General features: G+C 71.3%; 53 protein-coding genes and 1 riboswitch (1 of these 54 running past the window's edge). Of the genes, 26 read left to right on the top strand and 27 right to left on the bottom strand.

Annotated features, from left to right (window positions below; all coding sequences use genetic code 11):
* Positions 1-825, top strand: the 3' portion of a protein-coding gene (locus AIIKEEIJ_RS11945; RefSeq protein WP_161995729.1) for a glycosyltransferase. The gene continues 312 nt to the left of window position 1, outside the view; the window shows 825 of its 1137 coding nt (coding positions 313-1137); its start codon lies off the left edge, out of view; it ends in the stop codon at positions 823-825.
* Positions 826-833: 8 nt separating this feature from the next.
* Here AIIKEEIJ_RS11945 and metF read toward each other — a convergent pair whose 3' ends face one another.
* The gene (gene metF, locus AIIKEEIJ_RS11940; RefSeq protein WP_443217102.1) at positions 834-1802 is read right to left on the bottom strand and encodes a methylenetetrahydrofolate reductase [NAD(P)H]; all 969 of its coding nucleotides are present in this window, start codon (positions 1800-1802) and stop codon (positions 834-836) included.
* 181 nt (positions 1803-1983) lie between these two features.
* Between metF and AIIKEEIJ_RS11935 the strand changes: the two genes are divergently transcribed.
* The 4 genes from AIIKEEIJ_RS11935 to AIIKEEIJ_RS11920 all read left to right on the top strand — a co-directional run bounded on the left by AIIKEEIJ_RS11935 (position 1984) and on the right by AIIKEEIJ_RS11920 (position 7209).
* Positions 1984-3057, top strand: a complete 1074-nt coding sequence (locus tag AIIKEEIJ_RS11935) for a polyprenyl synthetase family protein (RefSeq protein ID WP_029544199.1) — start codon at positions 1984-1986, stop codon at positions 3055-3057.
* Positions 3057-4589, top strand: a complete 1533-nt coding sequence (gene crtI / locus AIIKEEIJ_RS11930) for a phytoene desaturase family protein (protein WP_161995728.1) — start codon at positions 3057-3059, stop codon at positions 4587-4589. Before AIIKEEIJ_RS11935 ends, crtI begins: the two co-directional genes overlap by 1 nt.
* A gap of 116 nt (positions 4590-4705) precedes the next feature.
* Positions 4706-6304 carry an alpha-(1->6)-mannopyranosyltransferase A gene (locus AIIKEEIJ_RS11925; protein ID WP_161995727.1) on the top strand — a complete coding sequence of 533 codons (1599 nt, stop codon included), beginning with the start codon at positions 4706-4708 and terminating at the stop codon, positions 6302-6304.
* Positions 6301-7209, top strand: coding sequence for a phytoene/squalene synthase family protein (locus AIIKEEIJ_RS11920; protein WP_006933373.1), 909 nt, complete (start codon positions 6301-6303; stop codon positions 7207-7209). The genes AIIKEEIJ_RS11925 and AIIKEEIJ_RS11920 overlap by 4 nt, the downstream gene beginning before the upstream one ends.
* Before the next feature lie 10 nt (positions 7210-7219).
* Here AIIKEEIJ_RS11920 and AIIKEEIJ_RS11915 read toward each other — a convergent pair whose 3' ends face one another.
* Positions 7220-7591, bottom strand: a complete 372-nt coding sequence (locus AIIKEEIJ_RS11915) for an Rv2175c family DNA-binding protein (RefSeq protein ID WP_240004017.1) — start codon at positions 7589-7591, stop codon at positions 7220-7222.
* Positions 7592-7803: 212 nt separating this feature from the next.
* Here AIIKEEIJ_RS11915 and pknB point away from each other — a divergent pair, with 212 nt between their 5' ends.
* Positions 7804-9822 carry a Stk1 family PASTA domain-containing Ser/Thr kinase gene (pknB, locus tag AIIKEEIJ_RS11910; RefSeq protein ID WP_029544209.1) on the top strand — a complete coding sequence of 673 codons (2019 nt, stop codon included), beginning with the start codon at positions 7804-7806 and terminating at the stop codon, positions 9820-9822.
* Between the two features lie 49 nt (positions 9823-9871).
* On the opposite strand, the gene AIIKEEIJ_RS11905 is transcribed toward pknB, so the two are convergent.
* The 12 genes from AIIKEEIJ_RS11905 to AIIKEEIJ_RS11850 all read right to left on the bottom strand — a co-directional run bounded on the left by AIIKEEIJ_RS11905 (position 9872) and on the right by AIIKEEIJ_RS11850 (position 20854).
* The gene (locus tag AIIKEEIJ_RS11905; protein ID WP_006933364.1) at positions 9872-11257 is read right to left on the bottom strand and encodes a class II 3-deoxy-7-phosphoheptulonate synthase; all 1386 of its coding nucleotides are present in this window, start codon (positions 11255-11257) and stop codon (positions 9872-9874) included.
* Positions 11258-11359: 102 nt separating this feature from the next.
* Positions 11360-11851: a polyadenylate-specific 3'-exoribonuclease AS gene (locus tag AIIKEEIJ_RS11900; RefSeq protein WP_006933363.1), complete on the bottom strand. Its 492-nt coding sequence runs from the start codon at positions 11849-11851 to the stop codon at positions 11360-11362.
* A gap of 52 nt (positions 11852-11903) precedes the next feature.
* Positions 11904-12641, bottom strand: coding sequence for a lysophospholipid acyltransferase family protein (locus AIIKEEIJ_RS11895; RefSeq protein ID WP_006933354.1), 738 nt, complete (start codon positions 12639-12641; stop codon positions 11904-11906).
* 131 nt (positions 12642-12772) lie between these two features.
* The gene (locus tag AIIKEEIJ_RS11890) at positions 12773-13753 is read right to left on the bottom strand and encodes an ROK family protein (protein ID WP_161995726.1); all 981 of its coding nucleotides are present in this window, start codon (positions 13751-13753) and stop codon (positions 12773-12775) included.
* Positions 13754-13766: 13 nt separating this feature from the next.
* Entirely contained in the window at positions 13767-14174 is a 408-nt protein-coding gene (locus AIIKEEIJ_RS11885; RefSeq protein WP_338020938.1) for a hypothetical protein, read from the bottom strand.
* Positions 14171-15391, bottom strand: coding sequence for an ArsA family ATPase (locus AIIKEEIJ_RS11880; RefSeq protein WP_161995724.1), 1221 nt, complete (start codon positions 15389-15391; stop codon positions 14171-14173). The genes AIIKEEIJ_RS11885 and AIIKEEIJ_RS11880 overlap by 4 nt, the downstream gene beginning before the upstream one ends.
* Positions 15392-15423: 32 nt before the next feature.
* On the bottom strand, positions 15424-15861 hold the full coding sequence (locus AIIKEEIJ_RS11875) for an SRPBCC family protein (RefSeq protein ID WP_006933347.1): 438 nt from the start codon (positions 15859-15861) through the stop codon (positions 15424-15426).
* A gap of 129 nt (positions 15862-15990) precedes the next feature.
* Positions 15991-16389 carry a polyketide cyclase / dehydrase and lipid transport gene (locus tag AIIKEEIJ_RS11870; RefSeq protein ID WP_161995723.1) on the bottom strand — a complete coding sequence of 133 codons (399 nt, stop codon included), beginning with the start codon at positions 16387-16389 and terminating at the stop codon, positions 15991-15993.
* 77 nt (positions 16390-16466) lie between these two features.
* Positions 16467-17594: a glycosyltransferase family 4 protein gene (locus AIIKEEIJ_RS11865; protein WP_006933343.1), complete on the bottom strand. Its 1128-nt coding sequence runs from the start codon at positions 17592-17594 to the stop codon at positions 16467-16469.
* Positions 17595-17636: 42 nt separating this feature from the next.
* Positions 17637-18965, bottom strand: coding sequence for a hypothetical protein (locus AIIKEEIJ_RS11860; RefSeq protein WP_029544220.1), 1329 nt, complete (start codon positions 18963-18965; stop codon positions 17637-17639).
* 58 nt (positions 18966-19023) lie between these two features.
* A complete protein-coding gene (locus AIIKEEIJ_RS11855; RefSeq protein ID WP_161995722.1) occupies positions 19024-20070 on the bottom strand; it encodes an NlpC/P60 family protein in 1047 nt (348 codons plus the stop codon).
* Positions 20071-20272: 202 nt separating this feature from the next.
* On the bottom strand, positions 20273-20854 hold the full coding sequence (locus AIIKEEIJ_RS11850) for a C40 family peptidase (protein ID WP_006932087.1): 582 nt from the start codon (positions 20852-20854) through the stop codon (positions 20273-20275).
* A gap of 14 nt (positions 20855-20868) precedes the next feature.
* Positions 20869-21036: riboswitch (cyclic di-AMP (ydaO/yuaA leader) on the bottom strand.
* Positions 21037-21488: 452 nt separating this feature from the next.
* Here AIIKEEIJ_RS11850 and AIIKEEIJ_RS11845 point away from each other — a divergent pair.
* Positions 21489-23270: a DEDD exonuclease domain-containing protein gene (locus AIIKEEIJ_RS11845; protein ID WP_029544223.1), complete on the top strand. Its 1782-nt coding sequence runs from the start codon at positions 21489-21491 to the stop codon at positions 23268-23270.
* A 41-nt stretch (positions 23271-23311) separates the two neighbouring features.
* The gene (locus AIIKEEIJ_RS11840; RefSeq protein WP_006932084.1) at positions 23312-23587 is read left to right on the top strand and encodes an Lrp/AsnC family transcriptional regulator; all 276 of its coding nucleotides are present in this window, start codon (positions 23312-23314) and stop codon (positions 23585-23587) included.
* Between the two features lie 26 nt (positions 23588-23613).
* On the opposite strand, the gene trpD is transcribed toward AIIKEEIJ_RS11840, so the two are convergent.
* Together trpD and AIIKEEIJ_RS11830 are read right to left on the bottom strand one after the other, a co-directional pair.
* Positions 23614-24684, bottom strand: a complete 1071-nt coding sequence (trpD, locus tag AIIKEEIJ_RS11835) for an anthranilate phosphoribosyltransferase (protein WP_202916916.1) — start codon at positions 24682-24684, stop codon at positions 23614-23616.
* Positions 24685-24751: 67 nt separating this feature from the next.
* Positions 24752-25198, bottom strand: a complete 447-nt coding sequence (locus tag AIIKEEIJ_RS11830) for a hypothetical protein (RefSeq protein ID WP_161995721.1) — start codon at positions 25196-25198, stop codon at positions 24752-24754.
* Positions 25199-25335: 137 nt separating this feature from the next.
* Between AIIKEEIJ_RS11830 and ctaE the strand changes: the two genes are divergently transcribed.
* The 4 genes from ctaE to qcrB all read left to right on the top strand — a co-directional run bounded on the left by ctaE (position 25336) and on the right by qcrB (position 29647).
* Positions 25336-25947, top strand: coding sequence for an aa3-type cytochrome oxidase subunit III (gene ctaE / locus AIIKEEIJ_RS11825; protein WP_006932077.1), 612 nt, complete (start codon positions 25336-25338; stop codon positions 25945-25947).
* A 63-nt stretch (positions 25948-26010) separates the two neighbouring features.
* Entirely contained in the window at positions 26011-26880 is an 870-nt protein-coding gene (qcrC, locus tag AIIKEEIJ_RS11820) for a cytochrome bc1 complex diheme cytochrome c subunit (RefSeq protein ID WP_006932071.1), read from the top strand.
* A complete protein-coding gene (gene qcrA, locus AIIKEEIJ_RS11815) occupies positions 26877-28004 on the top strand; it encodes a cytochrome bc1 complex Rieske iron-sulfur subunit (RefSeq protein WP_029544230.1) in 1128 nt (375 codons plus the stop codon). The genes qcrC and qcrA overlap by 4 nt, the downstream gene beginning before the upstream one ends.
* The gene (gene qcrB, locus AIIKEEIJ_RS11810; RefSeq protein ID WP_029544233.1) at positions 28001-29647 is read left to right on the top strand and encodes a cytochrome bc1 complex cytochrome b subunit; all 1647 of its coding nucleotides are present in this window, start codon (positions 28001-28003) and stop codon (positions 29645-29647) included. Before qcrA ends, qcrB begins: the two co-directional genes overlap by 4 nt.
* A gap of 815 nt (positions 29648-30462) precedes the next feature.
* On the opposite strand, the gene AIIKEEIJ_RS11805 is transcribed toward qcrB, so the two are convergent.
* Positions 30463-30879 (bottom strand): cytochrome c oxidase subunit 4, encoded by a 417-nt coding sequence (locus tag AIIKEEIJ_RS11805; RefSeq protein WP_006940002.1) that lies wholly within the window; start codon positions 30877-30879, stop codon positions 30463-30465.
* Between the two features lie 31 nt (positions 30880-30910).
* Positions 30911-31975, bottom strand: coding sequence for an aa3-type cytochrome oxidase subunit II (gene ctaC / locus AIIKEEIJ_RS11800; RefSeq protein WP_144415028.1), 1065 nt, complete (start codon positions 31973-31975; stop codon positions 30911-30913).
* 272 nt (positions 31976-32247) lie between these two features.
* Here ctaC and asnB point away from each other — a divergent pair, with 272 nt between their 5' ends.
* Both asnB and AIIKEEIJ_RS11790 read left to right on the top strand, forming a co-directional pair.
* Positions 32248-34173: an asparagine synthase (glutamine-hydrolyzing) gene (gene asnB / locus AIIKEEIJ_RS11795; RefSeq protein WP_161995720.1), complete on the top strand. Its 1926-nt coding sequence runs from the start codon at positions 32248-32250 to the stop codon at positions 34171-34173.
* Between the two features lie 164 nt (positions 34174-34337).
* Positions 34338-35651 carry an ISL3 family transposase gene (locus AIIKEEIJ_RS11790; protein ID WP_161995719.1) on the top strand — a complete coding sequence of 438 codons (1314 nt, stop codon included), beginning with the start codon at positions 34338-34340 and terminating at the stop codon, positions 35649-35651.
* Between the two features lie 24 nt (positions 35652-35675).
* Here AIIKEEIJ_RS11790 and AIIKEEIJ_RS11785 read toward each other — a convergent pair whose 3' ends face one another.
* Complete coding sequence (locus AIIKEEIJ_RS11785; protein WP_006947778.1) at positions 35676-36647, bottom strand: carbohydrate kinase family protein; 972 nt, start codon at positions 36645-36647, stop codon at positions 35676-35678.
* Between the two features lie 137 nt (positions 36648-36784).
* Entirely contained in the window at positions 36785-37135 is a 351-nt protein-coding gene (locus AIIKEEIJ_RS11780; protein ID WP_029544238.1) for a HesB/IscA family protein, read from the bottom strand.
* Positions 37136-37280: 145 nt separating this feature from the next.
* Between AIIKEEIJ_RS11780 and AIIKEEIJ_RS11775 the strand changes: the two genes are divergently transcribed.
* Entirely contained in the window at positions 37281-37946 is a 666-nt protein-coding gene (locus tag AIIKEEIJ_RS11775) for a DUF3043 domain-containing protein (protein ID WP_006947776.1), read from the top strand.
* A gap of 21 nt (positions 37947-37967) precedes the next feature.
* Here AIIKEEIJ_RS11775 and AIIKEEIJ_RS11770 read toward each other — a convergent pair whose 3' ends face one another.
* Positions 37968-38186: a hypothetical protein gene (locus tag AIIKEEIJ_RS11770; protein ID WP_006947775.1), complete on the bottom strand. Its 219-nt coding sequence runs from the start codon at positions 38184-38186 to the stop codon at positions 37968-37970.
* A gap of 134 nt (positions 38187-38320) precedes the next feature.
* Between AIIKEEIJ_RS11770 and cobT the strand changes: the two genes are divergently transcribed.
* Together cobT and AIIKEEIJ_RS11760 are read left to right on the top strand one after the other, a co-directional pair.
* Positions 38321-39424, top strand: a complete 1104-nt coding sequence (cobT, locus tag AIIKEEIJ_RS11765) for a nicotinate-nucleotide--dimethylbenzimidazole phosphoribosyltransferase (protein WP_161995718.1) — start codon at positions 38321-38323, stop codon at positions 39422-39424.
* 53 nt (positions 39425-39477) lie between these two features.
* A complete protein-coding gene (locus AIIKEEIJ_RS11760) occupies positions 39478-40230 on the top strand; it encodes an adenosylcobinamide-GDP ribazoletransferase (protein WP_161995732.1) in 753 nt (250 codons plus the stop codon).
* Positions 40231-40328: 98 nt separating this feature from the next.
* Here the strand turns inward: AIIKEEIJ_RS11760 and AIIKEEIJ_RS11755 are convergent, their stop codons facing one another.
* Together AIIKEEIJ_RS11755 and gcvT are read right to left on the bottom strand one after the other, a co-directional pair.
* A complete protein-coding gene (locus tag AIIKEEIJ_RS11755) occupies positions 40329-41432 on the bottom strand; it encodes a branched-chain amino acid aminotransferase (protein WP_161995717.1) in 1104 nt (367 codons plus the stop codon).
* 33 nt (positions 41433-41465) lie between these two features.
* Positions 41466-42566, bottom strand: a complete 1101-nt coding sequence (gene gcvT / locus AIIKEEIJ_RS11750) for a glycine cleavage system aminomethyltransferase GcvT (RefSeq protein WP_161995716.1) — start codon at positions 42564-42566, stop codon at positions 41466-41468.
* Positions 42567-42639: 73 nt separating this feature from the next.
* Here gcvT and AIIKEEIJ_RS11745 point away from each other — a divergent pair, with 73 nt between their 5' ends.
* The 6 genes from AIIKEEIJ_RS11745 to AIIKEEIJ_RS11720 all read left to right on the top strand — a co-directional run bounded on the left by AIIKEEIJ_RS11745 (position 42640) and on the right by AIIKEEIJ_RS11720 (position 49859).
* The gene (locus AIIKEEIJ_RS11745) at positions 42640-44148 is read left to right on the top strand and encodes a leucyl aminopeptidase (protein WP_029544245.1); all 1509 of its coding nucleotides are present in this window, start codon (positions 42640-42642) and stop codon (positions 44146-44148) included.
* 257 nt (positions 44149-44405) lie between these two features.
* Complete coding sequence (gene sucB, locus AIIKEEIJ_RS11740; protein ID WP_161995715.1) at positions 44406-46154, top strand: 2-oxoglutarate dehydrogenase, E2 component, dihydrolipoamide succinyltransferase; 1749 nt, start codon at positions 44406-44408, stop codon at positions 46152-46154.
* 110 nt (positions 46155-46264) lie between these two features.
* On the top strand, positions 46265-47155 hold the full coding sequence (locus tag AIIKEEIJ_RS11735) for a TIGR01777 family oxidoreductase (RefSeq protein WP_161995714.1): 891 nt from the start codon (positions 46265-46267) through the stop codon (positions 47153-47155).
* A 46-nt stretch (positions 47156-47201) separates the two neighbouring features.
* The gene (gene lipB, locus AIIKEEIJ_RS11730; RefSeq protein WP_006947767.1) at positions 47202-47984 is read left to right on the top strand and encodes a lipoyl(octanoyl) transferase LipB; all 783 of its coding nucleotides are present in this window, start codon (positions 47202-47204) and stop codon (positions 47982-47984) included.
* Positions 47985-48052: 68 nt separating this feature from the next.
* Complete coding sequence (gene lipA, locus AIIKEEIJ_RS11725; protein ID WP_006947766.1) at positions 48053-49063, top strand: lipoyl synthase; 1011 nt, start codon at positions 48053-48055, stop codon at positions 49061-49063.
* A gap of 55 nt (positions 49064-49118) precedes the next feature.
* Positions 49119-49859 carry a DUF4191 domain-containing protein gene (locus AIIKEEIJ_RS11720; RefSeq protein WP_029544250.1) on the top strand — a complete coding sequence of 247 codons (741 nt, stop codon included), beginning with the start codon at positions 49119-49121 and terminating at the stop codon, positions 49857-49859.
* Positions 49860-49937: 78 nt separating this feature from the next.
* Here the strand turns inward: AIIKEEIJ_RS11720 and AIIKEEIJ_RS11715 are convergent, their stop codons facing one another.
* On the bottom strand, positions 49938-50414 hold the full coding sequence (locus AIIKEEIJ_RS11715; protein WP_029544252.1) for an RDD family protein: 477 nt from the start codon (positions 50412-50414) through the stop codon (positions 49938-49940).
* 213 nt (positions 50415-50627) lie between these two features.
* On the opposite strand from AIIKEEIJ_RS11715, the gene glnA reads away from it, so the two are divergent.
* Complete coding sequence (glnA, locus tag AIIKEEIJ_RS11710) at positions 50628-52064, top strand: type I glutamate--ammonia ligase (RefSeq protein WP_006947761.1); 1437 nt, start codon at positions 50628-50630, stop codon at positions 52062-52064.
* A 137-nt stretch (positions 52065-52201) separates the two neighbouring features.
* On the opposite strand, the gene AIIKEEIJ_RS11705 is transcribed toward glnA, so the two are convergent.
* Positions 52202-53362: a hypothetical protein gene (locus AIIKEEIJ_RS11705; RefSeq protein WP_029544255.1), complete on the bottom strand. Its 1161-nt coding sequence runs from the start codon at positions 53360-53362 to the stop codon at positions 52202-52204.
* A 13-nt stretch (positions 53363-53375) separates the two neighbouring features.
* Positions 53376-54302, bottom strand: a complete 927-nt coding sequence (locus AIIKEEIJ_RS11700) for a metal-dependent hydrolase (protein ID WP_161995713.1) — start codon at positions 54300-54302, stop codon at positions 53376-53378.
* A gap of 246 nt (positions 54303-54548) precedes the next feature.
* On the opposite strand from AIIKEEIJ_RS11700, the gene AIIKEEIJ_RS11695 reads away from it, so the two are divergent.
* A complete protein-coding gene (locus AIIKEEIJ_RS11695) occupies positions 54549-55199 on the top strand; it encodes a TetR/AcrR family transcriptional regulator (RefSeq protein WP_006947757.1) in 651 nt (216 codons plus the stop codon).
* Positions 55200-55310: 111 nt separating this feature from the next.
* Here the strand turns inward: AIIKEEIJ_RS11695 and AIIKEEIJ_RS11690 are convergent, their stop codons facing one another.
* Positions 55311-56852, bottom strand: a complete 1542-nt coding sequence (locus tag AIIKEEIJ_RS11690; RefSeq protein ID WP_006947747.1) for an amino acid permease — start codon at positions 56850-56852, stop codon at positions 55311-55313.
* Between the two features lie 217 nt (positions 56853-57069).
* Here AIIKEEIJ_RS11690 and AIIKEEIJ_RS11685 point away from each other — a divergent pair, with 217 nt between their 5' ends.
* A complete protein-coding gene (locus AIIKEEIJ_RS11685) occupies positions 57070-57579 on the top strand; it encodes an Lrp/AsnC ligand binding domain-containing protein (protein ID WP_161995712.1) in 510 nt (169 codons plus the stop codon).
* Positions 57580-57671 lie beyond the last annotated feature (92 nt).

The following is a 57671-nucleotide window of genomic DNA, read 5'->3' as shown; positions in this document are numbered from 1 at the left end:
GCGCCGCCGCCGCCCGGCTGGACGGGCAAGGCCGCGGCGTGCGCCCGCGCGTACGCGGCCACCGATCCGTCCGGCGTGGTCGTCTTCATCGACGCGGACGTGCGGTTGGAGCCGGGCGCGGTGGCGGCAGCGGTGACGCTGCTGCGGGACCGGCGGGCCGACCTGCTCACCCCGTGGCCCTTCCAGCGGGCCGGCTCCGCCGCCGAACAGCTCGTGCAGCCGCTGCTGTTCTGGTCCTGGTTCGCGACGCTGCCGGTCGCGGTGTCCCACCGCTCGCGCCGGCCGTCGACCGCGGTCTCGTGCGGCCAATTCCTGGTGTTCGACGCGCCGGCGTATGCCGCTGTCGGCGGGCACGTCGCGGTCGCGTCCAGTCCCACCGAGGACCTCGACCTCGCCCGGGCACTGCGCCGGGCCGGCCGGCGCACGATGGTGGCTGCGGCCGGCGACGTCGCGTCCTGCCGGATGTACGAGGGCGCTGCGCCGCTGCGGGCCGGGTACACGCGCTGGCTGTGGTCGGCGTTCGGCCCGCCCGCCGGATCCGCTGCGGTGCTCGTCGCCGCGGCGGCGACCTACGTGCTGCCTCCCGCGGCGGCTCTCCTCGGCCGCGGACCGGTCCGCGGCTGGGGGGTGGTCGGCACCGCCGCGGCTGTCGTCTCCCGGACCCTGGCCCGTGCGACCGAACGCGGCGGTGAGCCCGGCCCGTCCGACGTGGCGGCCGCACTCACCCACCCGTTCGCGGTGTGTGGGTTCGCGGCGCTGACGATCGACTCGCTCCGCGCGCGCCGCGCCGGCCGGCTCGGCTGGAAGGACAGGCCGCTGCCCTGACCGCTCGATCAGACCGCCGTCGGCACCGCGATGCCCAGGCGGGCCAGCACCTCGCGGGTGGCCCGGGCGAAATTCAGGGTGATGAAGTGCAGGCAGGGCGCACCCTCGGCGATGAGCCGCTCGGCCATCTCGGTGGCGACGTCGATGCCCACCTCGCGCACGGCGGCGCGATCCTCCTCCGGGCCGTTCCCGGCGGCCCGGACGAGGCGCTCCTCGAGCGCGGCCGGCAGCCTCGACCCGGAGAGTTCGAGGCTGCGCCGCGCGGTACGCAGCGACGTGATCGGCATGATCTCCGGAATGATCGGCTTGGCGCCCTGCTCCGGGTCGTAGGCCACGACCCGGTCCCGCAGCCGCAGATAGTCCTCGACGTCGAAGAACATCTGGGTGATCGAGTACTCGGCGCCGGCGCGCAGCTTGTGGACCAGGTACCGCGTGTCGTGCTCGAGGTCCGGGGAGCGGTGGTGCCCCTCGGGGAACGACGCCACCCCGACGTGGAAGTCACCGAGGTCGCGGACCAGCCGAACGAGTTCCTCGGCGTACTCGAGGCCCTCCGGATGCCTGGTCCATTCGCCCAGCGGGTTGCCCGGCGGGTCGCCGCGCAACGCCAGGATGTTGGTGATGCCGCGATCGGCGTATGCGCCGACCATGGCGCGCAGTTCGTCGATGCTGTGCCCGACGGCGGTCAGGTGCGCCACCGGCAGGAGCGTGGTTTCCTGCGCCAGCTGACCGGTGACCCGGACGGTGCGGTCGCGGGTGGAACCGCCCGCTCCGTACGTCATCGACACGAAGGCCGGGCCGAGGCGCTCGAACTCGCGCACGGCGCGCCACAGGCGCGCCTCCGCGTCGGCGTCGCGCGGCGGGGAGAACTCCACCGAGAACGGGATCCGTGCGCCTCGGGGCGCACGGAGTCGGTCCACCACCGACGACGTACGGGATTCTCCGCCGCCGTCCGGCCCGCTGTCGGAATCGAAAGTCACCCGACCAGCATAGGGGCACGTCGGAGCGGGCCGAACCGGGGCAAGCCCCTCGACCGCCGGATAGGGTGGGCTCGGGTGTGCCCGGCGCCTTTCGGGCTCGATCCGGGGCCGCACCCACCGTCGCCCGACGGGCCCGTCCACACACGACCAGGAGGACGCCCTGTTCACCGGATCCGAACCCGTGCCCGCCGCCTTGTTCCCCGATCTCGTCGAGGGCGCCCTGCGCGACTTCTTCGTCTCCCGGATCGAACTCGTGGAGCCGATCGGCGGCGGCTACCCCGAGGCCGTCACGGCACTCGAATCGTTCGTGCTGCGAGGCGGCAAGCGGGTACGCCCGGCGTTCGCGTGGAACGGCTGGCTCGGGGCCGGCGGCGACCCGTCGGGGCTCGACGCGCCCGCGGTGCTGCGGGTCTGCTCCGCACTCGAACTGGTGCAGGCCTGCGCCCTGGTGCACGACGACATCATCGACGCGTCCACCACCCGGCGCGGCTTCCCGACCGTGCACGTCGAGTTCGCCGACCGGCACCGCGCGTCGGGCTGGCGCGGCCGGCCCGAGCAGTTCGGTGCCGCCGTGGCCATCCTCCTCGGCGATCTCGCTCTGGCCTGGGCCGACGACATGGTCCGGGAGGCGGGACTGGAGCCGGCCGCGACCGCGCGGATCGCACCGGTGTGGTCGGCGATGCGCACGGAGGTCCTCGGCGGGCAGTTCCTCGACATTGCCGGAGAGGTGTCGGCCGACGAGTCCGTCCCCGCGGCGATGCGGGTCAACCGGTACAAGACCGCCGCGTACACGATCGAACGGCCGCTGCACCTCGGCGCCGCCCTCGCCGGGGCCGACGACGCGCTGATCACCGCCTACCGGGAATTCGGCACCGACATCGGGCTCGCCTTCCAGCTTCGTGACGATCTGCTCGGGGTGTTCGGGGATCCGGAGGTCACCGGCAAGCCGTCCGGCGACGACCTGCGCTCGGGCAAGCGGACGGTGCTGTATGCGCTGGCCCTGGAATCCGCCGACGCCCGTGACCCCGGCGCCGCGCGGTTGCTGCGCGAGAGTATCGGCTCGGACCTGTCCGACGCGGACGTGGAGAGGCTGCGGACGGTCATCACCGAGCTCGGGGCCGTGGAGCGGGTGGAACGCCGCATCGCCGCGCTCACCGACACCGCGCTGGCGACCCTCGACGCCTCGGGCGCGACGGACGAAGGCAAAGCCCGCCTGCGGGCGGCGGCGCTCCACGCGACGCGGCGGGCCGCCTGATGCGCACCGTGACCGGCGCGGAGCGGGTCGTCGTCGTCGGGGCCGGACTGGCCGGGCTCTCGACCGCGCTGTACCTGCTCGGTGCGGGCCGCAAGGTGACCGTCCTCGAGCGCGAGGCGACCGTCGGCGGGCGGGTGGGTGTGCACGCCGGGCCCGGATACGAGATCGACAACGGGGCCACGGTGCTCACCATGCCGGAGCTCATCGCGGACGCCCTGGCGGCGGTCGGCGCGGACTTCGAGTCCGTCACCCCGGCGGTGCGGCTGCAACGGCTCGCCCCCGCGTACCACGCCCGGTTCGCCGACGGCACGACCCTGGACGTGCACACCGATCCGGACGCGATGGTCGCCGAGGTCACCCGGGTGTGCGGCGCCGAGGAAGCGCAGCGCTACCTGCGGCTGCGCTCCTGGCTCGCCGAGATCTTCGACGCCGAATTCGACCGGTTCATGGCCGCGAACTTCGACTCCCCCCTCGACCTGGTCGCCTCCCCCGCGGCGGCGCGCGACCTGGCGACGTTGCTCCGCTTGGGCGGGTTCGGCCGGCTCGGCGCGCAGGTGAACCGCCGGATCACCGACCCGCGGCTGCGCCGGGTGTTCACCTTCCAGGCGCTGTACGCGGGCGTCGCGCCCGCGCGGGCCTTGGCGGTATACGGCGCCATCGCCCACATGGACACCTCCCTCGGTGTGTACGCGGTGGAGGGCGGCATGCGGGTGCTGGCCCGCGCCATGGCCGACGCGATCGTCGCCGCCGGCGGCGACCTGCGCCTCGGCACCGAGGTCGCGGGCCTCGACTTCGACGGCCGGACGGCCACCGCCGTCCGCACCGCCTCGGGCGAACGCGTCCCGTGCGACGCCGTGGTGCTGAGCCCGGATCTTCCCGTCGTGGACACGCTGCTGCCCCCACGCCGGCGACGACGCGTGCTCGCGTCGCCGTCGGCCGTGGTGCTGCACGGAAGCGTGCCGTCCGCCGTCGCCGCGCAGTGGCCCGCCACGCACCACCACACCATCGACTTCGGTGCGTCGTGGGAGGAGACGTTCGCCGAGATCAGCGCGGGCCGGGGCCGCGGCCGGCTGATGAGCGACCCCTCGCTGCTGATCACCCGGCCGGCGCTGAGCGACCCGGGTCAGAGGTTCCTCCGCGACGGCGTGTCGCACGAGCCGCTGTCGGTGCTCGCGCCCTGCCCCAATCTGGACAGCGCCCCGTACGACTGGTCCGCCCTGGCCGACCCCTACGCGGCAGAGCTCCTCACCGTCCTCGGCCGGCGTGGATACGGCGCCGTCGCCGACGAGTTCCGCATCGACCACATCGACACCCCGGCCACTTGGCAGGCCAGGGGCATGCTTGCGGGCAGCCCGTTCTCCGGGGCACACGTCTTCCGGCAGACCGGACCCTTCCGGCGACGGAACCTGGATCCGCGCCACCCCAACGTCGTGCTCGCGGGATCCGGAACCGTGCCGGGCGTGGGCGTGCCGACGGTCGTGCTGTCGGGCCGGCTCGCCGCCGAGCGGCTCGGCGTCCGCGCCGCGCGGTGAGCGGTGGACCGCCGGCGGCCGCGGCTGAACTAAACTGTCACCTCGTTCACCTGTCCGCCCGCGCCGCGCCCGGGCCCCGCACCGTCCACGACTTCCCGGGGGAGGAACTCGCAACCATGTCGTCCCCTGCCCCTTCCGACGCTGCACCACAGCATCCGTCGAAACCGCAGCCTCCGTCGGAATCGCAGCCGCCCGCCTCGCCGCCCGCGCGGAGCAGACCCGGCGACTTCCTGCGAAGCCCGGCCGGCAACGCCGGCCTGCTGGGTGCGCTCGGCGCCGCATTCGTCACGTTCGGTGGCTTCGGTGCGGGCAGCGTCCGGCGGGAGGACCCGCTGCTCGAGGACCTGTACCTGTCCTGGTTGCGGTTCGGGCACGGCCTGCTGCTCTCGACGATCCTGATCTGGGCCGGCGTCCTGTTGATGATCGCCGCCTGGGTGCGGCTGGGCCGGAGCACCCTCGCCGGGCACGTGACGCTGCGCGAGCTGTGGACGGTGCTGCCCATGTGGGTGGCGCCGCTGCTGGTGGCCTCGCCGATGTTCAGCCGCGACGCCTACTCCTATCTCGCCCAGGGGGCGATGCTCCGCGACGGCTTCGACCCCTACCTCGACGGTCCGGTCGTCAACCCGGGCGTCCTGCTGGACAACGTGAGCAACGTGTGGAAGACGACCACCACCCCGTACGGTCCGGTGCATCTGCTGCTCGGTGCCGGCATCACGTCGCTGACGGGGGACGACGTCGTCACCGGCACCTGGTTGCTGCGACTGACGATGCTGCCGGGACTGGTGCTCACCGCGTGGGCGGTGCCGAAGCTGGCGCGCCGGCTCGGCGGCAACCCCCGCATCGCCCTCTGGCTGGCAGTGCTCAACCCGCTGATCCTGATTCATCTCATCGGCGGTGTCCACAACGAGATGCTGATGGTCGGTTTCATGATCGCCGGCATCGTGCTCGTGCTGGAGGGCCGGCACGTCGGCGGCATCGCACTCGTGTCCGTCGGTGCGGCCGTCAAGGCGTCGGCGGGCATCGCCCTGCCGTTCCTGGTGTGGATCTGGATTCTGCACGAACGTGACCGCGCCCGGGCGCAGGGCCGCGAACCGGCCGCTCCGATCGTGCTGTTCGTGAAGACCGCAGGCGCGGGGCTGCTGGTGTTCGCGGCCGTGTTCGGAGCGGCCTCGGCGCTCGCAGGCGTCGGTATCGGCTGGCTGACGGCCCTGTCCGGCTCCTCGAAGATCATCAACTGGCTGTCGCTGCCGACGATCATGGCGCACGCGGTCACGTGGTTCACGCCCTGGCAGCTAGGGTCCATCCTCGACGTCACCCGCATGCTCTGCGCCGTGGCCCTGGGGGTGATCATGGTGGTGACGTGGTGGCGGTTCCGGCACACCGAGCGCGACGCCGTGCTCGGGATCGTGATCACGCTGACCGCGATCACCGTGCTCTCGCCGGCCGCCCTGCCGTGGTACTACTCGTGGCCGCTCGCGGTGGCCGCGGGCTTCGCCCTGTCGACGACCACGTTGGCAGTGCTCGTAGGCCTGTCCAGCTGGCTGATGCTGATCTTCAATCCCGACGGCTCGATCGGCATGTACAACCTTGCCCACGTGATCCTGGCGATCGTCATCTCGGTGATCGCCGCCGTGTCGCTTCGCACCGTCGACCCGCTGCGGCTGCGCGCGCGGCGCGAGCCACCGATCACCGCCGTCTCCCCGGATCCGAGGTGACCGTGACCGAGACCGACGCGGGATTCCGCTACTGCGAGGAGCTGGCGGCCACGCACGGCCGGACGTACTACCTCGCCACCCGCCTCCTGCCCCGCCCGCGACGGTCGGCGGTCCACGCCCTCTACGGGTTCGCCCGCCTCGTCGACGACATCGTCGACGTGACCGCGGTCGACGACCCGGCCGGCGCGGCGCTGCAGGTGACCGCGACGGAGCGCCGGCTGCACGCCGCGCTCGCCGGTGATCCCGGACCGGCGGACGCCACCGGGTTGGTGGTCGGGGCGCTGGCCGAGACGATCCGGCGCTACGACCTGCCGCTGGACTACTTCGAGGCGTTCGTCCGGTCGATGCGCATGGACATTCCCGGCACGCCCGAGTTCCGGGCCCGCTACGACGACATGCCGCAACTGCGGGAGTACATGTACGGCTCCGCGGCGGTCATCGGGCTGCAGTTGCTGCCGGTGTTCGACGTGGCCGACATCGACGCCGCCGCACCCTACGCCGCGGCGCTCGGGGAAGCCTTCCAGCTCACGAACTTCATCCGCGACGTGGGTGAGGACCTCGATCGGGGGCGCACCTACCTGCCGGCCGACACCTGGGCCGCGTTCGGGGTGGACGTCGCACTGCTCGAGCACGGCCGACGCACCGGCGGGAGCCCGGATCCGCGGGTGCGCCGGGCCCTGGCCCACTTCGTGGCGCTGACGCGCGCGGAGTACCGCCGCGCCGAGCCCGGTCTGGCGCTGCTGCCGGACCGGATCCGGCCCGGCATCCGCACCGCCTTCGAGCTGTACGGAGGAATCCTCGACGAGGTCGAGCGCAGCGGGTACCGCGTCCTCGACGTGCGCGCCGTGGTCCCCACGCGGCGCCGTGCGCGGGTCGCGCTGACACAGCTGGCCCGCCTGCGCTGAGCCGCCGGAGTCAGAAACCGAGCGCCTGCGCCCGGCGCATGACCTCCCGCCTCGCGTGGGTGTGCATCGCCGCCGCCGGGGAGCCGCCCGCGAGCGTGTCGTCCTCCCGGAACATCCAGTTCAGGATCTCGTCGTCCCGGAATCCCCCGTCGTGCAGCACCGCGATGAGACCGGGGATGCCCGTGAGGATCCGACCGTCGTCGTCGAAGAACGCCGCCGGCACGGCCAGCACGCCGTCCCGCTTGATCGCCAGCAGCTGGCGGTCGCGCAGCAGCTGGTGGACCCGGGTGATCACCAGGCCGAGCTGCTTCGCCACGTCGACCAGTTGCAGCACGGGTACGGAGCGGTCGAGGACGTCTTCGCTGTAAGGGATAGCACTCACGCCGCTAACGTTATCGGGTTCGCGGCGGCTGCCACGACGGGCCGTCGGGTGATCACCGCGGCGAGCCGCGCAGTGTCACCGCGGCGAGCCGCGCACGTGTAACCGGGTGGTTCGTGCGCTGGCTACGATCGACAGAGGCGCACCCGACGGCCCGACCCGTCGCACGCCGCACCTACGCAGGAATCGACGGCATGAACACGGGGGTACACCGGGTGAGCTCTGGAGGCGACCGCCTGATCGGCACGGTGCTCGAACGGCGCTACCGCATCGAGGCACCGATCGCCCGTGGCGGCATGTCCACCGTGTACCGCGGCACGGACCTGCGGCTCGACCGTCCGGTAGCCGTGAAGGTCATGGATCCGCAGTTCGCGGCCGATCCTCAGTTCCTTGCGCGGTTCGAGTTCGAGGCGCGGTCGGTGGCCCGGTTGACCCATCCGGGTCTGGTGGCGGTGTACGACCAGGGGCAGGACGGGGACCATGTCTTCCTGGTGATGGAACTCGTCGAGGGCGGCACGCTGCGCGAACTGCTGCGCGAACGGGGCCCGATGCCACCACACGCGGCGGCCGCCGTCGCGGCGCCGGTGCTGGGGGCGCTGGCGGTGGCGCACCGCGCCGGCCTGGTGCACCGCGACGTCAAGCCGGAGAATGTGCTGATCTCCGACGCCGGGGAGGTGAAGATCGCCGACTTCGGGCTCGTGCGCGCGGTCGCCGCGGCGACGACGACGTCGCGCAGCGTCATCCTGGGTACCGCCGCCTATCTGTCGCCGGAGCAGGTGACCACGGGCACCGCCGACGCGCGCAGCGACGTGTACGCGACCGGGATCCTGCTGTTCGAGATGCTCACCGGGCGCACCCCGTTCACCGGCGACACGTCGCTCTCGGTGGCCTATCAGCGGGTCGACAGGGATGTCCCGGACCCCGGTTCCCTCATCGACGGGGTCCCGGAGCAGTTCGACGAACTGGTCCGGCACGCCACCGAGCGGGAGCCGGGTGAGCGGTTCCCGGACGCCGCGGCGATGGCCGCTGCGCTGAGCGAGGTCTGCGATGTCCTGGCGCTGCCCCGCTACCGGGTGCCCGCACCGCGACGGTCCGCGCAGCATCTTTCGGCCGTCGCGGAACCGGCGACGGCCGCGGTGGATCCTGCGCCGCCGACGGTGGCGGTGCGCGCCGCGGCCCCACCCTCGCGGCCGCTGCCCCCGCCCGCGATGCCGCCCGGACCGGCGGCCCAGCTCGCCCCCGTGGGCCCGCAGCACACGAAGGTCGTGACCCAGCAGCACCCGCGTGCCGAGTTGTCGGGGCCGCAGGCCGAGCCTGCCCGGGTCCCGGTCGCCGATTTCGCCGCCGAGCGCCGACGTAACCGGCGGACGACGCTGCTGTGGCTGCTGGCGATCCTGGTGCTGGCCCTGGCCGTCGGTTTCGGCGGATGGTGGCTCGGGTCCGGACGGATGACCACCGTGCCCAGCGTGCTCGGAGCCGATCGGGACACCGCGCTCGCGGCGCTGCAGGCGGCCGAGGTGACTCCCGAGGTGCAGGGCGAGTACTCCGACGACGCCTCGGTCGACACCGTGCTCGGTACCGACCCGGAGGCGGGCAGCCGGGTCGCCCGGGGTGACGAGGTGGTGCTGCTCGTCTCGCTGGGCCGGCCGACCGTGCCCACCATCGTCGGGGGCGGCGACCGCGACGTGGTGGAGCAAGAACTGCGCAACCGGACCCTCGTCCCCGTGGACGGCGGCACCGCCTACAGCACGGCCGTCGAGGAGGGCGGGGTCGCGGCCCTCGATCCGGCGCCCGGCACGGTCCTGCCGGTGGGAGCGGAAGTCAAGGTGATCGTCAGCAAGGGATCACCGCCGGTGGATGTGCCCGACGTCGCGGGCCGCACGGTCGACGAGGCCCGGCGGGCCCTGGACACGGTCGGCCTCACGGTGCGCGAGACGCGGGAGGTGTTCGACGCGGAGGTCGACGCGGGACGGGTGGCGGGCACCGACCCGGCGGTCGGGAACCGGGTCAACGCCGGCGGCAGCGTCACGCTGCTGGTGTCGAACGCGGTGAAGGTGCCCTCGCTGCTGGGCCGCACGGTCGCCGCGGCACGCGACGAGCTCGGCCGGCTGGGGCTGGACGTGGAGGTGCGCCAGTTCGCGGGCTCCGACCGTTCGGTGGTGATCGGTCAGAGCCCGGGCGCGGGCGACCGGGTCGAGCCGGGCGGCACGGTGACTCTCACCGCACTGCCCTGAGGCCCCTGACGACCCGGAAGGCCCAGGGACCCGGCCGCTCCGCGGAGGGTCAGCCGCGGAGCATCTCCGCGACCAGGAACGCCAGCTCGAGCGACTGCTGGGTGTTCAGGCGCGGGTCGCACGCGGTCTCGTAACGGCCGTGCAGGTCGATGTCGGAGATGTCCTGTGCGCCGCCGAGGCATTCCGTGACGTTCTCACCGGTGAGTTCGATGTGGATGCCGCCGGGATGGGTGCCCAGGGCGTTGTGCACCTCGAAGAAGCCCTGCACCTCGTCGACGATCCGGTCGAAGTGCCGGGTCTTGTACCCCGTGGACGCCTCGTGGGTATTGCCGTGCATCGGGTCGCACTGCCAGATGACCTGGTGACCGGTCGCCTGCACCTTGGCGATGATCGGGGGCAGCAGATCGCGCACCTTCGCGTGCCCCATCCGGGAGATGAGGGTCAGCCGGCCCGGCTTGTTGGTGGGATCGAGCCGCTCGACGTACTCGGCCGCCATCTCGGGTGTGGTGCTGGGGCCGATCTTCAGGCCGATCGGGTTGGCCAGCAGCTCGGCGAAGGCGATGTGGGCGCCGTCGAGCTGGCGGGTGCGGTCACCGATCCACAGGAAGTGCGCCGACAGGTCGTAGAGCCGGGGGTGCCCGTCGGTGTTGTCGAGCCGGAGCATGGCCCGCTCGTAGTCGAGGACCAGCGCCTCGTGGCTGGCGTAGATGGTGGCGGCCTTCAGGTTGGGATCGACGACGCCGCACGCGTCCATGAAGCGCAGGCCGCGGTCGATCTCGGAGGCGAGGGCCTCGTACCGCGCGCCGGCCGGGGAGGATGCGACGAACTCCCGGTTCCAGTCGTGCACCCGGTGCAGGTCCGCCTCGCCGGCGGCGGTGATGGCCCGGACCAGGTTCATCGCGGCGCTGGCGTTGGCGTAGGCGCGGATCAGCCGGGACGGGTCGTGCGCACGCACGGCGGAATCGGCGACCAGCGAGTTGATCATGTCGCCCCGGTACGACTGCAGCCCGAGCGCGTCGATGTCCGACGACCGCGGCTTGGCGTACTGTCCGGCAATCCGCGCGACCTTCACGACCGGCAGCGACGCGCCGTAGGTCAGCACGACGGCCATCTGCAGCAGCGTGCGGATGTTGGCCTTGATGTGCGGCTCGGTGTTGTCGGCGAAGGTCTCGGCGCAGTCACCGCCCTGGAGCAGGAAGGCCTCACCCCGCGCGACCGCGGCGAGGTGGTTCTGTAGGTCCTCGACCTCGCGGGCCACGGTGATCGGCGGCACGCTCTCGAGCACGGTACGCATCGCCGACGCCTGGTCCTCGGGCCAGCTCGGCTGCTGCAGGGCGGGCTTGGCCAGGGCCGCGTCCAGCCTTTCGCGCAGCTCGGCGGGGAGCGGCGGAAGGGTCGGCAAGCGGTCGATCGGCACATCGACAGTCCAGTTCACACCACCAGGATATGGCCCCGGCGCGACGAGGGACACGCACCCCCGGGTGGGTCGATGCCACACCCCGTCCCGCCGGCCCGCCCGGCGGCCGCGGCACCCGGTTCAGCGGTACAGCCGCGCGGCCTCGATCGCCTCGAACTTGGCGAGGTTGTGGCGGGCATCGGCGAGGGCGTCGTGGTTGTCGTCCGGCACCGGCGGCAGGGGGGGCTTGCCGTGCTGCTCCCAGTGCTGGCGCAGCTCGCGGGTGAATTTGGGCAGCGCGTCGGGCAGTTCCGGCATGGTTCCCCAGAGCTGGACGAGCGCGACGTGGTCGTAGGCCCCGAGCCAGGCCCACAGCTCGGGCTGGATGCCCGGCCGCGGGATCAGGAAGGACATCAGGTCGTCGCGGATGCGGGTCCGGGACTTCCAGGCGGGATGCGCCGGGGGCGGCAGCTTCGGCAGTACGTGCCGCCGCACCCAGGGCCCGGCCCGCTCGGGGTCGAACTCCGTCGACACCGCATAGAATTCGCGCCCGTCCTCGCAGGCGACACCGATCGACACGAGCTCGATGGTGCGACCATCCTCGATGAACTCGCAGTCGTAGAAGTAACGCACGTGCGCACATTATGCCCGGCCGCGGCCGGGCGGGTGTCGCCGGTATCCGGCGTCAGCCGGCCTGCGTGTCGGGCAGGCGATCGGCGTCGGCGGCCGTGGCGGCCGCATCCTGTTCGGCGGGCCGGTTCTTCAGGGAGGCCGCGTAGATGTCGACGTATTGCTGGCCCGACAGGCGCATCAGCGCGTACATCACCTCGTCGGTGACGGTGCGCTCGACGAAACGGTTGCCGCCCATGCCCTCGAAGCGGGAGAAGTCGATCGGTTCCCCGATCCGGACCGTCACCTTGGCCGGCTTCCACATCTTCGACCCGATGGGGTTCATCTCGTCGGTGCCGATCATCGCCACCGGGATGACCTTCACGCCGGTCTGCAGGGCCAGCCGGGCGATACCGGTCTTGCCCTTGTAGAGGCGGCCGTCCGGCGACCGGGTGCCCTCCGGGTAGATGCCGAGCAGCTTGCCCTGGGAGAGGACGCGGACGCCGGCGTTGAGGGCGTCCTGCGCGGCGTCGGCGCCGGTGCGGTCGATCGGGACCTGCCCGACCGCGGAGAAGAACCAGCGCTGGAACCGGCCCTTGAGCCCGGGGCCGGTGAAGTACTCGCTCTTGGCGAGGAAGGTGATGCGCCGCGGTACCACCAGGGGAAGGAAAAAGGAGTCGAGGACGGCTTTGTGATTACTGGCGAGGATCGCGGGGCCGTCGGTCGGGATGTGCTCCGCCCCTTCGATTTTCGGCCGCCCCATGAGCCAGAGCAGCGGCCCCAGCAGGACGTACTTGAAAAGCCAATACCACATGGCGTCCTTCCCCGTCTCCGAAACGCGCAGGCAGATCGTGCCTGCCGGTCGACTCTACGACGGCGGGGTGTCGCCGTGCACACCGTGGCACGCCGCGGTCCCGCCTCACAGCGATGGACGTGACGATCATCTCAGCCGCCTGGTCCGTTTCGTCCGGACCGGGACGATTCGCGGGCGAGGTCGGCCGCGCCCACCAGGCCGGCGGCGTCGCCGAGGTGCGCGGCGCGGACCCCGGCGAGCGGCCGGTGACCACGCCCGGTCAGGGCCGCCGCGTAGTGACCGCGGGCGTCGTCGAGGAACAGAGACGCCGACCCCGACACCCCACCCGCGATGACGACCAGGTCCGGGTCGTAGAGGTCGGCGACCATCGCCAGGCCCAGCCCGAGCCAACGGGCGAACTCGGCCATCGCCGCGACGGCGAGCGGGTCGCCGTCCTGCGCGGCCCCGGCGATCCGTCGTCCGGTCAGCGCCCCGGGATCCGCCGCGACGTCACGGGTGAGCGGGGAGGACCGGTCCGGGTCTGCCGCGAGCAATTCGATCGCCGTGTCGACCAGCGCGGTGCCGCTGCAGTACCGCTCCCAGCAGCCCCGCTTCCCGCACGCGCAGGGCCGCCCGGCGGGAACCACCTGCAGGTGCCCGAGTTCGGGGGCGATGCCGTGCGCGCCCCGGAACGGCACACCGTCCAGGAGCAGGGCGGCGCCGATGCCGGTGCCGACGGCCACCAGCACGGTCGTGCGGACACCGGCGGCCGCACCGAACCGGTACTCGGCCCACGCCGCGGCGTTGGCGTCGTGCTCGAGGATCACCGGCAGGCCGATCCGCGCGCTCATCCGCTCGGCCACGGGCACGTCCGCCCACGGCAGGTGCGGGGCGAAACGGACGACGCGACGGTCGGCGGTGAGGAATCCGGCGACGGCGAGCCCGACGGCGGTGACCTCGTTGCGTCCCGCCAGGCGGGCGACGGTGCGGTCGAGGGCATCCTCGAGGGCGCGGCCCGAGTGCGGGGTCGGCGACCGGACGGTGTCGACGACGGAACCGGTGCCGTCGACGACGGCCGCGCGAATGCTGGTGCCGCCCACGTCGATTCCGATCGTGAGTCGATCCGTGCTCACGGTGTGGACCCGATCAGCGCCGGATCGTGACCGAGATCGGCACGAACGCACCGCTGCGGCCGGGAGCCGGGGGCGGGGTCTGCGGATCCGGCCCGTCGGGGCCGGCCCCTGGGGGCGGAAGGTACCGGGCGAGCAGGTCCCGCAGCAGGGCGATCAGGGCCGCGATCTGGGTGGCGAGGCGGGTGAGGAGCTCATGTGGCTCGCCCCGCACCGCGGCCGCGACGGCGCACAGCGGGCACCAGCTGCATCCGCTCGGCGCCGAGGCGGGCGCGGCGGCCGCGTCCCCGGTCGTCGCGCCGGGCGCGGGCCGGGTGGGCGGTGCCGGTTCGGCGAATCGCTGCACCGTCTGCTCGAGCCGGTCGAGAACGGCGTCGGCCAGCGCCCGCAGTTCGGCGACGAGGACGTCGTGATCGGCGCTCACTGCGGCCACACCGCGGGATCGGGACGGAACCGCACCAGCAGGTCGGATCCCTCGAACTCGGCGCCGGAGACGGTGCAGCGCCGCAGACCGGACGCGAGCCGCACCCGGCGACGCATCCCGTCGGCGCCGATCACCAGGTCGTCGTCCACCCGGCCGAGTGTCAGCGATGCCGCGTCCGCCAGCGGCAGATGCATCCGCATCGTGTACACCGCATCCACCCCTGTCCCCGATTCGCGCTGTACCCGCACCGGCTCCACGCCGGAATCCTCCGGCGTATGCGGCGCCACGCCGTCCGGGTACAGCGACTCCGCAAGCGCCGCCAGAGAGGCCAACCCTACCGGTTCGGTGCATCGCTGCTCGCACTCGACCACGGCGACGGCGCCGAGAATCGTCTCGATCTCCGCCACGATCCGGCGCTGCCCCCCGCGCTGCTCGGCGAGCCAGGTCGCGGCGGGCCCGGCCTCGTCCACCGGGAAGTCCGGGACGGTCCGATTGACGAGCACGCGCGCCAGCCGCAGACCGGACAGGGCCGTCCAGGACCGCAGCCGCCGCGCCTCGGCGACGCCGAGTCGATCGGCGGTGGCGACGAGGTGGACCGAGGTGCGGGAGTGGTCGGCGAGCAGGTCCCGCACGGTCGCGGTGTGGTCGACGACGCGGTCGACGAGCGCCACGACCAGGGCCAGACGCGGGTCGGCACCCGTCGCCGCGACGATGCGGCTGTGCCGGGGCCAGATCCGCTCGATGTACTCCGACACCGTCGCCGGCGCGGCGAGCGTGCGGAAGGCGTCCGCGGACGCGGGGAGGTCGACGATCACCGCGTCCCAGCGTCCCGTGTCGGCCAGGCGGGCCACCTCGCCGAGGGCGAGGATCTCCTGCACGCCGGGCAGCCCGGTGACTTCCTCGGGTGCCGGGATGCCGAACCGGTCGCCGTGCTCGTGGGCGCCGCCGGCGGCGGCGAGCGCGGCCAGGAGCGCGAAGCGCTGCTCGAGCAGGGCGAGCGAATCGATCTCCAGCGTGTCGAGGCCGCCGGTGACCGGGACGATGCGCGCATCGACGGATCCCGGCGTCGCCGGGTCGACGGCGAACACATCCGTCAGCGAGTGCGCCTGATCGAGGGAGACCACGAGGGTGCGAACCCCGGAACGAGCCGCCGCGAGGGCGGTCGCCGCCGCGAGGGTCGTCTTGCCGGTGCCCCCCTTGCCGACGAAGAGCTGCACGGCGGCGGGGCCGGGCCGCCCGGCGTGCCCGCTCAGCCTTCCACCCGCTTCTTGAGTTCCTTCAGCGCGGTGTCTGTGATCACCTTCTCGGCCTTTCGTTTGAACAGGCCGATCATCGGGATGGTCAGGTCCACCGTCAGCTCGTAGTACACGGTGGTGCCGCCCTCCGGCGCTTCGGTCAGGATGTAGGAGCCGAACTGGGCCTTCTGGATCTCGCCCGCGACGAGCTCCCAGCTGACCGATCGGCCGTCCGGGGCCCACTGGTAGACCAGCTCGTAGGTGTCGCGCACCACCCCTGCGTCGAGCACGAACCGGACCCGCTCCGCGCGTCCCCCGGACTCGACGGCGAGCACTTCCACGGACTTCGCCGCCGAAACCCAGGCGGGGTACGCGTCGAAGTCGGCGATCACGGCCATCACCCGATCGGACGGAGCATCGATGGTGATCGACCTCTTGGTCTTCTCGGCCATGCGACCAACGCTTCCTTTCCCTCTGTCCCCGCCGTCCGTCCCACCGGTCGGCACACGCGGGAACCGTTGTCTATCACACCGTAGTAGTTCCGGGGAGGGCTCGTCGCCTGCAGGTGCTCGGCCGTCGGATCAGGGATTTCCGTCCCGGGGCGGTTCGCCGGCGGCGCGGCCCGCGTCCAGTCGCCGTTTGACGTCGAAGGTCATGGCCTTGCCGACGACGCGACGCCGGTGGTTCATCGTGGCGAGGTCGAGTTCGCCCACCCGCTCCGGCGGCACCCCGGTCGGTTCGCAGTGCAGGAAGTAGTGCACGATCGCGCCGTCGAGCATCGGCTCGAGCCAGACCTCCATCGTGCCGTTCAGCGCGCCGGCGACCGACCACCGGATGCCCTTGTCGGCCCGGTCCTCGCGGACCGTCAGAGCCAGGTCGGGCCACCACGCACGCCAGCGGCGGGGCTCGGCGATCTCGGCCGCGATCCGCCGCGGCGACGCGGCGACGAAGGTCTGATCGGCCACCTGAATGCTGCTCACGGGGAAAGCTTCACACACCGCCGGTTCCGGCTCGTCCAGGGGGCCGGGTCGGTCGGGCGCGCGGGCCGGTCGGGGCGTCAGGCCAGCAGGCGCCGCAGTTTCGCACCGAGCACGTCCCACCGCCATTCGGCGCCGACCCAGGCGCGGCCCGCCGCGCCCATCGCCGCCGCCCGGTCGCGGTCGGCGAGGACGTCGGCGACGGCGCCCGCGACCGCCGCGACCGACGTGCCGTCGACGACGACCCCGGTCTCCCCTGCGCGTACGGTCTCCGGCGCACCGCCGGACCGGCCCGCCACCACGGGCACCCCGGTGGCGGACGCCTCGAGGTAGACGATCCCGAGACCCTCGACGTCGAGGCCGGCGCCGCGCGTACGGCACGGCATCGCGAACACGTCCGCGATGGTGTGGTGGGCGGGGAGTTCGGCAGCCGGCACCCCGCCGGTGATCACGACGTGGTCGTCGACCCCGACCGCGCGGACCAAGTCCCGGAGGCGGTCCTGGTACGGGCCGCCGCCGACGATCACGAGCACCGCCCCGTCGATGCGACGGCGGACCTCCGGCAGCGCACGGATGAGCATGTCCTGGCCCTTGCGGGGCACGAGCCGGGACAGGCACAGCACGGTGGGCCGGTCGCCCAGCCCGTACCGGGCGCGCAGTTCCGCGCGAGCGGCGGGGTCCGGCCGGAACACCTCGGTGTCCACGCCGGAGGGCAGATGCTCGAGCCCCGCGCCGGGCCCGAACGCCGAGGCGAATCGACCGCGGGTGTACCGGCTGACGTACGTGACGGCGTCGGTGTGGTCACCGATGCGGCGCAGCGCCTGCCGTCCGGCGGGCACCATCGACCAGCCCACCTCGTGCCCGTGGGTGCTGGCCAGGACCCGGCGGGCACCGGCGCGGCGCAGCACGGGCGCGAGCAGGGCGAGCGGCGCCGCGGCGCCGAACCACACGTTCTCGCAGGCCCGGTCGCTCATCAGCCGGGTGGCCCGCCGTGCCACTGCGGGGGTCGGCAGCATCAGGGTGGTGGGGTGGCGGACAACCTCGAAGGGTTGCCGGGCGTCGAACTTCACGTGGCTGTCACCGCGCCATCGCGGGGCGTACACGACGAGTTCGTCCGGGGGCAACTGGGACGCGAACGCCTGCAGGTAGGACTGGATCCCCCCGGGCCGGGGCGGAAAGTCGTTGGTGACCAGCAGCGTTCGGGGCATGCGCTCACCGTAGGCGGTGCCGTGGCGGGCGCGGACGCCGGGTCAGCCGACCCGGGCCGGCACCTGCGCCTCGAGCCAGGTCTGCCATCGGGCGACGAATTGCTCCGCATCCGCACCGAGCACGTCGCCGAGCGCGGCGTCGAGTTCCGCGGCGTCGACGGGCCCGGTGGCCAGCCGCCGGTACAGGGCGGTGAGACGATCGCCGCCGAACTCCCCGGCGACGAACGTCGCGATCGACCACGCGCTCTCGTACGCCAGACGCGCACCGTCGCCGGCGAAGTCGGCGTCTGTAGGCAGCGCGGTGGGCGCCCCACGCTCGGCGACGGCGGCGGCGAGGGTGGGCGCGATGACGCCGAGGGCACCGTCGGCGTTGCGGTAGCCCACGTAGTCGGCGTAGCCCTCGAGGATCCACAGCGGCGACCCGTCGACCGTGTCGGTGCGGGCCGCGACGTGGGTGAGTTCGTGGCGCAGGATCGCCCGCAGGCCCGCCGCGTCCAGCCGCTGCCCGGCGGCGGGGCTGAAGACGATGCGCTGGCCGGTGGTCTCGCCGCGCTCGTGGTCGACAGCGTCGGACACGGCGACGGCGGCGATCTCCGCGCCGTTGTAGCGGCTGCCGACCTGGGCGGTGAACTCGTCGTGCGAGGCGGTGACGAGCACGAGGGCGCGGCGGGGCCACTCGGTTCCCCACGCGGCGTCCACGGCCTCCACCGCGGCCTCGAGTTCGCCGGCGATGTCCGAGACGAGGGACGAGTGCTCGGGGTGCCCGACGACGAGGGACCGCCCCCCGGCCCCGGTGTCCACGGCCCGGACCAGCAGCGGTCCGTAGTCCCACGGCCCCCGCCAGGTGGTGGTCTCCGCACCCGGCAGCGGGCGGTCGTCGACGAGGCGCCACTGCTCACCCCGGCGGGCGAGGAGCAGCGTGACGGGCTTGCGCGTCGGTTCGTCGTCGATGCCCTCGACGGCGTAGCGCAGCAGGACGGTGTGGGCGCGGGCCTCGTCGGCGCCGAGGCGGGCCCCGACGTCGTCGGTCACGTCGGTCCCGGGGTCCTGGCCGAGCTCGTAACCGAAGTCCGCCAGCGGCAACGCGGCGAGGGCCTCGGCGCGCCGCACCTCCGCGTCGAGCAACCCCGGGCGGGCCTGCGGGTCCACGAGGGCCGCCAACGCCGCCCGGTCGGCGGAGCGCACGGCCCGGGACCAGGTGTCGAGCAGCCCCTGCACGGCCGTGCGCGACGCCGGTTCGGCCGGCTCGTCGTCGGGCGTGAACGCGAGCGTGAGGCCGACGGCCACGACCGCGACGATCAGCCCGGCCACGCCGAGTCGCTCCCACCGGCGGCTGCCGGGGGGACGGCGGGACGAATCGGGCGCGGGCACGGCGGCCAGTGTAGGTCGCGCTCACACCGGCGCCGTGGGGGTGGCGGCACGACGGGCGTCAGTACCGGCGGGCGTTGTGGAACGGCATCCTGTCCATCGGGGCGACCTTGACGGGCACGCCGTACGTGGAGGCGTGCAGGACGTTGCCGTTGCCCGCGTACAGCCCCACGTGCGAGGCGTCGTCGTAGAAGGTCACGACGTCGCCGGGCTGGAGCTGGTGGCGCGGGACGGGGGTGCCGCCCTGGGCCTGGGCCTGGCTCGAGCGCGGCAGGCTCTTGCCGATCTGCTTGTAGGCCCACACCACGAGGCCGGAGCAGTCGAACGCGGAGGGGCCGGTGGCGCCCCAGCTGTACGGGCTGCCGATCCTGGTCATGCCGGCCTGCAGGGCACCGCTGCCGCTACCGGGGGCGAGGCCCGACAGGATCTTCTCGGCGTCGAATCCCGGCGGGAACGGCGCGCCGGCCAGCGTGGCCTTCTCCTCGGCGCTCAGCTCGGCGAAGGCGGCGAGCACCTCGTCGATCTGGGCCTCGAGCTCGCTCTGCTGCCGCTGCAGATCGTCGCGCACGACTTGCGCCTGCTCGGCGGCGGCACGCGCCTCGTCGACCGAGCGCTGGGACGCCAGCGCCGCCTCCGCGGCGGCCGACGACGCGGTGCGGAATCCCGCGACCTGGTCGGCGGTCTCCTGGGCGATGACGTCGAGCGCCGACATCTGGTCGAGCAGCTGCTGGGGTGAGTCGCTGACCATCAGGGCGAACAGCCGGTTGGTGCGGGCACCGCGGTAATTGGCGACGGCGAGCTTGTCCACGGTCGGGCGGAAGACCGCGAGTTCTGCTTCCGCGGCGGCCAGCGCCTCGCGGTCGCGGGCCAGCTCCGCGTCGGCGGCGCGCTGGGCGTCGACCTTCGCGTCGAGATCGATTCCGGCATTGTGCAGCGCCTCGGTGGTCTGCTCGGACTTGCGCGACAGCTCGGCGAGCCGCTCCAGGGCGACGGTGGGGCTCTCCCCCACCGGGTCGGCTCCGGCCGGGGCGGCCGCGAACGCCACCGTCAGCAGCACTCCGATTGCCACCAGCGCCCGAAGCGACCGTTTCGTCCTGTCCACCACCACGGGACCAGGTCCTTTCGTTCGACGTTGCGCACCCGTTACCCGAAAAATCTCGATCAGGTTACGGAAGGGCATTGGTTCGTGTCTACCCACCGGTAGGTCACGCAGCGCCGGGTAGGCGAATCCCGGAAAACCGGCGGGGGCGGACCGGCATCGACCGGTCCGCCCCCGCTGCGCCACTGCGTGGCAGTCGTCGAGTCGTCGCTCAGTAGCGACGGGCCCCGTCGACCGGCATCGAGTTCACCGGGGCGACCTTCACGGGCTGGCCCGAGGTCGACGCGTGGATGACGTTGCCGTTGCCGATGTAGATGCCGGAGTGGCTGCCGCCGTAGAAGGACACGACGTCGCCGGGCTGCAGCGCCGAAACGTCCACGGCGCGACCGGCGGAGGCCTGCTCGTAGCTGGTGCGCGGCAGGTTCAGGCCGGCCTGCTTGTAGGCCCACTGCACCAGGCCGGAGCAGTCGAAGGCGTCCGGGCCGGCGGCGCCGTAGACGTACGGGGCGCCGAGCTTGGTGTGAGCGGCGTCCACGGCGCGCTGTGCGACCGAGGTGACCGGCGCGCTGAAGGGCGCGGCCGGCGCCGGCGCGGCACCCTGCGGGGCCGGCGGGACGAGGTTGGTGACCTCCGGCGGGAGGGTCACACCCGCCGGCAGCTCGAACGAGCCGACGCCGGGAATGGTGATCGGTTCCGCGAGGGCGGGACCCGCCGAAACAGTGACCGCGCCGAGAGCGAGGGCACCGGCGACGACGGCGCGCCGCACGGTGCGCTTGGAAATCTGAGACGCCACGAGGGGGTTGCTCCATTTCTTCCGTTCGTCCGCCGACCGAGTTAGCTGACGGGTTCGGGCTGGGAAGATCAGCCCTACCCCTCGTCCCGCTGGCGCGGTCGGAGGGGATTCACCCCAGAGGACAACGTGGGTCCCCGGCTCGGGCACCCGCTGCGGGTGCGCCGATTAGGCGGTGACCGAGCGGCGTCTCCCCTCTGGTGGTTCGACATCCTCACCGCTTGGTCTCGAAAAGATTACGAAATCGCATCGGAGGATGTCGACCGTCCGCGCCGGAGACGCCGCGGATTGACGGGTATGTCCGATTCGGGTCCGACGACCCGGCCCGTTCGATCACGGAAACATAACGGTCGGTTCGGGACGCGGCAGGCCCGCGGCCGCTCCGGGCGCCTCCGGCGGCCTGCGCCCGGAACCCGTCGCGTTGTCGCAGGTCGAACCGGCGATCACGAGCGCATCGACGAAACGAGAAGCCGCCGACCGAGGCGGCGCCTGCCCTCCGGTCGCGGTATCGATACCCTCTCGCGCCGCCGCCCACACCCACACGGCCGACCGAAGGTGTGATCCTCGTCTCCCCGGACCGTTCCGGGTGTCTCCGCCCCGTCCCCGGGGTGTCGGACCCGCCCCCTACCCTGGCGTCGTGACCGTGCCCCACCGAACCGAGCCCGCCGTCGGGGTGCAGCTCGGTTTCGACGAATTGGACACGCCGCTGCGGGAGACCACCTTCGTCGTCGTCGATCTCGAGACCACCGGCGGCAGCTCCACGGACGACGCGATCACGGAGATCGGGGCGGTCAAGATCCGCGGCGGCGAGGTGCTCGGCGAGTTCGCCACGCTCGTCGACCCGGGCCGGTCGATCCCCCCGAACATCGTGCAGCTCACCGGCATCACGACCGCCATGGTCCGTGCCGCGCCCCGGATCGAGCAGGTCCTGCCCTCGTTCCTCGAGTTCGCCGCCGGATCCGTGCTCGTCGCGCACAACGCGGGCTTCGACGTGGGATTCCTGCGGGCCGCGGCGTCCCGGTCCGAGGTCGCGTGGCCCCGCTTGCAGGTACTGTGCACGGTCAAGCTCGCGCGCCGCGTCCTCGGCCGGGACGAGGCACCGTCCGTGCGGCTGTCCGCGCTCGCCGAGCTGTTCCGGGTGTCCACCACGCCCACGCACCGCGCCCTCGACGACGCCCGGGCAACCGTCGACGTCCTGCACGCGCTCATCGACCGCGTCGGCAACCAAGGGGTACACAGCCTCACCGAACTGCGGGACTATCTGCCGGCCGTCACCGCCGAGCAACGCGCCAAACGGTCCCTCGCGGCGCACCTGCCGCGGCGGCCCGGCGTGTACCTGTTCCGCGGGCCCTCGGACGAGGTGCTGTACATCGGGACCGCGGTCGACCTGCGCCGCCGCGTGCGCAACTACTTCACCGGATCCGAGACCCGGCCCCGCCTGAAGGAGATGGTGGCACTCACCACCCGGATCGATCACGTCGAGTGCGCCCATGCCCTCGAGGCCGGGGTGCGGGAGCTGCGGCTGCTCGCCGCGCACGCCCCGCCCTACAACCGTCGCTCCAAGTTCCCCACCCGGGGCTGGTGGATCACCCTCACGGACGAGGCGTTCCCCCGGCTGTCCGTCGTCCGCACACCGACCACGGCGCCCCCGGCCCCGACGTGCGGCGGCCCGACCGACGCCGTCGGCCCGTTCTCGTCGCGGGCCGACGCCGTCGCCGTCGCCACCACCGTCGCCGAGTTCTGCCTGCTGCGGACCTGCACCCGGCGCATCCCCCGCACGAAACGGCACGGCGAGCACTGCCCTCCGGAGGCCGTGGGGGCCTGCGCCGCCGCCGCGGCCGGGCTGCAGACCCCCGTCGAGTACGCGCGGCAGGTGGACCTCGCCCGGGCGCTGCTGCGCGGGGAGGACGACGCGCCGCTGCATCGGATGCGCGAGCGCATCGACCACCTCGGCGCCGCCGAACTGTTCGAGAGCGCGGCCCGGCTGCGGGACCGGGCGGCCGACGCCGTGTTCGCGCTGCGCCGGACGCAGCGCCTGGCCGCCCTCGCGGCGGTGGACGAGCTGATCGCCGCCCGCCGACGCGCCGAAGGGGGTTGGGAGTTCGCGGTGATCCGGGCCGGCCGGCTCGCGGCAGCGGGAGTCGCTCCACGCGGCGTCCCGCCGATGCCCGTCGTCGACGCGATCGCCGCCGCGGCCGAGACCGTGCGCCCGACGACCGCGCCGCTGCGGGGTGCGCTCGTCGAGGAACTGGGGCTGCTGGCCCGCTGGCTCCACGACGACGGAGTCCGCATCGTCCGGACCACCCAGGGCTGGTCCGAGCCGCTCCGCGGCGCCGGGGCGTGGGCGCAGTGGGGTGAGCTCGCCCGAACGGCACGCGCCGGGGCCGAGCCGGTCACGATCGCGCACCCCCTACGCTGAGGGCTCGCCCGCAGGTCCGTCCCCGGAAGCCGAGGAGAGCAATGATCCACGCCATCGTCCTGATCCACGCCGACGCCCACCGCATCCCGGAGACCGCCCAGGCGGTCGCGGACCTGGCCGGCGTCGACAAGGTGTACTCGTGCGCCGGCGACATCGACCTGATCGCGCTGCTGCGGGTGCGCGACCACGAGGAGATCGCCGAGGTGGTCACCCGCGGGATCAACAAGCTCGACGGCGTGACCAGGACGGCGACGCACATCGCCTTCCAGTCGTACTCGAGCGCCGACGTCGAGGCCGGGTTCTCGATCGGCGAATAGGACGGACGCCCGGCCCGTCGTCGCGCTCAGCCCGCGGCGGCGAGCCGGTTGGTCACCTCGACCCAGCGGGCGAGCACCGCCGCCGCCGCGCCCGAGTCCAGCGCCTCGGCTGCCGTCTGCATCCCCGCCGCCAGGGCACTGGCGAGCGATCCCTCGAACCCCCGGAAGGCGGCGATCGCCCCGGCGGCGTTCAGCAGGACCGCGTCGCGTACCGGCCCGTGCTCCCCGGCGAGCACCGCCCGCGCGATCACGGCGTTCTCGGCGGCGTCGCCGCCGCGCAGCGCGTCCAGCGGCACCCGGGCGACGCCGAGGTCGGTGGGATCCAGGCTCACGGTGCTCACGCTGCCGTCCCGGACGACGTACACCGTCGACGTCGTGGAGGTGGTCAGTTCGTCCAGTCCGTCGTCGCCTCGCACGACGAGCGCCGAGTTGCCCCGCTCGGCGAGGACACCGGCGACCGTGCCGATCAGCTCCGGGAAGGCACATCCGATCAGGCCGGCGCGGGGCCGGGCCGGGTTGGTCAGCGGCCCGAGCACGTTGAACACCGTCGGGATACCGATCTCCTTACGCGGTGCGGCCGCGAACCGGAGCGCCGGGTGGTAGACGGGGGCGAAGCAGAAGCCGATGCCGGCCTCGGCGACCGACTCCGCGACGGCCTCGGGACCGAGGCTGATGTGCACGCCGAGCGCCTCGAGCACGTCCGCGCCGCCGCTCTTCGACGATGCCGCCCGGTTGCCGTGCTTGACGACGCGGATGCCGCATGCGGCCACCACCAGCGACGCCATGGTGGAGATGTTGACCGTGTTCGCCCGGTCCCCGCCGGTGCCCACGATGTCGACGACATCGTCGTCCACCGGCACCAGCCGGGCGTGGCCCAGCATCGAGTCGGCGAGGCCGAGCAGCTCCTCGGGCGTCTCCCCCTTCATCTTCAGCGCGACGCCGAACGCGGCGATCTGCGCGGCCGTGGCGTTGTCGGACATGATCTCGTCCATCGCCCACTGGGCCTCCGCACGCGCGAGGTCGCGTCCGGCGGTGAGCGCACCGAGGACCGCCGGCCAGCTCCGGGCCACCGCATCCGCCTGTCGTCCAGCGTTCATCGCACCTGCCCTCGCCGCATCTCTTCCTCGGTGCGCCGCCGTCGTCGGCGGCGCATGCCGGAAGAGCTTAGCCAGGGCCGATCTCCGGCTGCAGGGCGTCCCACCCGAGCGCGGTACCGCCGAGCCGTTGCGCCAGACCGGCCATCCGCGACCGCTCCTGCGAACAGTGCAGCGCATCGAGCACCTGCACCCGCTGCAGCAGGACGGCCTGGAGGCCGGGCCCGGCCGGGTTCGCCGGCTGCGCCGGGGCGTACCCGTCCTGCGCGGCCAGGGCGATCGCCCGCTCCACGGAATCGGCCGGCAGCTCGAGATGGTGCCGCAGGACGGCCTCCGACTCCGGCGACCAGGCCGGTTCGGTCGCCGCGCCCCGCTCGAGGGCGGTCGAACAGGCCTCGACGTCGTCGAAGGACGAGACCACCACCACCAGGTCCGGCCGTGCCGGATCCAGGGGCTCCGTACGCCTGCGCGAGAACGCTCGCCGGACCCGGCCCCACACCCCTCCGCCACTGCTCATCGCACCACGATCCCACGCGCCACGGGCGGTGCACGACCGCCCCCGGAAAACGCGATCGCACGGCGCCCACCAGCGAAGACGCGCCGATTTCGGCCCCGATTGCCCACGAGTTACTACGAGCAGTCATACTTGCGAACGTGACGAGCGCAGTAGGGACTTCAGGAACTGCAATCACCCAGCGCGTGCACTCGCTGAACCGGCCCAATCTGGTCAGCGTCGGCACCATCGTGTGGTTGTCCAGTGAGCTCATGTTTTTCGCAGGGCTCTTCGCCATGTACTTCGTGGCGCGGGCGCAGGCCGACGGCAACTGGCCGCCGGAGCCTGTCCACCTCAATCTGGCGTTGGCGGTGCCGGTCACCCTCGTGCTGATCGCCTCCTCCTTCACCTGCCAGATGGGTGTGTTCGCAGCCGAACGTGGCGACGTGTTCGGCCTCCGGCGGTGGTACATCATCACCCTCGCCATGGGCACGTTCTTCGTGCTCGGCCAGGGCTTCGAGTACACCCAGCTGGTCGGCGAGGGCGTGACGATCTCGAGCATGGTGTGGGGTTCGGTCTTCTACATCACGACCGGCTTCCACGGCCTGCACGTCATCGGCGGCCTCGTCGCCTTCGTGTTCCTCCTCGTGCGCACGAGGGTCAGCAAGTTCACGCCGGCGCAGGCCACCGCGGCGATCGTCGTCTCCTACTACTGGCACTTCGTCGACATCGTGTGGATCGCGCTGTTTGCCACGATTTATTTCATCCGTTAGCCAGCTGAACGCCCAGGCAGCCCCCTGACGTCCAGTCCGTCCCGACATACCAAAGGGATACAGATGAGTTCATCCCCACCTCTCGCTTCCGAGGGTGACATGCCCGGTCAGTCCGCGGCCGCGTCCGCCAAGTCCCGCCGTCAGCGCAAGCTGCGCCGCCGCGTCACCGGTGCGCTGGTGCTCGCCCTCGGCCTGCTCAGCGCCGGCTTCCTTGCCTCCGCGCTGACTCCCGCGCCGCAGGTGGCGACGGCGAACGAGGACCAGTCGGCCCTGATCCGCGAAGGCAAGCAGCTCTACGAGACCTCCTGCGTCACGTGCCACGGCGCCAACCTGCAGGGTGTGCAGGACCGCGGCCCCAGCCTGATCGGTGTCGGCGAGGCAGCCGTGTACTTCCAGGTCTCCACCGGCCGCATGCCGATGATGCGCAACGAGGCCCAGGCCGTGCGCAAGACGCCGAAGTTCGACGCGGCCCAGACGGACGCCCTCGGCGCGTACATCCAGGCCAACGGCGGCGGCCCGACGCTCATCCGTGACGAGAACGGCGAGATCGCCCAGTCCTCGCTGCGCGGCAACGACGTCGCCCGCGGCAGCGAGCTGTTCCGCCAGAACTGCGCCTCGTGCCACAACTTCACCGGCCGCGGCGGCGCGCTGTCGTCCGGCAAGTTCGCCCCGGCGCTGGATCCGGCGAACGAGCAGCAGATCTACACGGCGATGCTGACCGGCCCGCAGAACATGCCCAAGTTCTCCGATCGTCAGCTCACGCTGGAGGAGAAGGAGGACATCATCGCCTACGTCAAGGCCTCCGGCGAGACGAACAGCCCCGGCGGATACGGCCTGGGCGGTTTCGGCCCCGCCTCCGAGGGCCCGACGATGTGGGTGGTCGGGATCGTCGCCGTCGTCGGTGCGGCACTGTGGATCGGAGCAAGGTCATGAGTGGCGGCGAAACGCCGAACAAGCACACGATCGAGAACCTCGATCAGATGAGCCGCGACGATCTCGTCGCGCTCGGCACCAACCTCGACGGCGTGGACGTGGCGTTCCGCAAGGACCGCTGGCCCGTCGCGGGCACGCGCGCCGAGAAGCGCGCGGAACGGAACGTCGCCTTCTGGTTCGGGCTGGCGGGTGTGTCGGCTCTCGCGTTCATCGCGGTCTTCATCTTCTGGCCGTGGGAGTACCAGGGCCCCGGAGAGGACAACTACACGCTGTACAACCTGTACACGCCGCTGCTGGGCCTGACCCTGGGTCTGGCCATCCTCGGCGTCGGCGTCGGCGCGGTGCAGTTCACCAAGAAGTTCATCCCGGAAGAGGTGTCGATCCAGGATCGGCACGACGGAGTCTCTTCGGAGGTCGATCGGCGGACGATCGTCGCCGAGCTCTCCGACTCGCTGGACACCTCCACGCTGCCGCGTCGCAAGCTGATCAAGCGCACGGCGCTGTTCGGTGGTGGCGCGCTCGGCCTCGGCTTGATCATGCCGCTCGGCGGCCTGATCAAGAACCCCTGGGCCGAGGGCGACGAGTCGCCGCTGTGGGTCTCGGGCTGGACGCCCCGGTACCCGGGCGAGACGATCTACCTGCGTCGCGACACCGGACGCCCGAACGACATCGTCCTGGTCCGCCCGGAGGACCTCGATGCCGGCGGCATGGAGACCGTGTTCCCCTTCCGCGAGTCGGACCGCGGTGACGAGCACGCCCTCCTCGAGGGCCTGCGCGGCATCCGCAACGCCGTCATGCTGATCCGCCTCCGGACCGAGGACACGGCGAGGGCGATCAAGCGCAAGGGTCAGGAGAGCTTCAACTACGGCGACTACTTCGCCTACTCGAAGATCTGCACCCACCTGGGCTGCCCGACGTCGTTGTACGAACAGCAGACCAACCGCATCCTGTGCCCCTGCCACCAGTCGCAGTTCAATGCCCTGGAGTACGGCAAGCCCCTGTTCGGTCCTGCTGCTCGCGCACTGCCGCAGTTGCCTATTACAGTGAACGAAGAGGGCTTCCTCGTCGCCAACGGTGACTTCATCGAGGCTCTCGGTCCGGCATTTTGGGAGCGTCGCCCGTGAGTACTGCAACACCATCCCGCGCCGCCCACGCGGCGGAGAACATCGACTCGCGCTATCACCCGGCGGCCGGGCTGCGGCGTCAGATCAACAAGGTGTTCCCCACCCACTGGTCCTTCCTCCTGGGTGAGATCGCCCTGTACAGCTTCGTGATCCTGCTGATCTCGGGTGTGTACCTGACGTTGTTCTTCGATCCGTCCCTCGCGCACGTCACCTACGACGGCGCCTACACCCCGCTGCGCGGCGTCACGATGTCGCGTGCGTACGAGACGACCCTGGACATCTCCTTCGAGGTGCGCGGCGGTCTGTTCGTCCGGCAGATCCACCACTGGGCTGCGCTGATGTTCGCCGCGTCGATCATCGTGCACCTGCTGCGCGTGTTCTTCACCGGTGCGTTCCGCCGTCCGCGTGAAGCGAACTGGGTGATCGGCTCGCTGCTGCTGATCCTGGCGATGTTCGAGGGCTTCTTCGGCTACTCGCTGCCCGACGACCTGCTTTCCGGCACCGGCCTGCGGGCCGCGCTGTCCGGCATCACCATCAGCATCCCGGTGATCGGCACCTGGATGCACTGGCTGATCTTCGGCGGCGACTTCCCCGGCATGCTCATCATCCCGCGCCTGTACGTCGCGCACGTGCTGCTGATTCCGGGCATCATCCTCGCCCTGATCGCAGCTCACCTGGCCCTGGTCTGGTACCAGAAGCACACCCAGTTCCCCGGCCCCGGCCGTACCGAGCAGAACGTCGTCGGTGTCCGGATCCTGCCGGTGTTCGCGGTCAAGTCCGGTGCGTTCTTCGCCATCACCTTCGCCGTGCTGGCGCTGATGAGCGGTCTGCTGCAGATCAACCCGGTCTGGAACATCGGCCCGTACAACCCGTCGCAGGTGTCCGCCGGCTCGCAGCCCGACATCTACATGATGTGGACGGACGGCCTGGCCCGTATCTGGCCGGCGTGGGAGATCTACCTGTTCGGCCGCTACACGATCCCCGCGGTGTTCTGGATCGCAGTGATCATGGGCCTGGTCTTCACGGTCCTCATCGCCTACCCGTGGATCGAGAAGAAGTTCACCAAGGACGATGCGCACCACAACCTGCTGCAGCGTCCGCGGGACGTGCCGGTCCGGACCGCGATCGGCGCGATGGCTCTGACGTTCTACGCCATCGCGACCATCATGTGCATCAACGACATCATCGCCTACAAGTTCGACATCTCGCTGAACGCGATGACGTGGATCGGCCGCATCGGCATCCTGCTCGGCCCGCCGCTCGCCTACTACCTGACCTACCGGTTCTGCCTGGGCCTGCAGCGCAGCGACCGCCAGGTGCTCGAGCACGGCATCGAGACGGGCATCGTCCGTCGCCTGCCGCACGGCGAGTACATCGAGATCCACCAGCCGCTCGGCCCGGTGGACGACCACGGTCACCCGATTCCGCTCGAGTACCAGGGTGCTCCGGTGCCGAAGCGCATGAACAAGCTCGGCACCGCCGGCAAGCCCGGCGCGGGCAGCTGGTGGAGCGCGGACCCGGCCGAGGAGGCGACGGCACTCGAGGCCGCGCACCACGAGGCCGAGGTCGAGCAGCGCGCCATCCTGAGCGAGTACCAGACGCGCGTCCACGGCACCACGGACGGCGACGGCAAGGCGCACTGACGGTCGCTCGAGTCCGAAACCACGGGAGGGGCCCCGAACCGGAAACGGTTCGGGGCCCCTCCCGTTTCTCCGTGGTCCCTGCGGCTTCCATCCCCGGTGGCTTCCGGTCGGTGCGGACGACCGGATCCGGTCCCCGCACCCCACCCCTCCCCCACTGCGACGGACGGCCGGGAACCCGAGCGGACCGTCGGCTCACCGGCCCTCGGACGGGCCGGGCGTGTCGCGGTACGCGAGTCGGTTCGAGCGCGGTACCGCATCGGCGTCTGCCCGGGGGCGCGCGGTGTCCTGCCGCCGCGTTCCGCGCGGTGTCCTGCCGCCGCGTTCCGCGCGGTGTCCTGCCGCCGCGTTCCGCGCGGTGTCCTGCCGCCGCGTTCCGCGCGGTGTCCTGCCGCCGCGTTCCGACGGGACCATCCGGGTTCGATTCCGACCCTCGGCGCGGTATCACCCCACCGCCGGCACGGCGGCGAGCGCCACCTCGACGAGGTCGCCGCCGTAGTACCTCAGCAGCGCCCGCCTGTGGATCCGCCGTGGCTACGCCGGGCGGGTGAGTAGGCGTGAGGGCTCTCGCGGCCGGGACAGCGGCGCGCCGCGACACTGCCCGCCCGGCACCCCCGGCGTCGGCCCCGTTCCCCACGACCGGGCCATGGACGATTCCCCGGTGACACCCCGCCGAGCCGTGACGCGAACCGCGCACGGCGAGCACGGCGAGCACGGCCCGAGGCTCCCCGTCCGGGCACGGAACGGAAACGGCCGCGGGGCGGCCTCACCGTGTGGTGAGGCCGCCCCGCGGCATCGGATCTACGCGCTGTGTGCGCTCAGTGCTTCTCGGGTCCGACGTGGTACTCGAACACCAGGCCGGCCGCAGCAGCGAGGATCAGGATCACGGCGAGGACGATCAGCCACGGCTGGAAGAAGGCCAGCGCGATGGCGGCGAACGCAGCCGCCCCGGCCAGCAGGATCGGCCAGTAGCTACCCGCGCTGAAGAAGCCCAGGTCGCCTGCGCCGTCGCTGATCTCGGCCTCCTCGTAGTCCTCCGGGCGGGTGTCGAGGCGACGGGCCACGAACCGGAAGTAGGTGCCGACGATGAGCGTCAGGCCGGCGGAGAGCACGATCGCCGTCAGGCCGGCCCACTCGATGCCCGTGCGGGACAGGCCGGTGAACACTCCGTACACGATGGCGACGAGCACGAAGAACACCGTCACGACTTCGAAGAGCTTGGCTTCGATCTTCATATCAGCTTGTCCTTGGTCGGAGGTTTACCGGTCAGTTGCCCGCGGTGACGACACCACTGGCCGCGCGGTCGGTGCGGTCGGTCTTGAAGGGGGTGGTGGACGTCGCGACCGGGGACTCGCCGATGCGCTCGAGCGCCTGCGCGTTGGTCAGGCCCTCGCCACCGTCCTCGACGGGCTTGCGGAGCTCGATGTACTCCGCGAACCGCTCCGGGCTCACCGCGCGGACCTCGAAGTTCATCATCGCGTGGTAGGTGCCGCACATCTCGGCGCAGCGGCCGACGAACGCGCCTTCCTCCTGGATCTCGGAGATCTGGAAGACCGGATCGGAGCTGTTGTTCAGCGGGTTCGGGTTGACGTCACGCTTGAACAGGAACTCCGGCACCCAGAAGGAGTGGATCACGTCGGACGAGGCGAGCACGAACTCGATCCGGCGATCGGTCGGCAGGACGAGGACCGGGATCTCGTTGCTGGTGCCGACCGTCTCGATCTTGTTGTAGTGCAGGTACGACAGGTCCTCGGCCTCCTGGCCGTGGATCGGGGCCGGGATCTCGTGCTCGCCGCCGGCATGCTCCTCGGTGTCGCCCTCGACCGCGGCCTGCGCGATCTCGTCCGTCCCCTCGTAGCGCGCCGTGCCCTCACCGAGGTCGACGGTGCGGTAGCCGAACTTCCAGTTCCACTGGAACGCCGTGACGTCGACGACGACATTCGGGTTGTCCTCCTTCTCGAGGACGTAGTTCTGCACCACCACGGTGAAGTAGAACAGCACCGCGATGATGACGAACGGGACCGCCGTGTACAGCAGCTCGAGCGGCACATTGTAGGCCGTCTGCCGCGGGAACTCCGGCGAGTCCTTCTTCTTGCGGTGGAAGATGACCACCCAGAAGGTCAGGCCCCACACCAGTACACCCATGACGAGGGCGGCGACGACCGACCACGTCCACAGCTCACGCATACGCTCGGCCTGCGGGGTAATCCCCTCCGGCCAGCCGAAACGCAGGACTTCCTCGCTGCTACATCCCGTCAGCAGCACGGCTGCAATACCGAGAGATGCTGCCAGCCCGAACCGCCGAAGGATCCGACCTTGCGCCACGTTCACGCCTTCCTGATCGCCGCAATTCCACTAGGGCACACCCGGAGGGCAGACCCAATTACTACGCAGCGTAGACCAAACCCGGCCGCGATCCATCCCCGGGGCGCACACAACGTGTCGCGTCGTCGCGTGCCCGCTGCTCACGGCCTGGGTCGACGCCGGCCACCGGCTGCCGCGACCCCCGGCCTGCGGCATACTGCCATGCAGACCGTCGGTCCCTGCTGCGGCAACATCCCGGGGGCCGAATCCATCCCAACCGGAATGAGGTATCGGACGCCGTGTGCGGACTGCTCGGGTTACTGACCACTGACGGCACCAGCGACGACGCCGTCGCCAGGGTCGACTCCGCGATGCACTGCCTGCGTCATCGCGGACCGGACGAGCACGGCACCTGGCACGACGACGACCTGGTCTACGGGTTCAACCGGCTGTCGATCATCGACATCGCGCACTCGCACCAGCCGCTGCGGTGGGGCCCGCCGGAGTCCCCGGAGCGCTACGCCCTGACCTTCAACGGTGAGATCTACAACTACGTGGAGCTGCGGGCCGAGCTGGCGGAGAAGTACGGGGCGCAGTTCGCCACTGAGGGGGACAGCGAGACCATCGTCGCCGCGTACCACTACTGGGGCACCGAGGCGGTGCGACGGCTGCGGGGCATGTTCGCGTTCGCGATCTGGGACACCGAGACGCGCGAGCTGTTCCTCGCCCGCGACCCGTTCGGCATCAAGCCGCTGTTCCTCGCCACGGGCACCGGCGGCACCGCGTTCGGCAGCGAGAAGAAGAGCCTGCTCGAGCTGGCCGATCTGATCGGGATCGGCACCGAACTCGACCCCCGCGCCGTCGAGCACTACACGGTGCTGCAGTACGTTCCCGAGCCGGAGACCCTGCACAAGGAGATCCGGCGGCTCGAGTCCGGCTGCTACGCCCGGGTGCGCCCGGGGGGCCGGCCGGAGATCACGCGCTACTTCGAGCCGACGTTCCCGGTCCGGCCCTTTGCCGCAGGCCGCGAGCGCGACCGGTACCGGGAAATCGCCGAGGCACTCGAGGACTCCGTCGCCAAGCACATGCGTGCCGACGTGACGGTCGGGTCGTTCCTGTCCGGCGGCATCGACTCCACGGCCGTCGCGGCGCTCGCGATGCGGCACAATCCGAACCTGATCACGTTCACCACCGGGTTCGAGCGCGAGGGCTACTCGGAGGTCGACGTGGCGGCCGAGTCCGCCGCCGCGATCGGCGCCCGCCACGTCGTCAAGGTCGTCTCCCCCGCCGAGTTCGCCGCGGCGATCCCCGAGATCGTGTGGTATCTGGACGACCCCGTCGCCGATCCCGCGCTGGTGCCCCTGTGGTTCGTCGCCAAGGAGGCCCGCAAGCACGTGAAGGTGGTGCTCTCCGGGGAAGGTGCCGACGAGCTGTTCGGCGGCTACACCATCTACCGCGAGCCGCTGTCGCTGAAGCCGTTCGAGTACCTGCCGAAGCCGTTGCGGCGCGCGGCCGGGAAGCTGTCCGAGCGCATCCCCGAGGGCACCCGCGGCAAGAGCCTGCTGCATCGCGGGTCGATGACCCTCGAGGAGCGGTACTACGGGAACGCCCGCAGCTTCAACGACGCGCAGCTGCGGGCGGTGCTGCGCGACTTCCGTCCGGAATGGACGCATCAGGACGTCACCGCGCCGATCTACGCCCGCTCCGCCGGCTGGGATCCCGTCGCGCGGATGCAGCACCTCGACCTGTTCACGTGGCTGCGCGGCGACATCCTCGTCAAGGCCGACAAGATGACGATGGCGAACTCGCTGGAGCTGCGGGTGCCGTTCCTGGATCCCGAGGTCTTCCGCGTCGCCTCGCAGGTGCCGCTGGATCAGAAGATCACGAAGAACACCACCAAGTACGCGCTGCGCCAGGCCCTCGAGGGTATCGTCCCGCCGCACGTGCTGCACCGCGCGAAGCTCGGCTTCCCCGTGCCGCTGCGGCACTGGCTGCGCGGCCCGGAGCTGTTCGAGTGGGCCCGCGCCGTGATCGCCGAGTCGGGCACCGAGCACCTGCTGGACAAGGCGGCCGTCGGCCGGATGCTCGACGAGCACCGCGAGGGCCGCGTCGATCACAGCCGCCGGCTGTGGACGGTGCTGGTGTTCATGATCTGGCACGGCATCTTCGTCGAGCAGCGCATCGTGCCGGACATCCAGGAGCCGGCCTACCCCGTCGAGGTGTAGGGCCGCTACGCGGCCGGTGTGTCCTTCGGGCGGTGGGAACCGCGCAAAGGAGGCTCTCCTGACGTAACCGTGGGTAGTTTGCACGGTTGACGAGAGCGCACGCCGTTGCCGCAGTAGCGTTCTGGCTTGTCTAGGGTCAGTTCGCTACAGGTGCGGAGAACGGCGTGCGCGCAGCCAGGATATGGCGTCGGGTGTTGGGTGTCGACAACACGGTCGTCGACACGGTCGGTTTCGACGAGCAGGCCGGGGCGGTGGTGGTCTCGGTGCGGCCGCAGGCCCGCGCCCGGCATCGGTGCGGGGTGTGCCGGCGGCGGTGCCCGCGCTACGACGCGGGCACCGGGCGGCGCCGGTGGCGGGCCCCGGACTGGGGTGCGGTGCCGGTGTTCGTCGAAGCCCCCGTGCCACGGGTACGGTGCGCCGAACACGCGGTGGTGGTGGCGGCGGTGCCGTGGGCCCGGCACGGCGCCGGGCACACCTACGGTTTCGATGCCACGGTGGCGTGGCTGGCCACGCAGACCTCGCAGACGGCGGTGTGCGAGTTGATGCGGATCGCCTGGCGCACGGTCGGGGTGATCGTGGCGCGGGTGTTCGCCGACGGCGACGCCGGCGCCGACCGGCTGGCCGGGGTGCGGCGGATCGGGATCGACGAGGTGTCCTACAAGAAGGGCCACAAGTACCTGACCGTGGTCGTCGACCACGACACCGGACGGTTGGTGTGGGCCGCTCCCGGTCACGGCGCTGCGGTGCTCGCCGGGTTCTTCACCGCACTCGGGCCGGATCGTTGCGCCGAGATCACGCACGTGACCTCGGACGCGGCCGGGTGGATCGCGGCGACGGTGGACCGGTGGTGCCCGGCCGCGGTGCGCTGCGCAGACCCGTTCCACATCGTGGCGTGGGCGACCGGTGCCCTCGACGTGGAGCGGCGGGCGGCGTGGAACCGGGCCCGCGGTCCCCGTCCGCCGGCCCGGCCCTGGGCCGGGGCGGGATACAAGTCGCGCACCCGCTCGGCCGGGGATCCGGCCACCGCGGCGGTGAAGAACAGCCGCTGGGCGTTGCTGAAGAATCCCGAACACCTGACCGCGGCCCAGCGTGATCAGCTGGCCTGGATCCAGGCCCACGACGCCCGGTTGTTCCGGGCCTGGCAGCTCAAGGAACAACTACGGCTGATCTTGAAGCTGCCGTCTGCGGTGGCCCCCGATGCGCTCGAGGCGTGGATCGAGGACGCCACCGCCAGTGGCCTGCCGGCGTTCGTGGGCCTGGCCCGCAGTATCACCGCCCAACGCCCGGCGATCCTGGCCACGATCGAACACCGGTTGTCGAACGGGCGGGTCGAATCGGTCAACACCAAGATCCGGCTCATCGTCCGCCGCGGCTTCGGGTTCCACACCCCCGAGGCTGTCATCGCCCTGGCGATGCTCAGCCTCGGAGGCGACCGACCCAGGCTACCCGGCAGAACAAACCCACAGATCAGTCAGTAGAGCCGCAAAGGACACACCGGCCGGTCACGGCAGGATCGCGGCGATCTCGTCCGCGGCCGTCTGCCCGTACGCGACCGCCAGCCGCTTGACCGCGTCGGGACGGTCGAAGGTCCATTCCTGGGTGCCGGTCGTCTCGAGCACGAGCACCGCGACGAGCGAGCCGAGCTGGGCGGCACGCTCGAGACTGAGGCCCGCGCGGTGTCCCAGCAGGAAGCCCGCCCGGAATGCGTCGCCGACGCCGGTGGGATCCACCTTGGCCCGCTCGGGCACGACGCCGACGTGAATCCGGTGGCCGTCCCGTTCGACGATCTCGACACCGTGGCCGCCGAGCGTGGTGACGCGCAGACCGACCATGGCGCGGATCTGCTCCTCGGTCAGGCCGGTCTTCTGCTGCAGGAGCCCCCACTCGTACTCGTTGGTGAACAGGTAGGCGGCACCGTCGATCAGCCGGGCCGCCTCGTCGCCGCTCAGACGGGCGAGCTGCTGGGACGGGTCGGCCGCGAACGGCATGCCGAGCTGTCGGCACTCGTCGGTGTGCCGGGCCATCGCCTCCGGGTCGTTCGCACCGATCAGGACCAGATCGACCCCGTGCGCCCCGGTCACGTCGGCGAGGGAGATGTCCCGGGCCTCGGACATCGCGCCGGGATAGAACGAGGCGATCTGTGCCATCGCCTCGTCGGTCGTGCACACGAAGCGCGCGGTGTGCGCGGTCTGCGACACGTGCACGGGGTCACAGTTGACGCCGTTGCCCTCGAGCCACGCACGGTACTCGGCGAAGTCGGCGCCGACCGCCCCGACGAGCACCGGCGACCCGCCGAGCACACCCATCGCGTAGGCGATGTTGCCGCCCACGCCGCCGCGACGGACCACCAGGTCGTCGACCAGGAAGCTGAGCGAGATGTGGCTGAGCTGGTCTGCGACGAGCTGCTCGGCGAAGCGTCCGGGGAAACGCATGAGGTGGTCGGTGGCGATGGAACCGGTCACGGCGATGGTCACGTGGCTGGGCCTTTCAGCGAAGGACTGGGACCGATCTCACGCTACCCGCACCCACCCGCACAGCACTGCGACCCCGACGCGAGTGCGCGTCGGGGCCGCAGTGCGGACCGCGTCCTTCGGACACGGGCGGACTTACGTCAGTTGAACGAATCGCCGCAGGCGCAGGAGCCGGTGGCGTTCGGGTTGTCGATCGTGAAGCCCTGCTTCTCGATCGTGTCGACGAAGTCGATCGACGCGCCTTCGACGTAGGGGGCGCTCATGCGGTCGACGGCGAGAATGACGCCGCCGAAGTCGCGGGTGAGGTCACCGTCGAGCGTCCGGTCGTCGAAGAACAGCTGGTAGCGAAGGCCCGCACACCCACCCGGCTGCACGGCGATGCGCAGCGAGAGGTCGTCGCGGCCCTCCTGGTCGAGCAGCGCCTTCGCCTTGGCGGAGGCGGCCTCGGTCATGGTGACGCCGTGAGTGGCGGTCTCTTCCTGCACAGTCATGGGCGCTCCCTAGTCTTTCGTGTTCCAACCCGGTTGCCTCAACGGTACCGCGCGCGCATCTATTCCTCATGCGCGCCTCGGACCGCACGCGGGCCTGACCGGGGGCGATTTTCCGGCCGGGACGGTTTTCCCATAGCCTGGAGGGGTGAAGTTGCTACGCCGCGGCGGTTCCGACGAATCCGACAACGGGGACCTCGGCGCGTCCGAGTCCGTCGCCGACCCGCAGTCCGAGGGCGGCAAGGGAACGACCGGCAAGGGTCGTCCGACCCCGAAGCGCCGAGAGGCCGAGGCCCGCCGGCGTGGTCCCGTCGCTCCGGCTCCGTTGACCGCCAAGGAAGCCCGGGCGCGCCGCAAGGCCGCCAAGCAGTCCCTCTCCAAGGAGGAGCGCAAGGCGCAGTCCGCGGAGCGCCGCGCCGCCGCCGGCGAGCGCCGCACCCGCATGCTCGCGGGCGAGGAGAAGTACCTGCTGCCGCGCGACAAGGGGCCCGTGCGGGCCTACGTGCGCGACCTGGTGGACAGCCGCCGCAACCTCGTGGGCCTGTTCATGCCCATGGCGCTGGTCCTGATCATGACGATGTTCCTCGGGCCGGTGGTCCAGCAGTACGTGACGCTCGCGATGTTCGCGATGATCGTGCTCATGGTGATCGAGGGGATCTACCTCGGCCGCCTCGTGAACAAGAAGGCCCGGGCCCGCTTCCCCGACACCACGGAGGGCGGCTTCGGCCTGGGGTGGTACGCGTTCGTGCGAGCCTCGCAGATCCGCAAGCTCCGGGCGCCGCTGCCGCGGGTTTCCCCCGGCGACGCCGTCTGACCGCGCGGGCCTGCGCACCGGTCAGTGGTGCGGTGCTCGGCGCGCATCGATCGTGCTGCGCACCCAGCCGGCCGACGGGTCGCCGCACAGGGGCGACGACGGATCGTGCGGCCGGAAGTGGTTGTGGCGCCACCAGGCCCGCGTCACCCACCGCGGGGCGGGGCGGGAACGGGCCCGCGCGAGTTCGAGGCCGGCGACGAGCGCGGCCAACACGAGGACGATCACGACGACCTGGCTCATGACGGACAGTCTGTCGCCGATGCAACGCCCGAGACAGTGGCAGCAAAGCCATCTACCGTCGATTTTCTGCCACGGCGCGGGTTGATAGCGTCCAGCGGTGGCTTCGACCTCCGCCACTTCGTGAAAGGTGCCCCGTGAGCAGCGAATCGGTCCACTCCGCCGACGTCGTCTTCCCGCCCGTCGTCGCCCCCGACCGGGAGGTCCGCCGGCGCGCCGACGCCCGGCAGCGCGATCTCACCAAGCCTGCCGGTTCCCTCGGCCGGCTGGAGGAGCTGGGGTGCTGGGTCGCGTCCTGCCAGGGGCAGGTACCGCCCCACCCGTTCACCCGTCCCCGGGTGGTGGTGTTCGCCGGCGATCACGGTGTGGCCCGCGGCGGTGTCTCGGCGTATCCCCCCGAGGTGACCGCTCAGATGGTCGCCAATTTCCTCGCCGGCGGCGCCGCGGTCAACGTTCTCGCCGCCACCGCCGGCGCCGGGGTCCGGGTGGTGGACATGGCCGTCGACGGGGACACGGATCCGGCGGTTTCCGCACACAAGGTGCGCCGGTCGAGCGGCTCCATCGACCGGGAGGACGCGCTCACCGAGGAAGAGACCCTCCAGGCGATCACCGCCGGGCGAGCCGTCGCCGACGAGGAGGTCGATGCGGGAGCCGACCTGCTCGTCGCGGGTGACATGGGGATCGGCAACACCACCCCCGCGACGGCGCTGATCGCCACGCTCACCGGCACCGAGCCCGTCGCGGCCGTGGGACGCGGCACCGGCATCGACGACGCCGCCTGGATGCGCAAGGTCGCCGCGATCCGCGACGCGATGCGCCGCGCACGGCCCCACGCCCGCAACCCGGTGGCGCTGCTGCGCACCGCGGGAGGCGCCGACCTCGCCGCGATGGCCGGGTACCTCGCGCAGGCGTCGGTACGCCGGACCCCGGTCGTGCTCGACGGGGTCGTCGTCACCGCCGCGGCGCTCGTCGCCGAGGAACTCGCCCCGGGAGCCCGGGACTGGTGGATCGCCGGGCACCGCTCCACCGAACCGGCCCACACGCTGGCCCTGCGGCACCTGAATCTGGATCCCCTCGTCGACCTGGGGATGCGTCTCGGCGAGGGCTCGGGGGCGGTCGCCGCGCTGCCGATCCTGCACGGCGCGGTGGCGGTCCTCACGAACATGGCGACGTTCGCCGAGGCCGGCGTGAGCACCCGCGACGAGGACGCCACGCCGGGCGCCGATCCGCGCGACGACTAATGCGTGGCATCGCCCTGCAGCGACTGATGCGTGGCATCGCCCTGCGGCGACCGATGCGCGGCATCGCCCTCGCCCTCTCCTGGCTCACCGTGCTGCCGGTTCAGGGACCGGGGCGCATCGATCGCGGCGCCGGGGGCGCGGCTATCGCCGCGGCGCCGGTCGCCGGCCTCGTGCTGGGTCTCGGGACCGCAGGCGTGCTGTGGGCGACGGTCGCCGCCGGCTGCACTCCCCTGCTCGCGGGCCTGATCGGGGTGGGGTTCCTGGGCCTCGCGACGCGCGGCATGCACCTCGACGGCCTGTGCGACACGGCCGACGGGCTCGGCTGCTACGGACCGCCGGAGCGGGCTCGTGAGGTGATGAAGTCGGGCGGCGCCGGACCGTTCGGGGTGGCCACCCTGGTGGTCGTGCTCGGTGCGCAGGCCGCCTCGTTCGGGGCGCTCGCCGACGCGCGATCCTGGCCCGCCGTGATCCTCGCCGTCACCGCCGGCCGGGTCGCGGTCGTCCTCGCCTGCCGACGCGGCGTGGCCGCAGCCCCGGGCAGCGGGTTCGGTGCCCTGGTGGCGGGGACACAGCCGCTCGGGGTGGGCGCGCTGTGGGCCGGCGTCGCGCTCGTCGCGGCGGCCTGGTGCGTGCCCGGCTCCTGGTGGGCCGGCCCGGTGACGGTGGCCGTGGCGCTCGGTGCTGCACTGCTACTGGTGCGGCACTGCGTCCGCCGGTTCGGCGGCCTCAACGGCGACGCGCTCGGGGCCGGCCTCGAGACGACGGTGACGATCGTGGCCGCGGCGCTGAGCGCGGCCGTCGCGTAGGCCCGGCCGAGCCGGGCTCAGTGCAGGGCCCGGCCGAGCCGGGCTCAGTGCAGGGCCCGGCCGAGCCGGGCTCAGTGCAGGGCCCGGCCGAGCCGGGCTCAACGCAGGGTGGTGAGCCAGCCGTGGGTGTCGGCGAACGTCCCCCGCTGGATGCCGGTGAGGGTGTCACGCAGGGCCATGGTGACCTTGCCGGGCTCGCCGTCGGCCACGGTGAACTCGCCGTCCCGGCTCTTGACGGTGCCGACCGGGGTGATGACCGCCGCGGTGCCGCACGCGAAGACCTCGGTGATCTCGCCGGTGGCGACCTTCGACTCCCATTCCTCCACCGAGATCTTGCGCTCCTCCACCTCGAGGCCGGCGTCCCTGGCCAGGGTGAGCAGGGAGTCGCGGGTGATGCCGGGCAGCAGTGAGCCGGACAGCTCCGGCGTCACCAGCCTCGCGTCGGCGGCCGATCCGAAGATGAAGCACAGGTTCATGCCGCCCATCTCCTCGATGTAGCGGCGCTCGACGGCGTCGAGCCACACGACCTGGTCGCAGCCCTGCTCGGTGGCCTGCGCCTGCGCCAGCAGCGACGCGGCATAGTTCCCGGAGAACTTGGCGTCGCCCGTGCCGCCCGGCGCGGCCCGCACGTACTCCTGCGAGATCCACACGCTCACCGGCTTGACGCCGCGGGGGAAGTACGCGCCGGCCGGGGAAGCGATCAGCATGTACCGGTACTGGTTCGCGGGCCGCACGCCGAGACCGGCTTCGGTGGAGAACATGAACGGCCGCAGATACAGCGACTCCTCGCCACCGGCGGCGGGCACCCATTCGTGGTCGGCCTCGACCAGCTCCGCGATCGAACGGACGAACAACTCGTCCGGCAGCTCGGCCATGGCCAGGCGCCGCGAGGACCGGCGCATCCGTTCGGCGTTGGAGTACACGCGGAAGGCCGCGATGCTGCCGTCGGGCTGCCGGTAGACCTTCAGACCCTCGAAGATCGCCTGCCCGTAGTGCAGCACCATCGCGGCCGGGTCGAGCTGCATCGGGCCGTACGGCTGGACGGTGGCGTCGTGCCAGCCGCGGCCCTCGGTGTAGTCGATCGTGACCATGTGATCGGTGAAGTACCGGCCGAACCCCGGATCCGCCAATATCTCTCCACGCCGCTCCGCGGAGGCGGGCGAGGGGTGCGGAACGTGGGCGAATTCGAGGACACCGGTCATGACCGTTGATCCTATCGAACCGCCCGCGCCGCCCTACTTGGTGTGGTCGGGGACGAACGGTGGGACGACCAACCGGGCGCGCAGGGCGCGTCCCCGGACGTCGACCGCGACCTCGTCACCGGCGGCCAGGCCCGCCGCCGTATCGAGGAGCGCCAGCGCGATACCGACCTTGAGCGTCGGGGAGAACGTGCCGGACGTGGTCTCCCCCACCGTGTTTCCGTCGCGCAGCACCTTCAGGTCCGGCCGCAGCACGCCACGGTCGAGCGCCTCCAACCCCCACAGCCGTCGCGCGGGACCGGACTCCTTCTCCGCGACGAGCGCCGCACGTCCCCGGAACGCCGGCTTGCTCCAGCCCACCGCCCAGCCGCAGCGGGCCTGCAGGGGCGAGATCGCCTCCGACAGCTCGTGCCCGTGCAGCGGGTAGCCCATCTCGGTGCGCAGAGTGTCGCGGGCCCCGAGCCCGGCAACCTGACCGCCGGCGGCACGCACGGCGTCGGCCAGCGCCCGGAACAGCGCCTCGGCGTCGGCCCAGCGCGGCACCAGTTCGAAGCCGCGCTCACCGGTGTAGCCGGTGCGGCACACGCGGACCGGCACGCCGTTCCACTGCGCGTCCACGAAGCTCATGTAGCCGAGGTCGGTGGGCAGCCCCAGCCCCTGCAGGACAGCTTCGGAGGTCGGTCCCTGCACGGCGAAGACGCCGTGGTCGCGGTGCTGGTTCGTCACCGTCACGCCCTCGGGCGCGTTCGCGGCGAGGACGGCGACGACCGTGGCGGTGTTCGCGGCGTTCGGCACGAGGAACAGCTCCTCGTCGGAGACGTAGTAGACGATCAGGTCGTCGGTGACACCCCCGGACTCGGTACAGCAGAGGGTGTACTGGGCCTTGCCCGGGCCGATCTTGCGCAGGTCGTTGGTGAGCGTCGAATTGACGTAGTCGGCCGCGCCCGGACCGGCGACGAGGGCCTTGCCCAAATGGCTGACGTCGAACAGGCCCACGTTCTCGCGCACGGCGGTGTGCTCGGCGACGGTGCCGGCGTACGAGACCGGCATCTGCCAGCCACCGAAGGCCGCGAAGGTCGCACCGAGTTCGGTGTGGACGGCGTGGATCGGGCCCTGCAGCAGTGACTGGTCGCTCATGCGCCCCACGCTATCCCACCCCCCGGGATCATTAGCATCGGTGCCACGACCCCCTTCCCCCTAGGAGACGCCCGTGAGTGCCCTTTCGCCCACCCTGCCCGAACTCGTTCTCGCCGGAAGCGTTTCCAAGCGCGCGGACGTCCTCGTCATCGGCCTGACCGCAGGCGACGACGGTCCCGAGGCCCTGCTCGGCGACGGACTGGTCGACGAGGACGTCCTCGGCGGGCTGCTCGACGCCCTGCAGTCCGTCGGCGCCAAGGGCAAGGCCGAGGAGGTCACGCGGATCCCCGCGCCCGCCGCCCTGCCGGTCACCAGCGTGCTCGCCGTCGGGCTCGGCGCCGCCGGCAAGATCGACGCCGAACAGGTGCGCCGCTCCGCCGGCGCTGCGGCGCGCGCCCTCGCCGGCGCCTCCGTGGTCGCGACGACCCTGTCCGCCGTGGATCTCGGCGCCGCCGCGGAGGGCTTCGCGCTCGGCGCGTACACGTTCACCGAGTTCCGCACCGCGAAGTCGAACTCCGGCGACGCGCAGCCCCCCGCCCGGATCGAGCTGCTCGTCGCGTCGCCGCGCGCCCGCGAGGTCAAGGCCGCGCTGGCCCGGGCGACGGCCGTCGCCGAGGCGGTCGCCACCGCCCGCGAGTTCGTCAACACCCCGCCGAGCCACCTGTTCCCGGCCGAGTTCGCCGACCGCGCGCAGGCGCTCGGCGCCGCCGCCGGGCTGCGGGTCGAGGTTCTGGACGAGAAGGCGCTCGAGCAGCAGGGCTACGGCGGCATCGTCGGGGTCGGCAAGGGGTCGTCGCGCCCGCCGCGGCTCGTGCGGCTGAGCTACTCCGCCAAGAAGCGCAAGGCCCCGAAGGTGGCGCTCGTGGGCAAGGGCATCACGTTCGACACCGGCGGCATCTCCATCAAGCCGGCCGCCGGGATGGAGAACATGACGTCCGACATGGGCGGGGCCGCGGCGGTGGTCGCGACGGTCGTGCTCGCCGCGAAGCTCGGGGTGGCGGCAGACGTGACCGCGACGGTGCCGATGGCCGAGAACATGCCGTCCGCGACGGCACAGCGTCCCGGCGACGTGCTCACCCAGTACGGCGGCACCACCGTCGAGGTGATCAACACCGACGCCGAGGGTCGTCTCATCCTTGCCGACGCCATCGTCCGTGCCTGCGAGGACGAGCCCGACTACCTGATCGACACCGCGACGCTCACGGGCGCGCAGATGGTCGCCCTGGGGACGCGGACGCCGGGCGTCATGGGCACCGACGAGTTCCGGGACCGTGTCGCACGGCTCTCGCAGGAGGTGGGCGAGAACGGGTGGGCGATGCCGCTGCCGGCCGAGCTGCGCGCGGACCTGAACTCCCGGGTGGCCGATCTGGCCAACGTCACGCCGCACCGGTGGGGCGGGATGCTCGCCGCCGGCCTGTATCTGAAGGAGTTCGTCGCCGAGGGCGTGCAGTGGGCCCACATCGACGTGGCCGGGCCGGCTTTCAACACCGGAAGCCCGTTCGGCTATGTCGGCAAGGGCGGCACCGGTGTGCCGGTGCGCACGCTGTTCGCCGTCATCGAGGACATCGCGGCCAACGGCTGATCCGTCCGGCGCGTCCCTGCCGGGCGGCAGGGACGCGCGGGCGCGCGTGACCCAACCCTCGTCGAACGCCGCGATTGGATCAGTGCAAGGATGGTCGAGGTCATACCCGGCATCGGGTGTGGTCTCAATCGAACACCGCAAGACACCGCACGAGACCGTGGCCTCGAGCACAATGGTCTGCGACCACACAATGGTCCGCGACCATCGGTCGGCACAACTCAACACACCCGAACACAACCGTCGAGGAGTCAACAGACATGGCCTTCTCCGTCCAGATGCCAGCGCTTGGTGAGAGCGTCACCGAGGGAACTGTCACGCGATGGCTCAAGCAGGAAGGAGACACGGTCGAAGTCGACGAGCCGCTGCTCGAAGTTTCCACGGACAAGGTCGACACCGAGATCCCCTCGCCCGCGGCCGGTGTGCTGGTGAAGATCGTCGCCCAAGAGGACGAGACGGTCGAGATCGGCGGCGAGCTGGCGGTGATCGGTGACTCCGCCGACGACGCGGGATCGTCCACCACCCCTTCTGCCGCCCCGACCGAGGAGGCGGCACCCGAGGAGCAGCCCACCCCCGAGCCCGAGCCGGAACCCGAGCCCGCTCCGGCTCCGTCCGGTTCCGACGCCGGCGCCGCCGAGGGCACCCCGGTCACCATGCCGGCGCTCGGCGAGTCCGTGACCGAGGGCACCGTCACCCGGTGGCTGAAGTCCGTCGGTGACGAGGTCGCGGTCGACGAACCCCTGCTCGAGGTGTCCACCGACAAGGTCGACACGGAGATCCCGTCCCCGGTTGCCGGAGTGCTCCTCGAGATCAACGCCCAGGAGGACGACACCGTCGAGGTCGGTGGGCAGCTCGCGGTGATCGGATCGGGAACCCCGGCCGCGGCACCGTCGAAGCCCGAGCCGAAGCCGGAACCGAAGCCCGAGCCGAAGGCGGAACCGAAGCCCGAGCCGGCGAAGCAGGCGGCCCCCGAGCCGGTGAAGCAGCCCGCCCCCGAGCCGGTGAAGCAGGCCGCTCCGGCCCCCGCTCCGGTCCCCGCGGCCGAGGAGACCTCGGGTGGAGCCACGCCGTACGTGACGCCCCTCGTCCGCAAGCTCGCCGCCGAGCACGGCGTCGACCTGTCGACGGTGTCCGGTACCGGTGTCGGCGGCCGCATCCGCAAGCAGGACGTGCTCGCCGCTGCCGAGGCCGCGAAGGCCCCCGCCGCCCAGGCGCCGGCGCCCGCCGCCAAGGCCCCGGCCGCCGCTCCGGCCGCGACCGCCGGTGTCCGTCCCGAGCTGGCCCACCTGCGTGGCACCACGCAGAAGGTCAACCGGATCCGCCAGATCACCGCGATCAAGACCCGCGAGTCCCTGCAGACCACCGCGCAGCTCACCCAGACCTTCGAGGTCGACGTCACCAAGATCGCGCACCTGCGGGCGCAGGCCAAGGCGACCTTCGCCGAGCGCGAGGGCGTCAACCTGACCTTCCTGCCCTTCTTCGCGAAGGCCGTCGTCGAGGCCCTCAAGGCGCACCCGAACATCAACGCCTCCTACGACGAGGACAAGAAGGAGATCACCTACCACGCGGCCGAGCACCTCGGCATCGCCGTGGACACGGAGCAGGGTCTGCTCTCCCCGGTGATCCACAACGCCGGTGACCTGTCGCTGGCCGGCCTGGCCCGCGCGATCGCGGACATCGCCAAGCGTGCCCGCAGCGGTGGCCTCAAGCCCGACGAGCTGGCCGGGGGCACCTTCACGATCACGAACATCGGCAGCCAGGGCGCCCTGTTCGACACGCCGATCCTGGTGCCGCCGCAGGCGGCGATGCTCGGCACCGGGGCGATCGTCAAGCGACCGGTGGTCGTCACCGACGAGGTGGGCAACGAGTCGATCGGTGTCCGTTCGATGTGCTACCTGCCGCTGACCTACGATCACCGGCTGGTCGACGGCGCGGACGCAGGCCGGTTCCTCACCACGATCAAGCACCGCCTCGAGGAGGCGGCGTTCGAAGCCGACCTGGGTCTGTGACCCACGGGGTGTAGCCCGGCACTCACCGGACCCGCAGCGGGGGCATCGTCACACCGACGAGGCCCCCGCTTCCGCGTCCCGATCCCCGCAGATGCGGGAGAATCTCCGGCATGCGCATCCTCGTGGCCGGCTCGTCGGGGCTGATCGGAACTGCCTCGGTCGCGTGGCTGCGGGCGCACGGCCACGAGGTGCGCCGCCTGGTGCGGCGTCCGCCGGGGGCGCCGGACGAATGGTCCTGGGACCCGCGGACGGGGCGGGTCGATCCCGCGGCGCTCGACCGCGTCGACGCCGTGGTGAACCTGTGCGGGTCGAGCGTGGGTGCGCGGCGCTGGTCGGGCGCGGTGAAGCAGGAACTGCGCGACAGCCGGATCGTCCCCACCGACGTCCTCGCCGCCGCCGTCGCGGCCGCCGGGGTGCCGACGCTGGTCAACGCGGGCGCCGTCGGCTTCTACGGGGACACCGGCGAGACGGTGGTGGACGAACGCAGCCCTGCCGGGCAGGGGTTCGTGGCCGACCTGTGCCGCGACTGGGAGGCCGCGACGGCGCCGGCGCGTGAGGCCGGGGTCCGCACGATCGTTCTCCGCACCGGGATCGTGCTCGCGCCGCACGGGGGCATCCTGCGCCGGCTCGAGCCGCTGTTCCGGCTCGGGCTCGGTTCCCGGCTCGGCGACGGCCGGCAGTACATGTCGTGGGTGGCGCTCGAGGATGCGGTGGCGGCGGTGGGCTTCGTCCTCGGTCGCGGCGACATCGCCGGACCGGTCGATGTCACCGGGCCGGCCCCCGTGACGAATGCCCGGTTCACCGAGGCGCTGGCGCACTCGGTGCACCGGCCCGCGCCGTGGACGACCCCCGGTTTCGTGGTCGCCGCGGTCGCCGGGGAAATGGCGCGCGCACTGGTGCTCACCGGGCAGCGTGCCCTGCCGGCGGTGCTCGAGTCGACGGGCTTCGAGTTCCGGTACCCGACGATCGGTGCCGCCCTGGGAAACGCGCTCGCGTCCTGAAGTCACCTCTTCGCGAGGGCTCGCCGACGGCGTAGGGTCGTGGACTATGAGCAGCGCATCCTCCTCCGCCCGTTTCGATTCCGAACCCGTCGCGGTGGCGCACCTGGGGCTGATCGGTTACCTCGAGGCGTGGGAGCGGCAACGGGAGATCGCCGCCGACCGGGCCGAGGGCCGCGGCGTCGACACCCTGCTGTTGCTCGAGCATCCGCCCGTGTACACCGCCGGTAAGCGCACCGCCCCCGAGGATCGCCCCACCGACGGCACCCCGGTGATCGACGTCGACCGCGGGGGCAAGATCACCTGGCACGGTCCCGGCCAGCTGGTGGGCTACCCGATCATCCGGCTCGGCGAACCCATCGACGTCGTCGGCTACGTGCGGCGTCTCGAGCAGGCCCTGATCGAGGTCTGCACCGACCTCGGGCTCACGTGCGGCCGCGTGGACGGTCGCTCGGGCGTGTGGCTGCCGGCCGAGCTGCGCGACGGGCACTGGCTGCCCGAGCGCAAGATCGCCGCCATCGGGGTGCGGGTGCAGCGCGGGGTGACGATGCACGGGTTCTCCCTCAACTGCGACGCCACCCTCGACGCGTTCGACTCGATCGTCCCGTGCGGCATCCGCGACGCGGGTGTCACCTCGCTCACGGGTGAGCTCGGACGAGACGTCACCGTCGCCGAGGTGATGCCGGCGGTGACGGCGGCGGTGATCGACGCTCTCGACGGCCGCCTGCCGGTGACGGACCACGACATCGAGCGGGTGACGTTCGAACAGGCCGTCGGTGCCGAGCCGCCGCAGACCCCGCGGCCGGAGTTCACCACGGTGCGGTACGGCTGATCGCCGCCCGCCACGGCCGCGCCCCCAGGGTGGGTCCGGCCGGTACCGGCGGGCGTAGGATCGAGCCCGTGACTGTGGCCCCAGAAGGACGCAAACTGCTGCGGATCGAGACCCGAAACGCGCAGACGCCGATCGAACGCAAGCCGAACTGGATCAAGACCCGGGCGAAGATGGGCCCGGAGTACACCGAGCTGAAGGGACTGGTGCGGCGCGAGGGCCTGCACACGGTCTGCGAGGAAGCCGGTTGTCCCAACATCTACGAATGCTGGGAGGACCGGGAGGCGACGTTCCTCATCGGCGGCGAGCAGTGCACCCGTCGATGCGATTTCTGCCAGATCGACACCGGTAAGCCCGCCGAGCTCGACCGCGACGAGCCGCGCCGCGTCGCCGAGTCGGTGCAGGCGATGGGTCTGCGGTACTCAACGATCACCGGTGTCGCCCGCGACGATCTGCCCGACGGCGGCGCGTGGCTGTACGCCGAGACCGTGCGGCAGATCCACGAGCTCAACCCGGGCACCGGCGTCGAGAACCTCATCCCCGACTTCAACGGCAAGCCCGAACTGCTCACCGAGGTCTTCGAGTCGCGTCCCGAGGTCCTCGCGCACAACGTCGAGACCGTCCCCCGGATCTTCAAGCGCATCCGCCCGGCGTTCCGCTACCAGCGGTCGCTGGACGTGATCACCGCGGCCCGCGAGTTCGGCCTGGTGACCAAGTCCAACCTGATCCTCGGCATGGGTGAGACACCGGAGGAGGTCACCGAGGCGCTGCACGACCTGCACGCCGCCGGCTGCGACATCGTCACCATCACCCAGTACCTGCGTCCGTCGCCGCGGCACCATCCCGTCGAGCGGTGGGTCAAGCCCGAGGAGTTCGTCGCGCACTCGGAGACCGCCGAGGAGATCGGCTTCGCGGGCGTGATGGCCGGGCCGCTGGTCCGGTCCTCGTACCGCGCGGGCCGCCTGTACGCGCAGGCCATGGCACACCACGGTCGCGAATTGCCCGCCGCCCAGGCGCACCTGGCCGAGGGGGGCACAGCGGCCCAGGAAGCCAGCTCCGTGCTCGCTCGCCTCACGCCGTAGCCGTACCGGACCCGCGGTGGTGAAGGGGTCACCGCGGGGAAAGTATCCTGGGTGCATGGCGAAAGGCAGCAAACCCGACAAGGAAGCGAAGGCCGCGGCGAAGGCCGCGCGCAAGCAGGCGTCGAAGGAGCGGCGAACCCAGCTCTGGCAGGCGTTCCAGCTGCAGCGCAAGGAAGACAAGCTGCTGCTGCCGTGGATGATCGGCGCGATCGTCGTCTCCACCCTGGTGTTCTTCCTGATCGGGCTGATCTTCGGTATCGAGTGGTTCCTCCTGCCGGTCGGCCTGCTCGTGGGGGTGCTGCTCGCGTTCGTCATCTTCGGTCGCCGGGTGCAGAAAACGGTCTACGGCAAGGCCGAGGGCCAGGCCGGCGCGGCGGCGTGGGCGCTGGACAACCTGCAGGGCTCCTGGCGCGTCACGCACGCGGTGGCCGGCACCGCGCAGCTCGACGCCGTGCACCGCGTCATCGGCCGCCCGGGCGTGATCCTGGTGGCCGAGGGATCGCCGCAGCGCGTGAAAGCGCTTCTCGCACAGGAGAAGAAGCGGGTGGCGCGCCTCGTCGGCGACACCCCGATCTACGACGTCGTGGTCGGCAACGACGAGGGCCAGGTCCCGCTGTCGCAGCTGCAGAAGCACCTGTCCAAGCTGCCGCGCAACATCGACACCAAGCGGATGGACGCGATCGAGGGCCGGCTGGCCGCCCTGAGCACCAAGAAGACCGGCGCCGCGCTCCCGAAGGGTCCGATGCCGGCCGGCGCGAAGATGCGCAGCGTCCAGCGCACCATGCGCCGCCGCTGAGCCCCGCTCCGACGACGGGAGCCTGCACCCGGATCGACCCGGTGCAGGCTCCCGTTCCGCGTTTCGGGGGCGGGTGCGTCAGCGGGACCGTACGAGGGCCGTGCCGGTCGCCCGGTCCTGCAGGCCGCGGCCGTCGACGTCGGTGACGATCGCCGGCGCGATGAACACGAGCAGCAGCTGCCGCGCCAGGGCGCGAACCGGCCCCACTCGTGCGGGCGCGTCGACCCGGGCGACCTGGAGGCCGACCAGATACTGCCCCGGGGTGAACGAGAACAACGTCACCGTGAGCACCCCCACCACGAACCACACCAGCAGGGTGTAGGTGGACAGCTGAGGGTTCTCGAAGGGACGTTCGCCGACGATCGCGGTGGCGATACCGACGGAGGTGAACCAGTCGATCGCCAGAGCGCTCGCCCGCCGGCCGGTGCCCGCGAGCGCGCCCGGCCCCTCCTGGGGCAGGCCGAGCAACTGCCCGCGGTAGTCCTGGGCCTTTTCCTGCCCCTTGGGGATCGCCGCAGCGGGTCCGGAGAGCCAGCTGCCGGTCATACGTGCCATGCTGTCCAGGATAGGGTGCAACGAGCGGACCGGCCCGACCCCACGTGCACGCCGGTGACTTCTACCACAAAAGTAGTCCTCACGACACCGGAAGACGAGCTGTAACATCGGTGAAACATGGGATTGATGGTCGGGCAACACCAGCTCAATACGGTCTGTATCCGACGCAGACGCCCCATCCCCATGGCGCGCATTGACTGAAGGAGCACAAGCGTGGCGTTCACCTCGGCCGAAGAGGTCATCAAGTACATCGAGGACGAAAACGTCGAGTACGTCGATATCCGATTCAGCGACCTCCCCGGCGTTCAGCAGCACTTCTCGATTCCCGCGAGCGCGTTCACCAAGGACGTGTTCGAGGACGGCTTGGCGTTCGACGGCTCGTCCGTTCGCGGCTTCCAGTCCATCCACGAGTCGGACATGATGCTGCTGCCCGACGTCACCACCGCGCGCATCGATCCCTTCCGGGCCGCCAAGACGCTGAACATCAACTTCTTCGTCCACGACCCGTTCACTCGCGAGTCCTACAGCCGGGACCCGCGCAATGTCGCCCGCAAGGCCGAGGAGTACCTCGTCAGCACCGGCATCGCCGACACCGCGTTCTTCGGTGCCGAGGCCGAGTTCTACATCTTCGACTCGATCCGCTACGACTCGCAGATGAACGGCGCGTTCTACGAGATCGACTCGGTCTCCGGTTCGTGGAACACCGGCGTCGAGCTCAACGCCGACGGCAGCCCCAACCTCGGCTACAAGGTCCGCCCGAAGGGCGGCTACTTCCCCGTCGCACCGTACGACCACTACGTGGACCTGCGCGACGAGATCTCCACCAACCTGCAGAACGCCGGCTTCGAACTCGAGCGCGGCCACCACGAGGTCGGCACCGCCGGTCAGGCCGAGATCAACTACAAGTTCAACACGCTGCTCGGTGCGGCCGACGATCTGCAGCTGTTCAAGTACATCGTCAAGAACACCGCCTGGAAGCACGGCAAGTCCGTGACCTTCATGCCGAAGCCGCTGTTCGGTGACAACGGTTCGGGCATGCACGTGCACCAGTCGCTGTGGAAGGAAGGCAAGCCGCTCTTCCACGACGAGTCCGGCTACGCGGGCCTGTCCGACCTGGCGCGCTGGTACATCGGCGGCATCCTGCACCACGCGCCGTCGCTGCTCGCGTTCACCAACCCGACGATCAACTCGTACCACCGTCTGGTGCCGGGCTACGAGGCTCCGATCAACCTGGTCTACAGCCAGCGCAACCGCTCCGCCGCCGTGCGCATCCCGATCACCGGCAACAACCCGAAGGCCAAGCGCCTCGAGTTCCGCGCCCCGGACTCCTCGGGCAACCCGTACCTCTCGTTCGCCGCGCAGATGCTCGCGGGTCTCGACGGCATCAAGAACAAGATCGAGCCGATGGCCCCGGTCGACAAGGACCTCTACGAGCTCCCGCCGGAGGAGGCCAAGAACATCCCGCAGGCTCCCACCAGCCTCGAATCGGTCATCGACAACCTCGAGCGCGACCACGAGTACCTGACCGAGGGCGGCGTGTTCACCAGCGACCTGATCGAGACCTGGATCTCGATCAAGCGGGAGCAGGAGATCGCTCCGGTCAACCTGCGGCCGCACCCCTACGAGTTCCAGCTGTACTACGACTGCTGAGCCGGTTCCGCACGTAGTTCGTCACGAGTCCACCCGCCTTGCGATTCCGCAAGGCGGGTGGACTCGTGTCTGCGGCCTCGTCGGCCGGAGAGCGCGACCTCCCCGCCGCCGGCCGCGCTCGGCGTGCGCCGAATCTGCTATCCGGCGTGCGCCGCGTCCCGCTCGTGCGCGGGCGATCTGTCGCCCGGTTCACCCCCTCGGCGGTGTGCGGTGAACGTGGCGGCGACGCACAGCAGTGCGACGACGAAACACGCCAGCGTGTACCACAGGTTTCCCACCGGATCTCCGGTGCTCGTCACGCCGTCGACGGCACGGAGGAAGTCGGGCAATGCGGTCGCCCAGAGGAACGCCATGACGCACAGGTACACCACGCTGTAGGCCTGGACGAAGCGGTTCGTGTAGGGAGGAACGTCCGGCTCGCCCCGCCGCAGCCGCACCCATCGGCGCACGAGCACCACGCTCGCGACGAGTGTGACGACGACCAGTTCCACCGCGTACAGCACTCCCCGGACCGTCGTGCTTCCCATGCCCAGGACCGTCGCCGGGAGCGGGAGGACGAACGTGCCCAGCGACGCCAGCAGGCCGATCACGACCGTGCGCCACACCAGCTCGAGACCGGAGAAGTGCCGGCCGCGGTCGACGTGGCGACCGACGAAGAACTGCACGCACAACGCGAGCGACATCGGCCAGAGCGCGGCGAACACCACCACACTCGGGAGCGGGACCGCATCGAACATGGGCTGGTTGACCGGATTCGTCACCGACCAGTGCCACCATCGCAACTGCGGTCCGAGGTGGTCGAAGATCTCGTAGAACGCGTGGTGAACGAAGCCCACGCAGACCGCACCGACGAGAACCCCGTAGCGCCGGAAAACGCCCAGCATTCTGACGATCTCGAAGGCCAGCGTGGCCATCAGCGGGTAGATCGCGACGATGTACAGCGGGAGCCGGCCCCACAGGAACTCCACCGTGAACACGTTGTGGGCGAACATCGTGTCCACGTGCTCCTCGATGCCGAATGCGGCGGGGAAGTACAGCGGTGGCTCGATGAGGAACAGGTAGGCGGTGGCGCCGAACCAGAGCACCAGGTTGGTGGGATCGCCGTGGCGACGCAAGCGCACGACGGCGAGCACGAGCGCGAGCACGGCACCGAACACGACGGTGACCTCGAGAACCGGAAGGGTCCAGTTCTCCAGGGCCGACGGGTTGCGGACCTCGACGAGGCCACCGGCCTCCTCGCACGAGAAGCCCAGGGACGTGGCGAGTTCGGCGAAGGTGGGTGAACACAGGTCGGTCATCGCTCCGGCCCCCCTACGATGCGCCCGCGTCGGCGGTGTACCAGCGCGTGACGTCGTAGCCGTCCTCGTAGCGCCGGAACCACACGTCCGCGAGTGCCGGCAGCTTCTCGTGGGCCGGGTTGTGCTTCGGCAACTGGCTCCGGACGACTCCCGCCAGGGCGACGAGTTGCTCACCGAGCGGCAGATCGTCGAACGCGCGCGGCAGGGGGCCGTGGTCCTCCGCGTGCAGCAGCGGCAACCACGTGCGCAGGCGCTGCTTGCGCCGGTAGGACGCGAACATCGACAGAGCGTCGATCCTCCGGTCCGCCAAGGGAACATGCTCGTTGAAGCCCTCGCAGGCCAGCCGGATGACCTTCAGCACATGACGGAAGACCGAGGGGGCCACGCGCATCCGGTAGATGTCGGAGCCGACGACGGAGTCGAAGACGACGAGCGCCGAACTCCGATGTTCGACCTCCTCGACGAAGTGCCAGATGAACAGCGACGCCACCCGGTCGTCTCCGGGCCGGAACAGGGCCGCCTCGTTGTCGAGCATCAGCTTGAACACCGGAGTGAAGGTCGCTTCGAGATCCGCGGTGTAGGCGAGCCGGTAGTTCAGCGAGGTCTCCGCGGTGAGCCGGTCGAACTCTCCGATGACGTCGTCGAGAGTCTCCCGGAGCCCCGGGTACCGCTTGATCAGGGCCTTGACGTGTTGGCGGTGCGCGGTCGAGTGCTGCCCCTCCTGACGCATGAACGCGTCCGCCTCCGCGGCGACCTCGGGGTCGGTGATCAGCGGCTTGGTCTGGAGAATCATCTTCACGATCATCTTCTCGAAGCCGATCGCCAGGAACGAGACCGCGTTGGCCATGCTCGAGAAGGCCGGATTCGCGTCGTTCCACAGGAAGGGCACGTCGTAGTCCTCGAACGCGAAGTTCATCTTTCGGATCTGCAGATCGGTCACGCGCTACCCCTCGTCGTCCGGAAATGGGCTGGGCCGGGGCCCCGCCGAGGCCCCGCGCCGCGGTGCCGTGATCATACATAGATCGACCCACACGTATGATGAGAACGTGTTATCGAATTGGCGGACGGCCCCGCGGGCGGCGGGCCACCCCGTGCTACCGTCGGTCGTTCGAGCGGACGGCCGACAGGCCCCACCATGCGGAGGGCCCGTCGTTCCGGATGCGGTGCGATCCGAGGAAGCGGAGCAGTGGCACGGAGACGCGGGTGGGGCGGCAGCCCACCGGAGAACGACGACGAAGCGTCCCGCCGGATCGTCTCCGCTGCAGTCGATCTGATCGGGCGTACGGGTTCCGTCATCAGCATCGCCGATGTCGCGGAGTCGCTGGGCGTCATCCGCCAGACGGTGTACCGCTACTTCCCCAGCGCGGATGCACTGATGCGGGCCGCGGCGATCGCATCGGTCGACGGATTCCTCGCTCGACTGACCCGGCACATCCGCGGCATCGAGGATCCCGTCGACGCGATGACCGAAGGCGTGGTCTACACCCTGGCCGAGGTACGCCGGACGCCGCATCTGGGCATCCTGCTCACGGGCACGTACTCGAACGTCCATCCCGACGGCCTCACCTCCGAAGAGGCACGCGAGTTCGGGATGACGATGATCAAGCGTTTCGACGTCGACTGGGAGCGCTACGGGTACGACGACGCGGCACTCCACGAACTCGTCGAATACGTGCTGCGCACGATGCAGTCGTTCTTCGTCTCCCCCGGCAACCCCCCGCGGAGCGACGACGAGCTGCGGCGCTATCTCCGACGCTGGATGGGCGCCGCGATCCTCGCCCAGTGCCCGACCGCGGCACGCGCCTCCTCCGGCGGCGTCCGAGACGACAGCGCGTGACGGGAACCGGCCCGGACCGGCGATCCCGGTGCGCCCGCCGGTGCCGATCGCACGCCGTCGCACGGCCGCGGCCCCGGAGCGGTCGCTCCGGGGCCGCGGCCGATCGCCGCGCTAGACCGGCTCGGGCTCGCGGACGACCTGCGGCGTCTCCGCCCGCTCGGCCGCCTCGGCCCGCAGCCGCTGCCCGAGCACCGACTTGCGCCGACCGTAGACGAAGTAGATCACCACGCCCAGGGCCATCCAGGCCACGAACCGCATCCACGTCTCGACGGACAGGTTGAGCATCAGCCAGCCGCACGCGAGGACCGCGAGGATCGGCACCAGCGGCACGAGCGGCACCCGGAACCCGCGCGGCAGGTCGGGGCGGGTCCGGCGGAGCACCATCACGCCGATGCACACCAGCACGAAGGCGAACAGCGTGCCGATGTTGACCATCTCCTCGAGCACACCCATCGGGAACACCGCGGCGAGGACGGCGACGATGCCGCCGACCAGCAGGGTGATGCGTACCGGGGTGCCCTTACGGCCCGTCGTGGCCAGCTGCCGCGGCATCAGCCCGTCCCGGGACATCGCGAACAGCACGCGGGTCTGGCCGAGCATCATCACCATCACGACCGTGGTGAGGCCGGCGAGGCCGCCGACGTTGATCGCCATCTGCGCCCACGTGATGCCGTGTGCCTCGAACGCGGTGGCCAGCGTGGCGCTGCCGTCGCCGACGAGCGCGCTGCCCGTCCGCAGGTCGGTGTACTTCACCATGCCGGTCAGCACCAGCGTGACGCCCACGTAGAGGACCGTGACGATGGCGAGCGAGGCGAAGATGCCGCGCGGCAGCGCCTTCTGCGGGTTCTTCGTCTCCTCCGCGGTGGTGGCGACCACGTCGAATCCGATGAATGCGAAGAACACCAGGCTCGCGGCGGCGAGCAGGCCGTACCATCCGTAGCTGCTGCCGTCGGCTCCGGTGAGCGCCGAGAACAGCGACTGGTGCACGCCGCTCGCGGTGCTCTGCGCCCCCTCGGCCGGCGGGATGTAGGGCGAGTAGTTGCTCTTGTCGATGTAGAAGACGCCGACCACGATGACCAGCAGGACGACCGCAACCTTGATGGCGGTGACGACGGCCGACACCCGCGAGGACACCTTGGTGCCGACGACGAGCACGACCGTGATCGCGCCGACGATGAGCAGCGCCCCCCAGTCGACCGCAAGCGGCCCGAGATGCATCGTGGTGTGCCCGCTGCCGCCGAGCATGCCACCGAGGTACAGCGACCAGCCCTTGGCGACGACGGCGGAGGCGAGCGCGAACTCGAGGATCAGGTCCCAGCCGATGATCCAGGCGACGAACTCACCGAAGGTGGCGTACGAGAAGGTGTAGGCGCTGCCGGCGACGGGGACGGTCGACGCGAATTCGGCGTAACACAGGGCAGCGAGACCACACGTGATCGCGGCGAGCACGAATGCCAGCGAGATCGACGGGCCGGCGACGTTGCCCGCGGTGCGTGCGGTGAGGGTGAAGATGCCGGCGCCGATCACCACGGCGACGCCGAACACGGTCAGGTCTTTGGCGGTCAGCTCTCTTCGCAGCCGCGAACAGGGTTCGTCGGTGTCCGCGATCGACTGTTCGACGGATTTGGTGCGCCAGATGCCGACTCCGGGCATGGTGTGCTCCTCGGGATGGGATTGTGGGCCCGCCGGACCTCGTGGGCGACCGGGGGCGTGACACTCGCAGGCGACGCATTGTGGTGCCGCAGAGCGGGATTGCGTGAGCAATTCAGTGCAGCAATCATGGCACTGTCACAATTCGTGTCAATATCTTCCGCACCAGCTATTCACAATGCTCAAATGTGATGCGCATCACAAAGGAAAGGGTGTCACCGTGCTCAGTTTCGATCGGCTCGACGCGGCTCTTCTCGCCGAGCTCACCCACAACCCGCGGGCCGGCATCGTCGATCTGGCAGCGAAGCTCGGCGTCGCGCGCAACACCGTCCAGTCGCGGATCCGGAAGCTCGAGGAGTCCGGCGCCGTGACGGGATACCGGCCGGTGGTGGATCTGCCGAAGCTCGGCCTGCCGCTGCAGGCGTTCATCGGCGCAGAACTGGTGCAGGCCCGGATGGGTCACGTCATCGCGGAGCTCGAGCGGTTCCCCGAGGTGCTCGAGGTGCACGCGACGACGGGCCGGGAGGACCTGCTGATCCGGATGGCGGCGCAGTCGCAGGAGGATCTGCTCCTGCAGCTCGAACGAATCCATGCGATCGAGGGCGTCGCGCACACCACGACCACGCTGGCGCTGACGACGCCGGTGGCGTACCGGACGCAGCCCCTGCTCGAACACCTCACCCGCGACTCCGGGCACGGGCGCTCCGCGCCGGTGAGCGACCGGCACTGAGGGACCGGCGTTGAGGGACCGGCGTTGAGGGACCGGTGTTGAGGGACATCGGTCTCCGGGTACGCGAGAAGGGGGAGGCACCGCGGTGCCTC

This window comes from Rhodococcus sp. YH1, from assembly GCF_009939605.1.
Classification (GTDB): Bacteria; Actinomycetota; Actinomycetes; order Mycobacteriales; family Mycobacteriaceae; genus Rhodococcus; species Rhodococcus aetherivorans.
Note: the sequence above shows the minus strand (reverse complement) of the source record. Positions and strands in the feature narration are given on the sequence as shown.

Bases quoted from the DNA above. Each gene is read 5' to 3' on its own strand.
- crtI (WP_161995728.1), top strand. From the start codon at position 3,057: ATGCGCACCGTGACCGGCGCGGAGCGGGTCGTCGTCGTCGGGGCCGGA.
- AIIKEEIJ_RS11925 (WP_161995727.1), top strand. From the start codon at position 4,706: ATGTCGTCCCCTGCCCCTTCCGACGCTGCACCACAGCATCCGTCGAAA.
- AIIKEEIJ_RS11895 (WP_006933354.1), bottom strand. From the start codon at position 12,641: ATGTGGTATTGGCTTTTCAAGTACGTCCTGCTGGGGCCGCTGCTCTGG.
- AIIKEEIJ_RS11875 (WP_006933347.1), bottom strand. From the start codon at position 15,861: ATGGCCGAGAAGACCAAGAGGTCGATCACCATCGATGCTCCGTCCGAT.
- AIIKEEIJ_RS11865 (WP_006933343.1), bottom strand. From the start codon at position 17,594: ATGCCCCGAACGCTGCTGGTCACCAACGACTTTCCGCCCCGGCCCGGG.
- AIIKEEIJ_RS11840 (WP_006932084.1), top strand. From the start codon at position 23,312: ATGATCCACGCCATCGTCCTGATCCACGCCGACGCCCACCGCATCCCG.
- trpD (WP_202916916.1), bottom strand. From the start codon at position 24,684: ATGAACGCTGGACGACAGGCGGATGCGGTGGCCCGGAGCTGGCCGGCG.
- AIIKEEIJ_RS11830 (WP_161995721.1), bottom strand. From the start codon at position 25,198: ATGAGCAGTGGCGGAGGGGTGTGGGGCCGGGTCCGGCGAGCGTTCTCG.
- qcrC (WP_006932071.1), top strand. From the start codon at position 26,011: ATGAGTTCATCCCCACCTCTCGCTTCCGAGGGTGACATGCCCGGTCAG.
- qcrA (WP_029544230.1), top strand. From the start codon at position 26,877: ATGAGTGGCGGCGAAACGCCGAACAAGCACACGATCGAGAACCTCGAT.
- AIIKEEIJ_RS11805 (WP_006940002.1), bottom strand. From the start codon at position 30,879: ATGAAGATCGAAGCCAAGCTCTTCGAAGTCGTGACGGTGTTCTTCGTG.
- AIIKEEIJ_RS11780 (WP_029544238.1), bottom strand. From the start codon at position 37,135: ATGACTGTGCAGGAAGAGACCGCCACTCACGGCGTCACCATGACCGAG.
- AIIKEEIJ_RS11770 (WP_006947775.1), bottom strand. From the start codon at position 38,186: ATGAGCCAGGTCGTCGTGATCGTCCTCGTGTTGGCCGCGCTCGTCGCC.
- AIIKEEIJ_RS11760 (WP_161995732.1), top strand. From the start codon at position 39,478: ATGCGCGGCATCGCCCTCGCCCTCTCCTGGCTCACCGTGCTGCCGGTT.
- AIIKEEIJ_RS11755 (WP_161995717.1), bottom strand. From the start codon at position 41,432: ATGACCGGTGTCCTCGAATTCGCCCACGTTCCGCACCCCTCGCCCGCC.
- gcvT (WP_161995716.1), bottom strand. From the start codon at position 42,566: ATGAGCGACCAGTCACTGCTGCAGGGCCCGATCCACGCCGTCCACACC.
- sucB (WP_161995715.1), top strand. From the start codon at position 44,406: ATGGCCTTCTCCGTCCAGATGCCAGCGCTTGGTGAGAGCGTCACCGAG.
- AIIKEEIJ_RS11735 (WP_161995714.1), top strand. From the start codon at position 46,265: ATGCGCATCCTCGTGGCCGGCTCGTCGGGGCTGATCGGAACTGCCTCG.
- lipB (WP_006947767.1), top strand. From the start codon at position 47,202: ATGAGCAGCGCATCCTCCTCCGCCCGTTTCGATTCCGAACCCGTCGCG.
- AIIKEEIJ_RS11720 (WP_029544250.1), top strand. From the start codon at position 49,119: ATGGCGAAAGGCAGCAAACCCGACAAGGAAGCGAAGGCCGCGGCGAAG.
- AIIKEEIJ_RS11715 (WP_029544252.1), bottom strand. From the start codon at position 50,414: ATGGCACGTATGACCGGCAGCTGGCTCTCCGGACCCGCTGCGGCGATC.
- AIIKEEIJ_RS11705 (WP_029544255.1), bottom strand. From the start codon at position 53,362: ATGACCGACCTGTGTTCACCCACCTTCGCCGAACTCGCCACGTCCCTG.
- AIIKEEIJ_RS11690 (WP_006947747.1), bottom strand. From the start codon at position 56,852: ATGCCCGGAGTCGGCATCTGGCGCACCAAATCCGTCGAACAGTCGATC.